The organism is Halioglobus sp. HI00S01, assembly GCF_001635445.1.
Classification (GTDB): Bacteria; Pseudomonadota; Gammaproteobacteria; order Pseudomonadales; family Halieaceae; genus Halioglobus; species Halioglobus japonicus.
The window spans coordinates 230,687-286,277 of the sequence record NZ_LWEE01000215.1; the positions used below are offsets into that span (position 1 = coordinate 230,687).

General features: G+C 57.7%; 56 protein-coding genes (1 of these 56 only partly in view). 37 read left to right on the forward strand and 19 right to left on the reverse strand.

Translation table 11 applies throughout. From position 1 onward, the window contains the following. A protein-coding gene (gene ptsP, locus A3709_RS16990) for a phosphoenolpyruvate--protein phosphotransferase (RefSeq protein ID WP_066057288.1) crosses the window boundary here: on the forward strand, positions 1-1,085 show its 3' portion. The gene continues 1,183 nt to the left of window position 1, outside the view; 1,085 of the gene's 2,268 nt are visible here — the last part of the coding sequence; the start codon falls outside the window, past its left edge; the stop codon is at positions 1,083-1,085. Between the two features lie 5 nt (positions 1,086-1,090). On the opposite strand, the gene A3709_RS16995 is transcribed toward ptsP, so the two are convergent. Next, complete coding sequence (locus A3709_RS16995) at positions 1,091-1,867, reverse strand: NRDE family protein (protein ID WP_066057293.1); 777 nt, start codon at positions 1,865-1,867, stop codon at positions 1,091-1,093. Positions 1,868-1,975: 108 nt separating this feature from the next. Between A3709_RS16995 and lgt the strand changes: the two genes are divergently transcribed. The 10 genes from lgt to A3709_RS17045 all read left to right on the forward strand — a co-directional run bounded on the left by lgt (position 1,976) and on the right by A3709_RS17045 (position 9,872). Beyond that, positions 1,976-2,788 (forward strand): prolipoprotein diacylglyceryl transferase, encoded by an 813-nt coding sequence (gene lgt / locus A3709_RS17000; RefSeq protein ID WP_066057297.1) that lies wholly within the window; start codon positions 1,976-1,978, stop codon positions 2,786-2,788. Continuing rightward, positions 2,785-3,618: a thymidylate synthase gene (thyA, locus tag A3709_RS17005; protein ID WP_066057300.1), complete on the forward strand. Its 834-nt coding sequence runs from the start codon at positions 2,785-2,787 to the stop codon at positions 3,616-3,618. The genes lgt and thyA overlap by 4 nt, the downstream gene beginning before the upstream one ends. A gap of 2 nt (positions 3,619-3,620) precedes the next feature. After that, positions 3,621-4,124 carry a dihydrofolate reductase gene (locus A3709_RS17010; RefSeq protein ID WP_197484259.1) on the forward strand — a complete coding sequence of 168 codons (504 nt, stop codon included), beginning with the start codon at positions 3,621-3,623 and terminating at the stop codon, positions 4,122-4,124. A gap of 250 nt (positions 4,125-4,374) precedes the next feature. Further along, positions 4,375-5,160, forward strand: a complete 786-nt coding sequence (locus A3709_RS17015; RefSeq protein WP_066057303.1) for a DUF3450 domain-containing protein — start codon at positions 4,375-4,377, stop codon at positions 5,158-5,160. Then, the gene (locus A3709_RS17020) at positions 5,160-6,542 is read left to right on the forward strand and encodes a MotA/TolQ/ExbB proton channel family protein (protein WP_066057306.1); all 1,383 of its coding nucleotides are present in this window, start codon (positions 5,160-5,162) and stop codon (positions 6,540-6,542) included. Before A3709_RS17015 ends, A3709_RS17020 begins: the two co-directional genes overlap by 1 nt. A 1-nt stretch (position 6,543) precedes the next feature. Continuing rightward, complete coding sequence (locus A3709_RS17025) at positions 6,544-7,062, forward strand: MotA/TolQ/ExbB proton channel family protein (protein WP_066057308.1); 519 nt, start codon at positions 6,544-6,546, stop codon at positions 7,060-7,062. 13 nt (positions 7,063-7,075) lie between these two features. Continuing rightward, complete coding sequence (locus A3709_RS17030; RefSeq protein WP_066057309.1) at positions 7,076-7,486, forward strand: biopolymer transporter ExbD; 411 nt, start codon at positions 7,076-7,078, stop codon at positions 7,484-7,486. Between the two features lie 11 nt (positions 7,487-7,497). Continuing rightward, positions 7,498-7,908, forward strand: a complete 411-nt coding sequence (locus A3709_RS17035) for a biopolymer transporter ExbD (protein WP_102106332.1) — start codon at positions 7,498-7,500, stop codon at positions 7,906-7,908. Between the two features lie 5 nt (positions 7,909-7,913). Beyond that, positions 7,914-8,516: an energy transducer TonB gene (locus A3709_RS17040; protein WP_066057316.1), complete on the forward strand. Its 603-nt coding sequence runs from the start codon at positions 7,914-7,916 to the stop codon at positions 8,514-8,516. 15 nt (positions 8,517-8,531) lie between these two features. Next, entirely contained in the window at positions 8,532-9,872 is a 1,341-nt protein-coding gene (locus tag A3709_RS17045) for a lipopolysaccharide assembly protein LapB (protein WP_066057319.1), read from the forward strand. An 81-nt stretch (positions 9,873-9,953) separates the two neighbouring features. Here the strand turns inward: A3709_RS17045 and A3709_RS17050 are convergent, their stop codons facing one another. Further along, the gene (locus A3709_RS17050; protein WP_066057322.1) at positions 9,954-10,160 is read right to left on the reverse strand and encodes a cold-shock protein; all 207 of its coding nucleotides are present in this window, start codon (positions 10,158-10,160) and stop codon (positions 9,954-9,956) included. 299 nt (positions 10,161-10,459) lie between these two features. On the opposite strand from A3709_RS17050, the gene A3709_RS17055 reads away from it, so the two are divergent. Both A3709_RS17055 and A3709_RS17060 read left to right on the forward strand, forming a co-directional pair. Further along, entirely contained in the window at positions 10,460-11,122 is a 663-nt protein-coding gene (locus tag A3709_RS17055; protein WP_066057324.1) for a response regulator transcription factor, read from the forward strand. Then, positions 11,119-12,495 carry a histidine kinase dimerization/phospho-acceptor domain-containing protein gene (locus A3709_RS17060; protein WP_066057327.1) on the forward strand — a complete coding sequence of 459 codons (1,377 nt, stop codon included), beginning with the start codon at positions 11,119-11,121 and terminating at the stop codon, positions 12,493-12,495. The genes A3709_RS17055 and A3709_RS17060 overlap by 4 nt, the downstream gene beginning before the upstream one ends. 9 nt (positions 12,496-12,504) lie before the next feature. Here the strand turns inward: A3709_RS17060 and glk are convergent, their stop codons facing one another. From glk to A3709_RS24610, 5 genes are all read right to left on the reverse strand, one after another. Beyond that, positions 12,505-13,458: a glucokinase gene (gene glk, locus A3709_RS17065; RefSeq protein ID WP_066057329.1), complete on the reverse strand. Its 954-nt coding sequence runs from the start codon at positions 13,456-13,458 to the stop codon at positions 12,505-12,507. Further along, the gene (pyk, locus tag A3709_RS17070) at positions 13,458-14,906 is read right to left on the reverse strand and encodes a pyruvate kinase (protein WP_066057333.1); all 1,449 of its coding nucleotides are present in this window, start codon (positions 14,904-14,906) and stop codon (positions 13,458-13,460) included. The genes glk and pyk overlap by 1 nt, the downstream gene beginning before the upstream one ends. A gap of 130 nt (positions 14,907-15,036) precedes the next feature. Then, positions 15,037-16,041, reverse strand: a complete 1,005-nt coding sequence (glpQ, locus tag A3709_RS17075; protein WP_066057336.1) for a glycerophosphodiester phosphodiesterase — start codon at positions 16,039-16,041, stop codon at positions 15,037-15,039. Positions 16,042-16,063: 22 nt separating this feature from the next. Continuing rightward, positions 16,064-16,873 carry an ABC transporter substrate-binding protein gene (locus A3709_RS17080; RefSeq protein WP_066057339.1) on the reverse strand — a complete coding sequence of 270 codons (810 nt, stop codon included), beginning with the start codon at positions 16,871-16,873 and terminating at the stop codon, positions 16,064-16,066. Positions 16,874-16,886: 13 nt separating this feature from the next. After that, complete coding sequence (locus A3709_RS24610) at positions 16,887-17,162, reverse strand: DUF3012 domain-containing protein (RefSeq protein WP_066057342.1); 276 nt, start codon at positions 17,160-17,162, stop codon at positions 16,887-16,889. Between the two features lie 122 nt (positions 17,163-17,284). Between A3709_RS24610 and A3709_RS17090 the strand changes: the two genes are divergently transcribed. Continuing rightward, on the forward strand, positions 17,285-17,632 hold the full coding sequence (locus A3709_RS17090; protein WP_066057345.1) for a hypothetical protein: 348 nt from the start codon (positions 17,285-17,287) through the stop codon (positions 17,630-17,632). A gap of 48 nt (positions 17,633-17,680) precedes the next feature. On the opposite strand, the gene A3709_RS17095 is transcribed toward A3709_RS17090, so the two are convergent. Beyond that, complete coding sequence (locus A3709_RS17095; RefSeq protein WP_156507820.1) at positions 17,681-17,872, reverse strand: hypothetical protein; 192 nt, start codon at positions 17,870-17,872, stop codon at positions 17,681-17,683. Between the two features lie 275 nt (positions 17,873-18,147). Between A3709_RS17095 and A3709_RS24015 the strand changes: the two genes are divergently transcribed. The 3 genes from A3709_RS24015 to A3709_RS17110 are packed head-to-tail and all read left to right on the forward strand — an operon-like array spanning position 18,148 to position 24,717. After that, a complete protein-coding gene (locus A3709_RS24015) occupies positions 18,148-18,537 on the forward strand; it encodes a hypothetical protein (protein ID WP_066057348.1) in 390 nt (129 codons plus the stop codon). 15 nt (positions 18,538-18,552) lie between these two features. Continuing rightward, positions 18,553-22,068 carry a hypothetical protein gene (locus tag A3709_RS17105; RefSeq protein WP_066057351.1) on the forward strand — a complete coding sequence of 1,172 codons (3,516 nt, stop codon included), beginning with the start codon at positions 18,553-18,555 and terminating at the stop codon, positions 22,066-22,068. Positions 22,069-22,086: 18 nt separating this feature from the next. Then, positions 22,087-24,717, forward strand: coding sequence for a TonB-dependent receptor domain-containing protein (locus A3709_RS17110; RefSeq protein ID WP_066057352.1), 2,631 nt, complete (start codon positions 22,087-22,089; stop codon positions 24,715-24,717). Between the two features lie 121 nt (positions 24,718-24,838). On the opposite strand, the gene A3709_RS17115 is transcribed toward A3709_RS17110, so the two are convergent. Then, positions 24,839-25,156, reverse strand: coding sequence for a hypothetical protein (locus tag A3709_RS17115; protein ID WP_066057355.1), 318 nt, complete (start codon positions 25,154-25,156; stop codon positions 24,839-24,841). 346 nt (positions 25,157-25,502) lie between these two features. Here A3709_RS17115 and A3709_RS17120 point away from each other — a divergent pair, with 346 nt between their 5' ends. Further along, the gene (locus A3709_RS17120; RefSeq protein ID WP_156507821.1) at positions 25,503-25,859 is read left to right on the forward strand and encodes a hypothetical protein; all 357 of its coding nucleotides are present in this window, start codon (positions 25,503-25,505) and stop codon (positions 25,857-25,859) included. Positions 25,860-25,908: 49 nt separating this feature from the next. Here the strand turns inward: A3709_RS17120 and A3709_RS17125 are convergent, their stop codons facing one another. Continuing rightward, entirely contained in the window at positions 25,909-26,229 is a 321-nt protein-coding gene (locus A3709_RS17125) for a hypothetical protein (protein ID WP_197484260.1), read from the reverse strand. Here A3709_RS17125 and A3709_RS17130 point away from each other — a divergent pair. The 13 genes from A3709_RS17130 (at position 26,173) to A3709_RS17195 (ending at position 39,512) form a co-directional block, all read left to right on the forward strand. After that, on the forward strand, positions 26,173-26,706 hold the full coding sequence (locus A3709_RS17130) for an alpha/beta fold hydrolase (protein WP_255359754.1): 534 nt from the start codon (positions 26,173-26,175) through the stop codon (positions 26,704-26,706). The two genes, A3709_RS17125 and A3709_RS17130, sit on opposite strands and share 57 nt — an antisense overlap. A gap of 398 nt (positions 26,707-27,104) precedes the next feature. Next, positions 27,105-28,121 carry an aldose epimerase family protein gene (locus tag A3709_RS17140; RefSeq protein ID WP_066057369.1) on the forward strand — a complete coding sequence of 339 codons (1,017 nt, stop codon included), beginning with the start codon at positions 27,105-27,107 and terminating at the stop codon, positions 28,119-28,121. A gap of 281 nt (positions 28,122-28,402) precedes the next feature. Continuing rightward, a complete protein-coding gene (locus tag A3709_RS17145) occupies positions 28,403-29,245 on the forward strand; it encodes a DUF1295 domain-containing protein (protein WP_066057372.1) in 843 nt (280 codons plus the stop codon). An 83-nt stretch (positions 29,246-29,328) separates the two neighbouring features. Continuing rightward, positions 29,329-29,721 carry a nuclear transport factor 2 family protein gene (locus tag A3709_RS17150; RefSeq protein ID WP_066057374.1) on the forward strand — a complete coding sequence of 131 codons (393 nt, stop codon included), beginning with the start codon at positions 29,329-29,331 and terminating at the stop codon, positions 29,719-29,721. Between the two features lie 48 nt (positions 29,722-29,769). Further along, positions 29,770-30,654 (forward strand): YbaY family lipoprotein, encoded by an 885-nt coding sequence (locus tag A3709_RS17155; protein ID WP_066057377.1) that lies wholly within the window; start codon positions 29,770-29,772, stop codon positions 30,652-30,654. Positions 30,655-30,663: 9 nt separating this feature from the next. After that, positions 30,664-31,857, forward strand: a complete 1,194-nt coding sequence (gene gltS / locus A3709_RS17160; RefSeq protein ID WP_066057381.1) for a sodium/glutamate symporter — start codon at positions 30,664-30,666, stop codon at positions 31,855-31,857. A 71-nt stretch (positions 31,858-31,928) separates the two neighbouring features. Continuing rightward, positions 31,929-32,228 carry a hypothetical protein gene (locus A3709_RS17165; RefSeq protein WP_066057384.1) on the forward strand — a complete coding sequence of 100 codons (300 nt, stop codon included), beginning with the start codon at positions 31,929-31,931 and terminating at the stop codon, positions 32,226-32,228. Positions 32,229-32,263: 35 nt separating this feature from the next. After that, entirely contained in the window at positions 32,264-34,423 is a 2,160-nt protein-coding gene (locus tag A3709_RS17170; RefSeq protein ID WP_066057386.1) for a TonB-dependent receptor, read from the forward strand. A gap of 70 nt (positions 34,424-34,493) precedes the next feature. After that, positions 34,494-36,248: a DEAD/DEAH box helicase gene (locus A3709_RS17175; RefSeq protein WP_066057388.1), complete on the forward strand. Its 1,755-nt coding sequence runs from the start codon at positions 34,494-34,496 to the stop codon at positions 36,246-36,248. Between the two features lie 55 nt (positions 36,249-36,303). Beyond that, entirely contained in the window at positions 36,304-36,867 is a 564-nt protein-coding gene (locus A3709_RS17180; protein ID WP_066057390.1) for a UbiX family flavin prenyltransferase, read from the forward strand. An 8-nt stretch (positions 36,868-36,875) separates the two neighbouring features. Next, complete coding sequence (locus A3709_RS17185) at positions 36,876-38,039, forward strand: MFS transporter (protein WP_066057393.1); 1,164 nt, start codon at positions 36,876-36,878, stop codon at positions 38,037-38,039. Between the two features lie 79 nt (positions 38,040-38,118). Further along, a complete protein-coding gene (locus A3709_RS17190) occupies positions 38,119-38,544 on the forward strand; it encodes an HIT family protein (RefSeq protein WP_066057395.1) in 426 nt (141 codons plus the stop codon). Continuing rightward, on the forward strand, positions 38,541-39,512 hold the full coding sequence (locus tag A3709_RS17195; protein ID WP_066057398.1) for a D-glycerate dehydrogenase: 972 nt from the start codon (positions 38,541-38,543) through the stop codon (positions 39,510-39,512). Before A3709_RS17190 ends, A3709_RS17195 begins: the two co-directional genes overlap by 4 nt. Here the strand turns inward: A3709_RS17195 and A3709_RS17200 are convergent. Beyond that, a complete protein-coding gene (locus A3709_RS17200) occupies positions 39,509-40,090 on the reverse strand; it encodes a DUF4136 domain-containing protein (RefSeq protein ID WP_066057399.1) in 582 nt (193 codons plus the stop codon). The two genes, A3709_RS17195 and A3709_RS17200, sit on opposite strands and share 4 nt — an antisense overlap. Before the next feature lie 84 nt (positions 40,091-40,174). Beyond that, positions 40,175-40,834, reverse strand: a complete 660-nt coding sequence (locus tag A3709_RS17205) for a DUF3313 family protein (protein ID WP_066057402.1) — start codon at positions 40,832-40,834, stop codon at positions 40,175-40,177. A 151-nt stretch (positions 40,835-40,985) separates the two neighbouring features. On the opposite strand from A3709_RS17205, the gene A3709_RS17210 reads away from it, so the two are divergent. Beyond that, on the forward strand, positions 40,986-41,981 hold the full coding sequence (locus A3709_RS17210) for a LysR family transcriptional regulator (RefSeq protein ID WP_066057405.1): 996 nt from the start codon (positions 40,986-40,988) through the stop codon (positions 41,979-41,981). On the opposite strand, the gene A3709_RS17215 is transcribed toward A3709_RS17210, so the two are convergent. From A3709_RS17215 to gor, 5 genes are all read right to left on the reverse strand, one after another. Beyond that, a complete protein-coding gene (locus A3709_RS17215; protein WP_066057409.1) occupies positions 41,978-42,169 on the reverse strand; it encodes a hypothetical protein in 192 nt (63 codons plus the stop codon). The genes A3709_RS17210 and A3709_RS17215 overlap by 4 nt on opposite strands. Before the next feature lie 11 nt (positions 42,170-42,180). Then, positions 42,181-43,044 (reverse strand): DUF4340 domain-containing protein, encoded by an 864-nt coding sequence (locus A3709_RS17220; protein ID WP_066057411.1) that lies wholly within the window; start codon positions 43,042-43,044, stop codon positions 42,181-42,183. Next, complete coding sequence (locus A3709_RS17225) at positions 43,041-45,875, reverse strand: Gldg family protein (RefSeq protein WP_066057414.1); 2,835 nt, start codon at positions 45,873-45,875, stop codon at positions 43,041-43,043. Before A3709_RS17225 ends, A3709_RS17220 begins: the two co-directional genes overlap by 4 nt. Next, a complete protein-coding gene (locus tag A3709_RS17230) occupies positions 45,850-46,782 on the reverse strand; it encodes an ABC transporter ATP-binding protein (RefSeq protein ID WP_066057417.1) in 933 nt (310 codons plus the stop codon). Before A3709_RS17230 ends, A3709_RS17225 begins: the two co-directional genes overlap by 26 nt. Before the next feature lie 22 nt (positions 46,783-46,804). Then, complete coding sequence (gene gor / locus A3709_RS17235) at positions 46,805-48,163, reverse strand: glutathione-disulfide reductase (RefSeq protein ID WP_066057419.1); 1,359 nt, start codon at positions 48,161-48,163, stop codon at positions 46,805-46,807. A 170-nt stretch (positions 48,164-48,333) separates the two neighbouring features. Here gor and A3709_RS17240 point away from each other — a divergent pair, with 170 nt between their 5' ends. Next, the gene (locus A3709_RS17240; RefSeq protein WP_066057422.1) at positions 48,334-49,380 is read left to right on the forward strand and encodes a YdiY family protein; all 1,047 of its coding nucleotides are present in this window, start codon (positions 48,334-48,336) and stop codon (positions 49,378-49,380) included. Position 49,381: 1 nt separating this feature from the next. Here the strand turns inward: A3709_RS17240 and A3709_RS17245 are convergent, their stop codons facing one another. Both A3709_RS17245 and A3709_RS17250 read right to left on the reverse strand, forming a co-directional pair. Continuing rightward, complete coding sequence (locus A3709_RS17245) at positions 49,382-50,428, reverse strand: 3-deoxy-7-phosphoheptulonate synthase (RefSeq protein ID WP_066057424.1); 1,047 nt, start codon at positions 50,426-50,428, stop codon at positions 49,382-49,384. A 128-nt stretch (positions 50,429-50,556) separates the two neighbouring features. Further along, on the reverse strand, positions 50,557-50,955 hold the full coding sequence (locus A3709_RS17250) for a zf-TFIIB domain-containing protein (RefSeq protein WP_229801752.1): 399 nt from the start codon (positions 50,953-50,955) through the stop codon (positions 50,557-50,559). A gap of 222 nt (positions 50,956-51,177) precedes the next feature. Between A3709_RS17250 and A3709_RS17255 the strand changes: the two genes are divergently transcribed. From A3709_RS17255 to A3709_RS17270, 4 genes are all read left to right on the forward strand, one after another. Next, on the forward strand, positions 51,178-51,807 hold the full coding sequence (locus A3709_RS17255) for a c-type cytochrome (RefSeq protein WP_066057426.1): 630 nt from the start codon (positions 51,178-51,180) through the stop codon (positions 51,805-51,807). 12 nt (positions 51,808-51,819) lie between these two features. Next, positions 51,820-53,010 (forward strand): cytochrome-c peroxidase, encoded by a 1,191-nt coding sequence (locus tag A3709_RS17260; protein WP_082850175.1) that lies wholly within the window; start codon positions 51,820-51,822, stop codon positions 53,008-53,010. Further along, complete coding sequence (locus A3709_RS17265; protein ID WP_066057429.1) at positions 53,003-54,526, forward strand: parallel beta-helix domain-containing protein; 1,524 nt, start codon at positions 53,003-53,005, stop codon at positions 54,524-54,526. Before A3709_RS17260 ends, A3709_RS17265 begins: the two co-directional genes overlap by 8 nt. A gap of 194 nt (positions 54,527-54,720) precedes the next feature. Continuing rightward, positions 54,721-55,329, forward strand: a complete 609-nt coding sequence (locus A3709_RS17270; protein ID WP_066057432.1) for a hypothetical protein — start codon at positions 54,721-54,723, stop codon at positions 55,327-55,329. The last annotated feature ends 262 nt before the right edge of the window (positions 55,330-55,591 follow it).

The following is a 55,591-nucleotide window of genomic DNA, read 5'->3' on the forward strand; positions in this document are numbered from 1 at the left end:
GCTATAACGGCACCGTGCACCTGAATCCGCGTCCGGATGTGCGGGCCCGTTTCCAGGAGATTCTCGATTCGGATCTCGCGCTTTCCAAAGATCTGGAATCCCTGCGCGAATTACCCTGTGAAACCCTCGATGGTCACCGCATGCCGCTGTGGGTGAATACGGGGCTACAGGCAGATGTGACCCGTTCTCTGGAGCAGGGCGCCGAGGGTGTTGGCCTGTATCGCACTGAGGTGCCTTTCCTGCTGCGTGAGCGTTTTCCTTCCGAGGAGGAGCAGCGCCAGATTTACCGCAACCAGCTGGAGGCCTTTGCTCCGCGCCCGGTGACGATGCGTACCCTGGATATCGGCGGCGATAAGGCCTTGCCGTATTTTCCGATTGAGGAGGACAACCCCTTCCTAGGGTGGCGTGGTATTCGGGTCACCCTGGACCATCCTGAAATTTTTCTCGCCCAGGTGCGGGCCATGCTCAAGGCCAATGCCGGGCTCGGCAACCTGCGGATCATGTTGCCCATGATTAGCTCCATCTCGGAGCTGGACGAGGCGCTGGCACTCATCCATCGCAGCCACCGCGAAATTCTGCAGGAGGGTGTCGATGCCGAGTTACCCCGTATCGGGGTGATGGTGGAGGTGCCCTCGGCGGTCTACCAGGCCAGGGCGCTGGCCCGGCGGGTGGACTTCCTGTCAGTAGGGTCGAATGACCTCACCCAGTATCTGCTGGCGGTGGACCGCAACAACGCGCGCGTTGCCGAGCTCTATCACTCCATGCACCCGGCGGTACTCAGCGCGCTGGACTTGGTGGCGCGGGCTGCCCGGGCCGAAGGCAAGAAGGTGGGCATTTGTGGCGAATTGGCGGGCGACCCCGAGGGCGCCGTACTGCTTACCGCCATGGGCTACGACATCCTGTCCATGAACGCCACCAGCCTACCTAAAGTGAAACAAGCGCTGCGCAATATCAATCTCACAGAAGCCCGTGATCTGCTCGACGAGGTGCTGGGTATGGATGACGCAAGCGCTATCCACCGTCGCCTGGAAGGATTCCTCGCCGACCACGGCATGGCTAAATTCATTCACAGCCCGGTGGCCTGAGCTTTTTAGCTGCTGAGCGTTAATCGCTCCACCACCTGGCCAATTGGAGCGCCGCTGGCGTCAAAGCTGGTTTCACGCCAGCTGGCATGGCCCTCGGTATCCAGCCACAGCGTGGTTGTCGCCCGGGTTCCGTAGGTCGGGCTGACAATAAATTGCGCCGACAGCATTCTGTCCATTTCGCCATTGAGGCCCACGGCGGCCAGTTCTGATTCCGTTGCCAGGTTGCCACTGGCAACCACTTCTGCGAGTAGATTGTGATCGACGCTGCCGCCGCTTAGTGAGCGCAGGGCGTGTTTGCCGTGCACCACTTTGGGCCAGGGGGTGTCCAGGTGGGCGTTGCTGAGACCGTATGTACCGGGTTGGAGCTGGATCGCGCCGTCCCCTTCGCCTGCGGCGCTATTGCTGTAATACCAGAGGCCGTGTGCATCCCCCAGCAGCAGGTTGAACCCCGCGTATTCCGAGGCCCTCGCGCCAATGCGCTGCAGGTAGGTGGCGGACGATTCATTTCCGGTCAGAAAGTCCAGGGTCAGCTCGCCACGGCTGCGCGGTGCTGGGATAGTCTGGTCCGGGTCCCGGTAATTGGTAATGGCCGCGAAGCGACCTGCACGGCTTATCCCCATCCAGGTGCCGCCCGCCTGGAGATCTTTGCCGGCGAGCACGTCAGGGTGGTCGGGCCAGAACCTGGCTGCCTGCGTAGGACGGGCGTGAAACTCGTCCCGATTGGCGGCCAGCAGTAAGGGGTAGCGGGGGTGTTGGCGGTACGAAAACAGAATCAGGCACATCGAAGGCATTCCGGTCGGGTGGTGCGCAATTGTGAAACGCTGCGCGCTGCATAATAATACTCGTTTCCTGCGCCGGCCGTCGGCTGAGCGCCCAGATTGAGTCTGAATATGCTGCCCTATCCTGAGATAGACCCTGTTGCAATTGCCCTGGGGCCACTGAAAATACATTGGTATGGCCTTGCCTACCTCACCGGTATTGCCGCCGGCTGGTGGTTGGCCATGCGCCGCAGCAGCCATCCCTGGAGCCCGGTGCAGCGCGATCAGGTGGACGACCTGACGTTTTATGTGGCGCTGGGCGTGGTGCTCGGCGGCCGGGTCGGATACACGTTTCTGTACGGCGGTGAACGCCTGGTGGAGGACCCCATGTGGGCGCTGCGCCTGTGGGAGGGCGGGATGTCATTCCACGGCGGTTTCCTGGGTGTGTTGTTTGCCATGTATTTGTTTGGCAGGCGGCACAATATTGCCTTCTGGAAGTTGATGGACTTCGTGGCGCCATTCGTCCCTATTGGTTTGGGACTCGGTCGCCTGGGTAATTTTATTGGCCAGGAGCTCTGGGGCAGAGCCACCGATGTGCCCTGGGCCATGGTATTCCCCGCTGATCCCCTGCAGCTGGCACGGCACCCGTCGCAGCTCTACCAGTTTGCCCTGGAGGGCGTGTTGTTGTTCACGGTGCTGATCTGGTTCTCATCCCGACCCAGGCCGACCTGTGCTGTGTCCGGGGTGTTCTCACTCCTTTACGGGTGCGTGCGTTTCTTCTCGGAGTTTTTCCGCGAGCCTGATGCGCACCTTGGGTTCCAGGCGTTCGGCTGGATGACCCGGGGTCAGATGCTGTGTATTCCCATGATTATTACTGGCATTGTGCTGTTGTGGGTGGCTTATGGCCGCCAGCAGTCAACTGCCGCGACGGAAAAAGGTAAATGAAACAATATCTCGATCTGCTGGAAGATATTCTCGAGAATGGCGTGCAAAAGGGTGACCGCACCGGCACCGGCACGCTGTCGGTTTTTGGTCGCCAGTACCGGCACAACCTGGCGGATGGTTTTCCGCTGCTCACCACCAAGAAGCTGCATCTCAAAAGCATCATCAATGAGCTGATCTGGTTTCTGAAGGGTGATACCAATACCGCCTGGCTGAACGAAAATGGCGTCTCGATCTGGGATGAATGGGCCACCGAGACCGGCGATCTGGGGCCGCTCTACGGCGCCCAGTGGACGGCCTGGCCCACCCGCGACGGTGGCAGCGTCAACCAGATTGATTATGTGGTGGAGACCCTGCGCAATAACCCCGACAGTCGCCGCATTCTATTCCATGGCTGGAATGTGGAGTATCTGCCGGACGAAAGCGTCAGCCCCCAGGAAAACGTGGCCGCCGGCCGCATGGCGCTGCCGCCTTGTCACCTGCTGTATCAGTTCTATGTGGCGGGCGGTAAGTTGTCAGCCCAGCTATATATCCGGTCCAGTGATACCTTCCTCGGTCTACCCTATAACACGGCGAGCCTGGCGGTACTTACCATGATGCTCGCCCAGCAGTGTGACCTGGAGCCGGGCGAAATTATTGTCACCACGGGGGATTCGCACCTGTATAGCAACCACATGACGCAGGTGCAGGAGCAGCTGTCGCGGGCTCCGCGTGCGTTGCCCAGGCTGAAAATCCTGCGCAAGCCCGACAGTATCTACGACTACCGGTTTGAGGACTTCGAACTCGAGGGCTACGACCCGCACCCGAATATCTCTGCGCCGGTGGCGGTCTAGGCGTGGTGGAGCTAGCAGTCATTGTGGCAGCGGCGCGCAATGGCGTTATCGGCCGCAATAATGCCCTGCCGTGGCACTTGCCGGAGGATCTGCGCTATTTCAAGCAGGTGACGATGGGCAAGCCCATTGTCATGGGGCGCAAGACCTACGAGTCCATCGGGCGGCCGTTGCCCGGGCGCACCAATATAGTGCTGACATCCCGCACTGATTTTGCCCCCGAGGGCGTGCGGGTAGTGCACAGTCTCGACGAGGCCCTGGCCCTGGCCGAGGATATTGCCCTGATTGAAGGCTGCGATGAGCTGATGGTGATAGGTGGGGCACAGATCTACGAAGCCGCCGTTCCCCGGGCGTCGCGGCTGTATTTTACCGAGGTGCACGCCGATGTAGAGGGCGATGCCTATCTGGAGGGGGTGGATCGCAGTGAGTGGCAGGAAGTGAGTCGACAGGATTTCAGCGCTGCAGGGCCTAATCCCTACGACTATAGCTTCGTGGTCTATGAGCGATAAGGGTGCATCAATGCCCGATTTTGGCCGCCTGTTACTCCCGAGCTGCTCCCTTGAGCAAAGTGTTACTTTCGTACACAATGCGAACCACTAACCCCTCTGTGGGGGTAAGAAAATTGATAATCCTCACCCGAATGGTTTAAATTCGCCCCCTCGGTTTACCGACTCTGATTTATCCACTATATATCTACTGCTAAATAAACGGTTTTTCAGAGCCGAATTCTTTTTGTTGGACATAGGAAACTTAACCCTCATGACTATGCATCGATTGAAAAATGGACTGATCGCTGCGCTCGTCGCCGCCGGTACCCTGGCGGGAGCGACTGCAGCTGTACAGGCCAGCACTTTGGATCAAATTCTGGACGTCAGCGAAGCGAAAAATAATGCTGCTCGCAAATCTCAGGCGAAAATCGATCGCCTGGCCGACGAAACCAGCGATCTGCTGACGGACTACAAGACCGTCATGAAGCAGGTAGACGGTCTCAAGGTTTACAACGCACGTCTGCAGCGCCAGATCGAAAACCAGAACAAGCGCGTGGGCGAGATCGAAGAGTCTATATCCCAGGTGACTGTCATTCAGCGTCAGATGACCCCACTGGTTATCCGCATGATCGACGGTCTCGAGCAGTTCGTTGAGCTCGACGTGCCTTTCGAAAAAGATCAGCGTATGGAACGTGTTGAGTTCCTGCGCAGCAATATCGATCGCGCCGATGTCTCCGTAGCAGAGAAATTCCGCGGCGTGCTCGAGGCTTACAACATTGAACTCCAATATGGTCGCGGCATTGACACTTACCGCGGAACCATCGAAGTGGCAGGTGCTCCGCGCGACGTGGACTTCCTCCGTATTGGTCGTATCGCCCTGGTTTACCAGACAACCGATGGCGCTGTATCTGGCGCATGGGACAAGGGTGCAGGCAGCTTTGTCGAGCTCCCCGCCGGTGAGTACGACGCCGCGATTCGCAAAGGCATTCGCATTGCGAAGAAGCAGGCGACCATTGAACTGTTGAACATGCCCGTTTCTGCGCCGGAGGCTAACTAATGAGCGTTAAATTTGTAAAAGCCGCAGCCCTGGCGCTGACAGGCGTATTGTCCTTCTCCGCCAGCTCTGTCATGGCGCAGGAAGCGAAGTCTCTGGACGAGCTGCTGAACTACGTGAAGCAGGGCCAGGTGACTGAAGCCAAGGAAAACCGTGCTCGCGAAGCCAAGTTCTCCAAAGACAAGGCCAACCAGGCTGCTGCACTGAAGCGAGCCGAAGCTGAGCGCGCCCGTCAGGAACAACTGAGTGCTGAGCTTGAAGCGAAATTCGAAGAAAACCAGCTGCTGATCGCAGCCAAGCAGGAACAGCTGCAAGAGCGCCTGGGTACCCTGACTGAACTGTTCGGTCATCTGACATCCGCTGCCGGCGACCTGTCTTCCAATCTGGAAGTGTCCCTGGCCTCAGCTCAGTACCCCGGTCGTGAAGTCTTCCTGAAAGACCTGATCGACAAGATGAGCAGCTCTGACCAGCTGCCCAGCATCGAAGAAATTGAGCGAGTCTGGTTCGAGCTGATGCGTGAAATTCGCGAAACCGGTGTTGTGACCAAGTTCGACGCTGAAGTTGCTTCACCTGCGGGTGAGCGCGCGCCGCGCGAAGTGCTGCGTGTGGGTGCTTTCAACCTGGTTGATACTGATGGCAACTACCTGTCCTACGACTCAGGTAGCCTGAGCGAGCTGCCTCGTCAGCCCAGCGGTCCCTACACGGGTTGGGCGTCTGACCTGGCCAACGCTACCGGCGGCCTGAACAGCTTTGGTATTGACCCCACTGGTCCTACCGGCGGTTCTTTCCTGGCGGCGATCATCGATACGCCCACGCTGGAAGAGCGCTGGCACCAGGGCGGCTATGTTGGCTACGCCATCACTGCCGTGGGTATCTTCGCCTTCCTGCTGGCCATCTGGCGCATGATTGTCCTGACTGCCGTTGGTGCCAAGGTTAACTCTCAGCTGAAGAGCGACAAGGCTAACGACAACAACCCGCTGGGCCGCGTCCTTAAGATCCACGAGGACAACCCCACCATGGACACCGAGACTCTCGAGCTCAAGCTGTCCGAGGGCGTGTTGAAGGAAACTCCCAAGCTGGAAAGCGGTCTTACCCTGTTGAAGATCATCGCTGCGGTCGCGCCACTGATGGGTCTGCTGGGTACCGTAACCGGTATGATCATCACCTTCCAGGCGATCACCATCTTTGGTGCGGGCGATCCGAAGGCAATGGCCGGCGGTATCTCCGGTGCATTGATCACGACCGTACTGGGTCTCTTGGTAGCCATCCCGACCGTGCTGCTGCACACCGTTGTGAATGGCCGCGCACAGCGCATCATCCACATCCTGGACGAGCAGACCACCGGCATGATCGCAGAGCACACAGAAGCCAATCTGAGGTCTTGATATGGGCGATTTGATCGAGGTACTCCTCGGCTTCATGGACAAGGGCGGCGACGTCCTGTGGCTGATCGCCGCGCTCTTGTTCGTGATGTGGACCCTGATATTTGAACGCTTCTGGTATTTCCAGATGGGTTGGAAGAAAGACGTAGCGCAAGTGATTGCCAAGTGGGAAGGCCGCCCTGAGCGGAAGTCCTGGGAGGCTTTCCAGATCCGTCAGATGATGATCTCCCAGAGCCGTATGCAGATTAACCGCAACCTGCCAGTGATTAAGACACTGGTAGCGTTGTGCCCGCTGCTCGGCCTGCTCGGTACTGTTACCGGCATGATTGAGGTGTTCAACATCATGGCTGTCACCGGCGGTGGCGATGCCAAATCCATGGCGGGTGGTGTGCAACAGGCCACCATTCCCACCATGGCCGGCATGGTAGCTGCGCTGTCAGGGGTCTTTGCCAACACTTATGTGACCAGGATTGCTCAGCGGGAAGGTGAATTCCTGCAGGACAACCTAACGACAGATCACTAACAGAGCTAGATTAATGCGAAACAGAAATCGAGAAGCTGAAGCAGATGAGGCGCAGATCGACCTGACGCCAATGCTCGACGTGGTATTTATCATGTTGATCTTCTTCATCGTGGTTGCTTCCTTCCTCAAGGAGGCCGGTATCGAAGTGAACCGGCCAGATAGCAACCAGAATCCCCCGGAAACCGACTCCGAGAGCATCGTGGTAACCATTACTGGTGACAACCAGATCTGGATGGAAAACCGTCGGATCGATATTCGCGCAGTGCGCGCTAACGTAGCGCGTGTCCTGGCGTCCGATCCTGAGGCCGGATTTACGGTTAAGACCGAACCTGGCGCCAGCGCCGGAACCCTGCTCGAGGTGGGCGACGCCGCTCGCGAGGCGGGTGTAAAACAGGTCAGCTGGCCAGCGGAGGAAAAACAGTGAGCAGACGTAGTATGTCAGCTGGGCGTGCAGGCGCAGAGGCCAGCGGTGAGGGCGATATCGACCTCACCCCAATGCTGGACGTTGTGTTCATCATGCTCATCTTTTTTATTGTCACGTCGTCTTTCGTGAAGGAGCCCGGTGTCGACCTGCTGAAAGCACAGGCCGTTACCACCAGCCCCTGCGACCGCGGCACAATCATCTTCGCTGTTAACTCAGTCGGCGATATCTATTACAACAAGAACCAGATTCCTGTTGATAGGGCCTATCGTTTGGCTGAAGCAGCAAAGAAAGAAGCGCCCAAGGCGAACTTCGTGATCCAGGCGGATGTCGATGCACCGACGTCGGTACTGAGTGAATTACTGGCTGTACTCAAGCCTCTGATGGATGCACCCCTGTGTGCCTCCACTGATGAGGCGGGGTAAGNCTGATGGGNAATAGTGTGAGAACAATTGTCTCAATTCTGTTGGCCCTGCCCGTTGTGGTGGGNCTGTTCCTGGTCATGCACAGCCTGATTGATCGCGATTTTGAGAACCCCGAGGTCAAGAACACCAAGATCGCAGATCTGGTTCAGCCCGACGAGGAAATTACCCTCGAGGCCGATACCCAGAAGCCCGATAAGGTAGAAGACCCCGAGGAGCCGCCACCGGATCTGGATACGCCAGACCTGGTGATGGATATGGATATGGACGTTGCTAACAATGCGCCCTCTGCGAGTATTGATGTCGAGATCTCAAGCACTGGCATGTCCTCTGGCGACGGTGAATATCTGCCCATTGTTAAGGTGGCGCCGATTTACCCCCGTCGTGCCCAGACCCGCGGAATTACGGGTTACTGCATTGTGGAGTACACGGTGACCACTTCTGGTGCGATCCGCGATCCCCAGGCCGTAGATTGTCAGCCATCCGGTGTGTTTGAGAAAGCTTCTGTCAAGGCGGCGCTCAAGTTCAAGTACAAGCCCCGTGTTGTCGATGGCGAAGCTATCGAAGTAGCCGGTGTACAGAACAAGTTCACCTACGAGCTGGAACAGTAACAAGGTTGGTTTGCTATGAAATTGTTTAGACACCAGACATGGACCCGCGCCGCACTCCTGGCAGTGCCGGTGCTGGCTACCCAGGTGGCTGTGACCCAGTTACAGCGCGACGCAGGCTACGCTCCCTTCACTGCCGCAGTGGCACAGGAAGAGAAGAAAGCCGACACCCGCGAAACACGCCGTACTCCGGCGCTGCGCAACAAGGTCTACGAGAAGCTGGCAGAGGCGCAGGCCGCTGCTGAGGCGAAAGACCTGGCGGGCGCGAAGAAAATCCTCGACGGTATGGTGGCCGCGGGCGGCAAGAAGGCGCTGAACAGCTACGAGCTGGCCAACGTCTATAATCTTTACGCCTTCATCTACTACACCCAGGAGAATTACCCGCAGGCCCTGAAAGCCTACGAGAATGTTGTGGCTCAGCCCGATATTCCCCTGGCGATGGAAATCAATACCCGCTACACCATTGCTCAGCTGTACTTCGTGCAGGAAGACTGGGACCGCGGTATTGATGCACTGCTCAAGTGGTTTGATATGACGGAAAGCCCCAACGCTGCAGCTTATGTGTTGCTGGCCCAGGGTTACTACCAGAAGAAGGACTACAACCGCGCCCTGACCAACGTGGAGAAAGCGATCTCCATGTACAACGAAAAGGGCAAGCTTCCCAAGGAGCAGTGGTATAACCTGGCGCGTTTCCTGTACTTCGAGAAAAACGACATCCCGAATACCGTGGACACGCTGGAAATTCTTCTGCAGCACTACCCCAAGAAGCAGTACTGGGTGCAGCTGTCGCATATGTACGGCGAGCAGAAGAAGGAAACCGACCAGCTGGGCGCCATGGAAACCGCTTACGTACAGGGTATGCTCGACAAGGGTTCAGAGCAGGTCACTATGGCCTATCTCTACCTGAACGCCGATGTGCCTTACAAGGCGGCCACTGTCATGGATAAGGGGCTCAATGATGGCTCTATCGATGACAAATCCAAGAACTGGGAAATTGCTGGTAGTGCCTGGCGTCAGTCTCAGGAGACGGACAAGGCGATTCCAGCGATGGAGAAAGCCGCGGCCAAGTCTGAAACCGGTGAGTTGTATGCGCGTCTGGGTAACATCTACCTCGATGGCGACCAGAACGAGAAGGCGATTACGGCCATTAACAGAGGCCTCAATCGCGGCGGGGTCAAGCGCCCTGACACGGCTCGTCTGGTGCTCGGCATGGCGTACTTCAATACCAAGCAGTACGACAATGCCCGCAAGGCATTCCAGGCAGCAGCCCGGGATGAGCGCTCAGAAAAGTACGCACGCCAGTGGATTCGCTACATGGATTCCGAGCTCGAGCGTCAGAAGGCCATGGCCGAGGGTTGATTCCCCGCTTTGGCCTGCGCTGAATCGCAGGCACAAAAAAGGAGCCGTGAGGCTCCTTTTTTTATTTCAATCCAAAAAGATTTAGATCGCGACAACGTTTTCCGCCTGAGGACCTTTCTGGCCATCAGTTACGTCAAACTGCACTTTCTGGCCGTCAGCCAGGGTGCGGAAGCCGTCGCCTTTAATGGCGCTGAAGTGGACGAATACATCTGGACCATCTTCGCGTTCGATAAAGCCGAAGCCCTTGCTTTCGTTGAACCACTTCACGGTTCCGGTAGTTGAAGACATAACAATAGTTTTCCTGTTACTTAAGGCGCCTGCCGGCTTGCCCTTCTAATCAATTTATATGGTTTACGTACCGATGAACTCGTGGGAACTTCGACCGCTATCCAAATCCTGCCGGCGATAAAATAAGCCGACCCTTCGAGTGTATCACTAGATCAGTAAATATCATCTTTCAGTGTCAAGAGAATTTCGGCAATAATGCCGATCCCCGAAACACCGGTGGTGCACCATGACGGGGCAGTTCCATCAATTTCGTTGCCGGTATACCCTGTGTAAACGCTTTTTTGTAATGTGAGATCGCCGTGCGCATTCTGCTTGTCGAAGACGACATACAACTGGGTGAATCCCTGGAGAGCGCCCTGCGCCTGGAAAAATATGCCGTAGATTGGCTGCGCAGCGGTGAACCGGTTCGCGCGGCTTTGGGTGCGACGCCCTACGATCTGATTATTCTCGACCTCGGTTTGCCGGGGGTTCCCGGTATGCAGGTGCTGCGCCAGCTGCGCGCCGATAAACACGACCTGCCTGTGCTGTTACTGACCGCCCGCAATACGCTTGATGACAAAGTCGACGGTCTCGACTCTGGTGCCGATGACTTTCTCACCAAGCCGTTTGAGATCGACGAGCTGTTTGCGCGTATGCGCTCGCTGTTGCGCCGCCGTGGTGGACAGGGCCGTGGTACGGCGACGATGCGGGCAGCGGGCATAGAAGTTGATCCTGCAGACAGAGCAGTCGCCTTCAAGGGAGAAACGCTGGACCTGACCGCGCGCGAATATGCGATTCTGGAAATCCTGGTGCGTAACGCCGGTCGTTTTGTTTCCCGGGCGCGTCTCGAGGAGGGCATTTACAGCTGGGGCGAGGAGGTTGGCTCAAATACGGTCGAGGTCTATATCTCGCGGCTGCGTAAACGCTTCGGCAGTGCCACTATCGAGACCATGCGCGGGGTAGGTTACCGCATCCCGACATGAAGCTCTCGCTGAAACAGCGGCTAGTGTGGACGCTGCTCGCATTCATGCTGTTTGCCTGGACCGCCTCTGCTGGTCTTACCTACTTTTACGCCAACCGGGTGCTGCACGCTCAGGTTGACCGGCAATTGGTCCAGTATGCCAGCCTGGTCAGTTATGTGACCGGGGTGTTTGCCCGCCAGCTGGAAGACGGCCAACCCTTGTATGAGTCGTGGTCCGGCCACGCATACGATCGCGCCCACCTCGAGCCAATTGTGATCGATCTACCCATCGCGCCGGAGCTCAGTCCTGCGGTGAATGTCTGGGAAAACGGCTACTTGATTGCAGTGACCGCCGACGCTCCGCATTTCGACCAGCCCGCTGCAACAGGCCTGGTATCGATGGACCGGGACGAAGGTGCCACCCATTGGCGTGTGTTGACCCTGTATAACGCGCAGGATGCACTTTGGATCCGTGTGGGCATTGAACTGGGCGCGGCCAGGACTGCCATGCTCGATACCGTGGGGCGTTCCCTGCAGCCGCTGGTTATTGTGTTGCCGCTGACGATATTGGTGCTGTTTCTGGGGGTTATGCGCGGCCTCAAGCCACTCGATGAATTGGCCAAGCAAATTGCCCGGCGCAAACCCGGCCTGCTAGACCCGGTCGATACCGAGACGGTGCCTGAGGAAGTTGAAGCGGTGGTTGATTCGCTGAATGACCTGTTGCACAGGCTCGCCGAGGCGCTGGAGGGTGAGCAGCGGTTCACCGCCAATGCGGCCCACGAACTGTTAACGCCGCTGGCTGCCATCAAGACCGAAGTGCAGCTATGCCAGCGGCAGCTGCAGACTGATGAAGGCGCGCGGATGCTGGGGCGGATCGCCGCCAGGGTGGATCGTGCCAGTCACTCGGTTGAGCAGCTGCTGACTCTCGCCAGACTGGATCCGGACCAGCCCATGCACCTGCAACGGGTGGAGCTGCGTCACCTGCTGGTGACCGTGCTGGCCGAGAATGGTCACCTCGCTGCGGACCGTTCACTGGAGGTTGATCTCAACGAGGGCCCGGAGGTGTTGGTTGATGGCAGTGAAGAGGCCCTGGCGATTATGCTGCGCAATCTGGTGATTAATACATTCCGCTACGCAACCGAGCACTCAGTGGTACGCATTACTCTGGAAGAACCGGGCGTAATCGCGATCGCCAACGATTGTGAGCCGCTGTCAGGTGAGGAGATGGCACGGATTACCGAGCGCTTTTACCGGGTGCCAGGCGCCGGCGGCGCTGGCAGCGGACTGGGTTTGTCCATCGTCAGCCGCATCGCCCAGTTGCATCAAGCACAGTTCAACGTCGGCGCAGGCGTCGACGGCCAGGGTTTCCGTGTGGAGATTCGCTTCCCCGTCTGAGGCGCGTCGCTATTCCTGTATGGGTGCGTGGGCCGCACCTACGAGGCCGGGGTGAGGGGCGGTAATGATTTGCACCGGTACCCTGGAGAGAAACTCTTGCATAGCGCCCTTGGCTCGGAAACGCTCCAGAAAGGCACTTTCACGGAGATAGGGTGTGATGCGCGGGACAATGCCGCCGGCGATAAACAGCCCGCCGTAGGCCCCGTTACTCAGCACGAAATCACCGCAACAGGATCCCAACAACGCGCAGAAAGTTTCCAGTGCGGTAACACAGTGGCTGTCACTCCCGGCCAGGGCGCGCTCAGAAACCTGAGCAGGCGTTAAATCTTCCACCGGCTGACCATTGATCTGTGCAATGGTCTGGTAGAGGCGCGCCAGGCCCGCGCCACAGACGAACAGCTCAGTGTAGATGTTGCCATACTGGGGCAGCAGGTGCTGGAATATGGCCAGCTCTAGTTCGTTGCCGGGGGACAGGCCCGCGTGTCCTGGCTCGGCGTCACTGGCCACGGCTATGCCGTTCACTTGCCGCAATGAGGCGCCGCCCAGGCCGGTGCCAGGGCCCACAACCGCCAGCGGCAGTTCATCATTGGTTTCTCCCGCCTGCACGCCTTCGAGTTCGCCACTGCCCAGGTACGGAAGGGCGTGGGCATTGGCCTGAAAGTCGTTGAGCCAGAGAAATTGGGAAAAGCCGAATCGCGTCGCCAGCTCGCTGCAGGAAAAGCCCCAGCCAATGTTAATCATCTGTACCCGGTCACCGGAAGGTGGGGCTGCTGCTGCAATACAGGCCTGCTGTGGTGGTGCTTCCTCGAGATCGCCAAGCCACTGCTCGATGACTTCTTCCAGGTTGCCGTACTCGTTGTTGCTGTAGCCGGTAACGGACCGAAAGTCGTTAATGTCAGCATCGTAGATACCGATGCGGGTATTGGTGCCGCCAACATCGGCGACGAGGCGAGTGTGGGGCATTATTGGACTTCGAGTATCTTCATGATGTTGGTGGAGCCGGTTTGACCCATGACGGTGCCCTTGGTGAGCAGGATCGAATCGCCCTTGCGCAAATAGCCGTCGTCTTGGAGGAATTCAATCGCGCGGGACTCGATTTCTTCGTCGTCGAAAGCGCCGGCATCGAAGAACTTGGGCACAACCCCTCGGCAGAGGGTGAGCTTTTGCAGAGTCTCCGGCCTGGCACTCATGCCAAAAATAGGGAGCCCGGAACTGAGGCGCGACATGAGCAGTGGGGTGCTGCCGCTCTCGGTCAGGCAGGCAATGCCGCGGACGTTGCCGTAGTGGTTGGCGGCGTAAATTGCGGCCATCGCAATGGTTTCCTGGGCCGTGGAGAACTGGCGTTCCAGTCGATAGCGAGAGGTGCGGGCAACGGCTTGCCGCTCGGCACCCAGTGCCGCGTCTGACATGGCTGTGACTACTTCCACGGGGTACTTGCCGACCGCGGTTTCAGCAGACAGCATGACTGCGTCCGTGCCGTCGAGCACGGCGTTGGCAACGTCAAATACCTCGGCGCGCGTGGGCATGGAGTTGTCGATCATGGACTCCATCATTTGGGTGGCGGTAATTACCACGCGATCCATTTTACGCGCGCGGGCAATGAGTTCCTTCTGAATACCGATCAGCTGCGCGTCACCCACCTCTACACCCAGGTCGCCGCGCGCAACCATGACGCCCAGCGAGGCGCGGATAATACCGTTTAGGATTTCTTCGTCGGCCACGACTTCAGCCCGTTCGATCTTGGCGATAATGCCTGCATCGACGTTGCTCTCGTTGAGTAAATCGCGAGTTTGCTGGATATCAGCTGCGCTGGACACAAAGGACACCGCCACGAAATCAGGTTTAACGTGGCTGAGTTCCTTGATGTCGGCCATGTCTTTTATGGTAAGCGCCGGGGCGGCCAGACCACCACCGAGTCGATTAATACCCTTGCGAGAACTTAGCTTGCCACCAATGACGACGGTGCACTCAACCGTTGAGGCAGTGACCTCATCGACCTTGAGTCGCATGCGGCCGTCGTCCAGCAGGAGGATGTCGTCGCGGCTGACGAAATTGCATAGCTCGCGATAGTCCAGGCCCACGGCGCGTTGATCGCCCTCACCTTCACCCAGGTTCAGATCCAGCCGAAACGGGTCACCTTCTGCGAGTTGGACGGCGCCTTCGCGAAACGTGCTGATGCGGATTTTTGGGCCCTGCAGATCGGCGAGTATGCCCACGTAGCGCCCGGCGATGGCTGACTGTTTACGTATCCGCTTGGCCACGAGCGCATGCTGCTCGCTGCTGCCATGGCTGAAGTTGAGGCGGAATACGTCCACGCCGGCACTGATGAGCCTGGCGAGCATGTCCTCGGATTCACTGCCCGGACCTACGGTGGCAACAATTTTGGTCCGTCGATTTATTTTTGGTGTCACGTCGATGTCCAATCTGCGGGTGCTTTTGGACGCCAGTGCAAAGAGGCTGGCGTTAATCGGGTTTGTGGGGAACCGGTAAAGGAATAATGCCCTGTTGTGAGCGGTGGCGCCAGCGGGGAGCGCGTGAATCTTACCTGTCCAGGAACGCGCGCGTGAGATCCGGGAAATCGGTAAACAAACCGTCGGCTTTGACAAGCTCAAACAGCGCAGTGTGTAACTGCTCCACGGTTATGCCATCGGGCAGGTCGTCGGCACGCAAGGTATAGGGATGGACCACCAGGCCCGCCTCGTGAGCCAACTCCGCAAGTCCGGTACTGAGTGCTGCTCCGCTGGCGCTATCGATTGCGAGCAACTGGGGAATCCAGGGGCCGATGCCATCGGCGTAGGTGGCGATATCGGCAATGCCCGCGGCGGTGCGCATGGCATCGTAGTCATTGTCACCGTCTTCGCCCCAGCTATTGTCGGCGATGAGTTGAATGAGCGGTAGCGGTGTGTTCAGTTCATGGCGCAGGCGCCTGAGGGTAGCCGCGTCGAAACACTGGAGAATGACCCGATCGGATTGGTCTGTGTAGCCGGTTTGCTCGAGCACGGCGAGAACCGCCTTGGCGGCGTCGTAGCCCTGCTGCGTGTGCCATTGGGGAGCTTTCAATTCGATGTAGAGACCTGTGTGGCGGCCGGTGCTGCGATTGAGGCCTGTGATGAGATCGATCTCTTCCTTTAAGGTAGGCACCGTGAAATGGCCGGTATCGAGTGGGAACCGCCCGGGATAGACGGCTTCGCGCTCGCCGCTGTCGCGCTTAACAGTGCGCTCATGGGCGCGCAACGAGCGAATCTCCGCCAGGCTGAAATCCAGCGCATAGTAGCGCCCATCCTCTCGGGCGCGATCGGGGAAGCGCTCTTCCACATCGGTGGTTGGGTCCAGGTGGATGTCGTGTAAGACAATAGGTATGCCATCGGCGGTTAATACCACGTCCTGTTCGAGAAAGTCCGCTCCCATGGCGTGGGCCATGGCCTTCGCTTCCAGGGTGTGTTCAGGCAGGTAACCACTGGCGCCGCGATGGGCGATCACCAGTGGATTGGCGGAGGCCACGCTTATACCCATCAGCGCCAGCAGGGCGCAAATAAACCGATACATGGGGAAAGTACCTGGGCTGCCATCAGGGCAGTGCGCTCACCCAGTCGCTCTGCTCAAACCATTTTTTGCGCAGGTTGGTGAGCACGCCGGTTTTCTCGTATGCCCGCAGGTAGTTGCTTACCAGATTCTGAAAAGAGGGGTCGTCGAGGCTCACAGCAATGCCTACGGGTTCGATGGTTAACGGTTCCTGCAGCGTAACTAGGCCAGCGTCCCGGTGGCGCAGCACGGCGAGCTTGCACACGGCCATATCGGCCATTAGTGCATCCACTTTACCTTCCAGCAGCATGGCTACGCCGGCATCACTGCTCTCTACCGCCACCAGGTTAGCATCGGGGGCGATTTCGCTGACGAACATGGCGCTGGTTGAGTTCTCCACGGCGGCCAGCTCAAGGTCAGCGCGATTAAAGTCCTCGCTGTTCTGGGCGGCGGCCAGCACTGAACTGCGAGTCAGGATTGACTTGCCAGACATCATGTAGGGGCCGATGAAGTGGGCCCGCTCGGAGCGCTCCGGGGTAATCGAGAGATTCGACATAATCATGTCGATCTCATCGTTCTCCAGGGCGTCCAGCAGTTCGCCGAAGGGCAGGACCTTGATATCCAGCTCGACGCGCATGGCCTTGGCCAGGCCTTTGGCGAGATCAATATCAAAGCCCATGACGCCGCCTTGCTTGCTAATGGCCGTCATGGGCGGTTGGTCACCAGAGGTGCCTACCGTCAGGGTCTTGAAATCGATAACACGCTGCAGCGAGTCCCCCGCGAGAGTGACTGGGGTAATAGCGAGGGCAACAAAAAAAGCAAAACCCGGCAAAAGCCGGGTGAAAGAGGTGGTCATGGCATCTGTTTCCTTACATCACACAGTGCTTGGCAAATGTAGACGCCTCGCTGGCGGTCCATTCTCCCTTGTCCTTCTCGGACAGTTTTTCGCACCATTTTTCTGAACCCACCTCGCTGCCATCGATAATGCAGTTCTTGGCAAAGGTGGCAGCGTCGCCGCCTGTCCACTCGGATTTGGGTTGTTCTTTTTTCTCGTTACACCAGCGTTCACTACCCGGTTCAGCGCTGCAGGCGCTCAGAATCAGTGCGCTCGCAATAAGACCAGTGGCAAGGAAAGTTCGTTTCATTGTTGTATCCTTCTGGGTGTGCATTCTCTTTCAGTATTGCACTGGTTTGGGAATGTCGCCAGTTTCGTGACATCTGGGTATCTGCAATTGCAATTTCCCGGGGGGCTGCTAAATAATGGGATATGTCAGAATCACTACCCCACAACGACACCCGTACCCCGTCGCCGCCCTACGGTTACTCCAGGGAGTGTCACCACTCCCGCGAGCAGCAGATGCATATTGTGGCCGAGTACCATGCCCATAAAATCCGCCCCAGTCGCATTGCCTACCGGGTGGGTATTGATATCGCCTTTATCGAGGCACTGATCGCCGGAGAGGAGGAAGCTGAGCGATTCCCCCGGCTGGTGGCTGATTATCGGCGCAAGCGCTATCAACAGCGCATGCGTGACAGCAAGCGCCGGCGCGGTGTCAGCCGCTACGAGCAGCAGCAAAAAATTGAGCGCGAATACCACCGCGAGGTGGATCTCTAGCAGCGCGCCTTGCCCGGCTTAGATTTCATCAGCCGGCCCCCGTTATAGTTAGGGGTTGATGCCGGGTAAATCATCACCATTATGCCAGACCGAACCCATCGGGGATTTTCCTCGGTTGGGCGTGTCGCTGAGCACGTCTATTTCACCGCCCGCCTTCAGGTACTCGGCGATTTGCGCATCGATTTCGTCGCGGATGCGCGTTTTCTCAACTTCATTGGTTTTGTCTGCAGCTCGATTCATGGCCTGGCCCTGATTGTAGTTCTGGCGCAAGCATCGGCCGCTTGAGTGACGTGCAGGCTACCAACAGGTGAAATTTTTATGACACGTATTCACCTGACACCAGATGCTTCGACCGCTAACAACACGCTAGCACTGCATAAGATTTAACAATTCCGACATATCCCGATCACATTTTTGTCACGTTGTCCTCCTAGACTGCGGCTCATAGCAACCGGTGAATGTGCCGGGAATATATATGTGTCGTGCGTTCTTGCACTTTAAAACAGGGGTTCAACATGATTCGTGAAACTCGGCTGAAGCAGATATGGCTCGCGCTGCTTCTTACTTCGCTCACCGCCTGTGGTGGTTCTTCGTCTGACAATGTCTCGCCTGGTCAGATTGTTGTTGTTCCTGACGGCGACGGCGGTGGTGATGGCGGCGGAGACGGCGGTGGTGACGGTGGCGGAGACGGCGGCGGAGACGGCGATGTCGTCATGAGCGTTATTCCCGCGAGCCTGGAGTCGGTCATTACGCCCTCCGGTGAGACCGCGAACGACGGTCGTGAAATTTACGATATCGACGTGACCGCGCTGCCGGGTGGTCGCTTGAATCCCGAAGGCCTGTTGCTGGGCAACGACGTCGTATTTCGAATTTCAGGCGGCGCCCTTAGCGTCGGCAACGGTTAAGGGAGAGATTGCAGAATGAACCGTACAAAACTTTACAGCGCCGTTGCGGCAGGCCTGCTGGTTTCCACCGGCTACAGCGCTCAATCACAGGCCCAGTCCTGTGTGCTTGAAGTGGCCAAAGGCGCCACTATCGTCGGGGCGACTAACGAGGATTTCCTGGTCATCGAGCAGGGTTGTCAGATCCGCGCCGAAGGTACAGCCGAGCAACCGATTAACTTTACCGCTGACAAGGCGGTGACTGGCGAGGTTGAGGACAACGAACGCGGCCTCTGGGGTGGCCTGGTCATCAACGGCTTCGCACCGATCAACGATTGCCCGGAAGGCGTCGCAGGTGGCACCGCTGAGTGTACCAAGGAAGGCGAGGCGAACTCCGGCCTGTTTGGTGGCGACGATCCCACTGACAACAGCGGTATCCTGAAGTATGTGGTTGTCTCTTACGCAGGCTCCAACGTCGATCCAGAGAACCAGTTGAACGGCATTGCGTTCCAGGGTGTCGGTGCCGGTACAGAAGTTGATTACGTGCAGGTTCACAACAACCTGGACGACGGTATCGAATTCTTCGGTGGTACTGTATCCGCCAGCCACGTGGTACTGACGGGTAATGCCGATGACTCCCTCGACTGGACTGACGGTTGGCAGGGCAGCATTCAGTACTTGTACATGGAGCAGAAAGACAGCGGCGATAACCTCATCGAAGCGGATAACCGCGAAGGTGACGAGAACGCTGAGCCGCGGTCACTGCCCGATATCACCAACATGTCCGCTTACGGTCTGGGTGGCGAGAACGGTCTGCGCTTCCGCCGCGGTACTGGCATTCACCTGACTAACAGCTTTGTTGTGGACTCCGGTACCTGTCTGCGTATTGGTGGTGAATCGCGCAACCTGCTCGGTACGGATCTGACGATCGGCGGTACCAGCTTTGGCTGTGCCGAGACACATCGGGATGACGATGATGGCGCGGTCGAGGCCTACCTCGATACCGCGGAAGAAGTCTCCCAAACTGGCGGCCAGGTGAACCCTGTCACACCGTCCGGTGACTTTGAATCAGCGCCCTTTATCGGCGCGTTTGGTGGCGATGACTGGACAGCTGGCTGGACAGTCGCCGGTTCCGTGAGCAACGGTGGCGGCGACCTGCCGAGCACAGGTTGCCCCGCCGGTACCACAGAGGGTGGCGATATCAACGGTACGCCTTCCTGCATTTTGCCCCAGAGCATTACATCTGACCTCACCTTGTCGTCCGGCAACTTCTATGTGCTCGATGGCAAGGTTGTTGTCGGCGGCGACAACGCAGACTCCGCGACCCTCACGGTGAACGCGGGTGTGACTATCGTAGGCGATGACGCCGAGGACTTCCTGGTTATCTCGCGGGGTTCCCAGATAGTCGCGAACGGCACCGCCAATGCGCCGATCACGCTCACCGGTCTCGCCGACGTCGACGGCACAGGTGTGAGTGACGCGACACGCGGTCTGTGGGGCGGTCTGGTGATCAACGGTAACGCGCCGATCAACGACTGTCCTGAAGGTGCTGTTGGTGGCACCGACGAGTGCACCAAAGAAGGCGAGGCCAACTCCGGTCTGTTTGGCGGTTCCGATGCCAGCGACTCAAGCGGTAGCCTCAAGTACGTGGTGGTCAAGTACGCCGGCTCTAACGTTGACCCTGAGAACCAGCTCAACGGCATCGCTTTCCAGGGCGTCGGCTCCGGCACCATGGTCGATTATGTGCAGGTTCACAACAACCTGGACGACGGCATCGAGTTCTTTGGCGGCACTGTTTCTGCCAAGCACGTGGTGCTCACAGGCAATGCCGATGATTCTCTCGACTGGACAGACGGTTGGCAGGGCAACATTCAGTACCTGGTGATCAACCAGGCGGCTGATTCAGCAGACAACGGTATCGAAGCAGACAACCGCGAGGGCGACGAAAACGCCATGCCGCGCTCTGCGCCGATGATTGCCAACATGTCCATCGTTGGCAACCCGGGTGAGCGCGGTGTTCGTTTCCGCCGCGGTACTGGTATCCGCATGTACAACACCTACATTACCGACAACGCCACCTGTATTGACGTTGACGGTGACACCTCCAACGGCCTGCTGGGCACCGAAATCCTGTTTGACGGCGTGTCCTTCAATTGCCCCGAGGTGGTTGACGGTGACAACCCCGAACTGCAGTCCTACCTCGACAGCCTGGGCAATGTGTCCCAAACCGGTGGCTCTGTCATGCCGGTAGATCTCGCGGGCATGGGTGACTTCGAAACCGTTGACTTCATCGGTGCGGCAGATCCTGCCAACGACTGGACTGCGGGTTGGGCCTTCGGTGACATCGACCTTGGCAGCCCGGACTTCCCGGCTGAGCCTGCGGGCTGTCCCGATGGCACTACCGAAGGTGATGACATCAACGGTACGCCCTCGTGCCTGCTGCCGCAGAGCATCATCGCCGACATGCAGCTGACCATGGGTAACTACTACGTACTCGACGGCAAGGTGACCGTGGGCGGTGATAACACCGACTCAGCAGCCCTGACGATCGATGCTGGTGTAACCATCGTCGGTGACGACGCCGAGGACTTCCTGGTCATATCTCGCGGTTCCCGGATTGTGGCAAACGGCACGGCAACCGCGCCTGTCACCCTGACCGGCCTGGCCGACGTGGATGGCAGCGGTGTTGCTCCGGCGACTCGCGGTCTCTGGGGTGGTCTGGTGATCAACGGTAACGCGCCAATCAACGACTGCCCTGAGGGTGCTCAAGGCGGCACTGTTGGGTGCACCAAGGAAGGCGAGGCCAATTCCGGCCTGTTCGGTGGCGCGGATGCCGCCGACTCAAGCGGTAGCCTCAACTATGTTGTGGTCAAGTACGCAGGTTCCAACGTCGACCCCGAAAACCAGCTGAACGGTATCGCCTTCCAGGGCGTGGGTTCCGGCACCATGGTTGACTTCATCCAGGTCCACAACAACCTCGATGACGGAATCGAGTTCTTTGGCGGCACCGTTGATGCCAAGCACGTTGTACTCAGCGGCAATGCAGACGACTCGCTGGACTGGACCGACGGTTGGCAGGGCCGACTGCAGTATGTCCACATCGTCCAGGCTGATGACTCTGCCGACAATGGTATCGAGGCTGACAACCGTGAAGGTGACGAGAACGCCGAACCGCGTTCCAACCCGACCATTGCCAACATGTCCATCATGGGTAACTCCGGCGAGCGCGGTATTCGCCTCCGCCGCGGCACCGGTGCTGACCTCTACAACGTGATGGTGAGCGGCAACGCAACCTGTATCGATGTGGATGGCGATACCTCGGTCGGGCTGATTGGCATGGATATCAATATCGAGAGCGCGTCTTTCGGTTGTCCTGAGGTTGTCGACGGCGACAACGCGGACCTGCAGATGTACCTGGACGGCGCGGTCAACGTGACCCAGGACGGCAGTATTCCGACGGCCGCCACCCTGCCATCCGATGGATTCTTTGAATCCTCTGACGTGGTCGGTTCCGACTTCGACAGCTGGAAAGGCTCCTGGGTATTTGGCCTGTAAGCGACGAGAGTGCATTACATGAAACGCAATCGACTAGCAGCAGCGGTCACCTCAGTGCTGGCGGGACTTTCCGCCGGCACTGTTGCACAGGACATTGATGTTCCTTCGCCGCAAATCGAAGAAGTCTTTGTGCTCGGTGAGTTCATTCCTGATGAAAAGCGAGACACCTCTGAAATCTCCAATGTGGTTGGCGAAGAGGATATGAACATCGTGCCCGAGACCACCGTGGGTGCCACCCTGGCCCGTGTATCCGGTCTCAGTCTCGTGGGAGGCAAGTACGTCTATGTCCGCGGGCTTGGGGAGCGCTATTCATCAACCCTGCTCAATCGCTCAAGGATTTCATCTCCGGTACCGTTTCAGAAAACGGTGCCCCTGGATATCGTCCCCAACAATATCGTGAAGAGCCTACTGGTACAGAAGACCTATTCTGCCCAGTATCCAGGTGATTTTTCCGGTGGTGTGGTTGATATCCGTACCAAGACAATCCCGGATGAGGATTACCTGACGGCCAAGCTGAGGATCGGTGGCAACTCCGAGACCACGGGTGGCGACGGCATCTTCTATCGCGGTGGTGAAAACGACAACTGGGGTTGGGACGATGGTACGCGCAAGATTCCCAAAAACATCCAGGGTCTGACCAGCGAAGAGTTTGAGGACGTCGACTACCCGGCCAAGTCGAATCTCGGGGCCAGTTTCTATAACAACTGGGACATCTATGAGAAGGACATGAAGCCTATCTATTCCGGTGACCTGGAACTGGGTAAGCGCTTCGACCTCGATAATGGCCAGGCCATTGGCATTCTCGCGAACGTCAAATACACCAACATCTGGAACAATACGATCAAGGATCTGGCGCGCTATGAGTTCACCGGTGTGGACGGTGGCAGCAACCAGACAGTGGATTACACGCGCTGGATCACCAAGCAGACGGTGAACCTGAGCGGCTTCCTCAATGTTGGCTGGGAGATCAACCAGGACAACTCGCTGTCCGTTACCGCGCTGAATCTGCGTCAGTCGGAGGACGAGGTGCAGCAGGACCGCGGTTTCTCTTCTGAGGACGATGTGACCGATGGCACCTTCGTGGAGAGCTATCGCCTGCAGTGGACCGAGAACGAAATCATCTCCTATTCGCTGAACGGTGAGCATTACTTCAGCGGCCTCAACGATATGCTGCTGGAGTGGCGGGTTGTCGACGGCAGCGGTTCCCGTGAAGCCCCTGATACCCGCACCTATACCTACGCCGAAGATAACTCCGGCAATATGGCCGTGGTGCATCCGGGTAGCCAGGCCGCGGGTGATTTGCGCGATGTATACCAGGCGCCTGATCGCAACTACAGCAAGCTCGATGACACCATTGAGGAATACGGCTTTGATATCGAACTGCCCCTGGACTTTCTCGATAGTGTGATCAAAGCGGGTTACTCCACTTACGAGCGTACTCGTGAGAGCGAAGACCGCCTGTTTCGATTCGAACTGCAACCCGGTACACCTCAGTATGTTGCATGGCAGACGCCGCGGCAGTTGTTCAGTAATGACAACTGGATAGATCAGTACCTCGCCGTACGTGATTTCTCGGCAGGCCAAGCGAATGCTTCGGGTATTTTCCCGTTCGCCGAATCTTCGGAGGAAGTAGAAGGGTTCTACGGTTCCTGGGATGCTCAAATTCTGTCGACGGTGCGCTTACAGTTGGGTGTGCGCGACGAGCAAACTGATATTGTCGCCGATGCGTGGGGCGGCAACACCGATCCAGGCACCGAAAACCTGGTCGAGCGCTCTTATAGCGACACGCTGCCTGCAGTGTCGATGACCTGGGAGTTTGTGGAGAATATGCAGCTGCGTTTTGCCTGGTCTGAGACGGTTAACCGTCCCAGTCTTTTGGAGATTACCGGTTCGACGCTGCGCAATCCCGAGGACCAGAACCTCTACCGCGGCAACGTGTTCCTGGAGCCGGCGGACGTAGAGAACTATGACGCCCGTTGGGAGTGGTATTTCGGCAGCGCGGATGAAATGTCGTTGGGTGTGTTCTATAAGGAATTCACCGACCCCATCGAGATTGCCAAGATTCAGGCCCAGGGGGATATTTTCACCTGGTTTAATGCCGAGGAAGCAGAGTTGGAGGGTGTGGAGTTTGATATCCGCAAGGATCTTTACTTTGCTACCTGGTTTGACCTCGACCCGGTGTGGGATGGGTTTCGCATTCAGGCCAACGTGTCGTGGATAGACTCTGAAGTGACACTGCTCGGTGACGGTGAAACCGCTGCGGATATTCCGCTGACAGGTGGCCGCCAGATAGCACCTCTGTTCTCCAATGAACGCCAGATGACGGGCCAGTCAGATGTATTGGGCAACCTGCTGTTTGTGTTCGAGGACTACGATCTGGGGATTACCACCAGCCTGGCTTACAACTACACTGGTGAGCGGATTGTGCTGGTGGGTGAAAACAATGCGCCGGACATTATTGAAGAAGCCCGCAGGCGTGTTGATCTGCTGTTCAAGTACGAATTGCCCTGGGGCAATGACACGCTGGAATTCGAAGCCAAGGCGGCGAACATCCTCGATTCTGAGGTTGAGCTGACCCAGGGTGGGCAACTTTATGAGCGTTGGGACCCCGGCGTGACTTACAGCTTTGGCCTGAAGGCCAGGTTCTAGTGATCAGGGGCGCTTAGCGCCCCTTTTTTTGTCGACTCAAAGCGTCTTCGAGGGTGTGAAGCTTTGCTAGCAAGCGTCGGGAGTCAGCCTGCGAAATGGCGACGCTCTTGAGAGACGGCGATTATGCCCCTACGGAAACCAGTTCAGTCTTGCTGGTGCCGTCCTTGTTCTCTTGGTATCGGTACTTCACGGTACTGCCGGAGGGGGCCTCTTTCAGACGCGTATCTTCCGGCAGTTTAAACTCCATTTTTTCCCCCCGGCGAACGCGGCAATTGGCATCCTCGTCGTATTTCTTCGCGGAGTGAAATTTCACACTCTGGCTGTCACCGGATTCGTACACAGTGCCTTCCAGCAGGCAGTCTTTATCGGACTCTGCCAGGGCCAGGCAAGGCGTGATCAGCAGGGCGGACGTCGTTACTGCAGCGATGAATGTTCTCATTGTGTAATACCTCTTGCGCTCGGGTGGCGTTCAACTGCGCCACACCGTGGGGTGCGGCCATATATTCATTGTTCTGTCATAAAACAATAACAATAGCCTGTTAAGTGATGGTGAAAATATACCCATAAATCTGACTGGCCATCTATCTTTGTCACAAAAAATTCATATTTGATTCATACACATGACACATAGACGTCATGATCAAGGTGGTGCGTTTGGGGCGCTCATAGCGTCTGTCAAAAAAGGGTCACATTCCTGTAAAAAACCCGCGTTATGGTGGCGCAAATAGCCCGACCACCCGGTGGTCGAAACGACTCACGTTGCTGACTCTTACAGATCTATGAATATGCGTTCGCTGGTTATCGCTTTGATACTGAGCTTTGTTGCTTCTGCGGCACACAGCCTTTCCCTGGCACCCGAAGAATTTTCGGCGTCCCGTCAGCTGGCTTGTGTGTTGGCTGAGCAGTCGCTGGGTTACTTGTCAGAAGACGAGTATGGCGCGCGTACCCATACCGTGCTCGATGGATTTGATGATCTAGAGAGAGACAACATTCTTTCCAAAGCGCTTGGCTACGTGGATGGCCTGATGTTTGCAATTGATGCCGGTGATCATGCCGAGGTCGATGCCCGGCTGGAAAGTTTTGTCGGCAGCGATTCCTGTGCCGATGGCGGTGGTTTTCGCCGCGTGACTGTCAGCCTGTAACGCCAAACACCTGGCGAAAGCCCGCCGCGGTGAATGGGATCATATGATCTTAGGTCGCCTGAAAGTCGCTTGAGCGGCACTTGCCCCCGGATAATTTGTCGATCCTGCCGGTCTGGGCGAGGGTCAGGGTCAGCGCCCCCGACAGATTGTGGTAGCACCAGTACAAGTCCTCATCGCGAGCGCCAGGTAAGGCCCCGCGCAACGCTTCGATGTATTCCAGCACCAGTTTATCGAACAGTTTTGTCATCATTTTCTCGCCCCAGTAGGGGGAGTTGTTGATGTACGCAATCAGCGCGACGCTTCGCCGTCGGTGGTGCTGTGCATGCATGGCCTGACCCGAAACTCGGCGGAGTTTGCCGGCCTGGCGCATCGCCTCAGCGAGCGCTACAGGGGCATCAGTGCGGATTGTCTCGGCCGGGGTAAGTCGGAGTACGATACCAATACGGCAAACTACAATCCCGGCACTTATGTGCAGGATATGGTCTCACTCCTTGCCGACCTCGATATCGATCAGGTTATGCTGTGCGGTACCTCCATGGGTGGATTGATGCAGTTTATTGTGGCGGCCACCCAACCCGCAGGTATTCGCGACATGATCATCAATGACATCGGCCCCGAGATTGACCAGCGTGGACTGGACCGGATCAAAGCCTATGTCGGCAAGACCAGCCCGGTAACCACCTGGGGCGAGGCAATCCAACAGGCCCGTGAACTCAAGGCCATCGCTTTCCCGAATTTCACGGATGATAAATGGCTGGGCTTTACCCAGGGTATTCATAGGGACAAGGGCGGGGTGCCGGTTCTGGCCTATGATGCCGCCATATCTCAGCCAGCCGATAGACGATAACGAGGAGTCCGCTGTTCCTCCCGATCTATGGCCCGTGTTCGACACTCTGGATGGTATGCCGTTGCTGGTTGTGCATGGGGAGTCATCTGACATTCTTGCCAAGACCTGTGTTTCGGCAATGCAAGCCAGGAAGCCTGATCTTGTTTATGCGAAAATTCCCAATCGGGGGCACGCCCCAACCTTGAAAGAGCCCGCGTCCAGGCTGGCGATTGATGAGTTTTTAGCCCGCCTGTCCTGAGCGATTCGACCAGATCATCAATGACAGCTCGCAGAGCTATGATCGAGAGCTATGCTGAACTAAGCGTTTAGTCACTTGCCATTGTCCTTGCGAATAAGCACAGTGCGACAACACATTGCAGCAGCGAGAACAGAAGAGGTGACAGACCTCTCTATGACGAATGGCATCGACAGAACCCACTGAGTCTCGCCGCCATACGGTGGAGTTGGTAAACAGCAGAGGATGTAGCGCCCGAATATCCAGTGTTGGGGCCGCATTACTATCTTTGCGGGTCCCAGATTTGGCAGGCGAGCTGCGCGACGTTGTACTGGGCTATGAATCCGTCCAGGACTACCTCGAGGATCCTTACTATCTTGGCAGTGTGGTCGGGCGCTACGCGGGGCGTATCGCCCAGGCCACATTCACGCTCGATGGTGTTCGCTATCAGCTGAATCGCAATAGCGCTCCGCATCATCTTCACGGTGGCAGCGTGGGCTTTAGTCGTCATACCTGGTCATTGGAGCAGCCCAGTCCGAGTGTCGCGCATCTGCGCCGCCTTAGCCCGGATGGTGAAGAAGGGTACCCTGGGGCGCTTGAAGTTTCCGTGCGTTACACGCTCACTGATGACAATGCGCTGCGAATTGAATACCAGGCAGTCACGGATAAGCCCACCGTCATCAACCTGACCAATCATGCGTACTTCAATCTGGAGGGACATGCGGCAGGAAGTATCCATGATCATCGCCTGCAGCTTTTTAGTGACAAAGTGGCTGACCTCGATGAGGATGCTATTCCTACGGGGGCGCTAGTGTCTCTGGCGGGTTCGCCTTTGGACTTTACCAGCCCCGCCGCAGTCGGTGACAGGATGGGTGTCGATGGCATTGATCATGCGTGGATTTTAGCGGGAGGCGACACGCAGTTGGAAACACCTGTGGCCTGCCTTGAGGCACCGATATCCGGTATCCGTTTAGAGGTGTTTACTGATCAGACCGCAGTGCAGGTTTATACAAGCAATTTTCTTCCGCAAGGGTTGCCAGGCAAGAATCATTGCCAATACGGGCCACACCAGGGAATTTGCCTTGAAACTCAGCGGCTGCCCAATTCCCCCAATGTGGTTCATTTCCCATCGACAGAATTGCGCCCGGGGCAGGTCTACCAGAGCGCAACTGTTTACCGCTTTTCCATATCAAAGTCCTGACGGCCTGTACCAGGCGGACAGTGCGCTAGCATCGATGTTCACAGGGAAATTTTTCTATCAACCGGCTAGAAACTTTTACAAAAGAACCGATATACTGGCCGGGCCGCTTAAGGCGTCAGAATAGAAAATCACTTGTCACTTATAAATCATTGCAGCCTGGAACAGTACTATGCATTGCACGACTTACCTGCAGGCGAACTGGCACTTCTAAGCACTGTATTTCCTCTGTGGCGGCACTGGTGCGCCGCCATATTTTTGCCTGAACACTTTTGGAGTAAGCCATGCGCGGTATCTTGATCGTTTATATTCTTGGTTTGGGGGTGGCCTGGGCGGGTAGCCAGGGGTCGGCCGAGTTTGCCGGGCTGCCGGTATTCGCACTGTGTGCGTTGCTGGCATTTGTCATCCAGTGGGTGGCCTTCGTGCCGGCCTACCTGAAGCAGACAGAAAAGTTTTACGACCTGATTGGCAGCACCACCTACATCACCTGCGTGCTGTTAGCACTGGTACTGGCCGGTGCCTATGACACGCGATCGCTGATTCTGGCGGGTTGTGTTCTTATCTGGGCTGGTCGATTGGGAAGCTTCCTGTTTGCCCGCATTCACCAGGATGGTGCCGACGATCGCTTTGACAAGATCAAGCCCAATCCGCTGCGTTTCTTTTTTACCTGGAGCTTGCAGGGCCTGTGGGTGCTGATTACTGCGGGTGCCGCACTGGCGGCAATCAGCGCGGGTAACGCATCCCCCGTGGGTGCAATTGAAATTCTCGGCGCTTTGCTGTGGTTAGCGGGTTTTGCCATAGAAGTGGTTGCCGACCGCCAGAAGCGCGCGTTCCGCAGTCGGGCTGGCGCTGGCCAGTTTATTACCGAGGGATTGTGGGCGCGTTCCCGGCACCCCAATTACTTCGGTGAGATTCTGCTGTGGTTTGGTGTGGCGCTGATTGCTGCGCCTGCGCTGCAGGGTTGGGCGTTGGTTACCCTGATATCACCGGTGTTTGTCTACCTGTTGCTCTCGAGAGTCAGCGGTGTGCCGCTACTGGAAAAGAAGGCAGACGCCAAGTGGGGTGGGCGGGAGGATTACGAAGCCTATAAGGCGCGCACGCCGGTGTTGATGTTGAAGCTCTGGTAGTCTGGCTTTAGCTTTGAAGATTAACTTCGATCACTTACCATCTGCGCCTACTCGGTTCAGTTAAACAGATTTACGAGGTACCCATGACCGAAACACTGCACATTTGGCACGACATGCTGGTCAACAAGGACTCTTCACGCCTGGAGGAGGTGATTGCCGATGACTGCGTGTTTGTTTCGCCGGTACTGCAAACCCCTCAGGAAGGGGGCGAGTTGACCCGGATGTACCTCACCGGCGCCTTCCACATTCTCAATGTGGGCGGCGACTTTCATTACGTCAAGGAAGTGGTTAGCGGCGACCACGCGGTGCTGGAATTTGTCACTAAGGTGGATGGCCTGGACGTGAATGGCGTGGATATCCTGACGTTTGATGCGCAGGGCAAGATCTCCGAGTTCAAGGTCATGCTGCGCCCGCTCAAAGCCGTAGTTGCGGTTCAGCAGAAAATGGCCGAGATGTTGGAGCAGTTATCTGCCTGATCGCCGTGCATGGGCTATAGTTTGGGTATCCCAGACAGGAGTCCTAGCATGTTGAACAAGCACGTCGCCGTTGCCGGCAAACCCCTTGCTGCCCTTGTGGCAGCCCTGGCCCTTGGTCTCACCGCCTGCGGTGGGGACGAGCAGGCCGCGGCGCCTGCTGCGCCTGCGGTTGTGGAGTCCGAACCGGTACAGGAGGTTGCGCAAGTGGCTACGATCGAAGGTGAGGTTTTTTACCGGGAGCGGATCATGTTGCCCCCCGGCAGCGAGGTCGAGGTACAGCTGGAAGATATTTCCCGTGCTGACGCCATGGCTACAGTGATGGCCAGCGTGCTTCTGAAGCCCCAGGGTGGGCCGCCGTACCCCTTCAGTATCGAATACAAGCCCAGTGAGATCGATGAACGGATGCGCTATGCACTGCGTGTTCGCATCACCGATCCCAATGGACAGTTGCGCTTTACCAATACAGAATATATCGATCCCTTTAGCGGCAACCCTGTAAAAGTGATGGTGCAGAGCGTCGCCAGGGCTGAGCCCCAGGCATCGTCAGCCACCGGCGGCGCAGCAGCCTCGGACCAGGACGTGGAAGATGGCACCATCGTGTGGTACCTGGAAACTCTGGGTGGGGAGTCAGCCCCCGCGGGAGCCGGTGGCAAACGGGTGGACCTGCACATGAACCAGGGCAAGAGCACCGCGGCCGGTTTTGCCGGCTGCAATCGCTATACCGGTGGATTCAGCTCCGATGGGCGCTCGACCCATGGCACTCCTCTGTCGTTTGGCAATATGGCCACCACCATGATGGCCTGCCCTGACGGCGGTCAGTTGGAGCAGAGTTATTTGCAGACGCTGGGCAAGGTCGATGCCTACCGCATGGACGGCGACAAGCTCGCATTGCTGTGCGGGGGTGACATCGTCGCAACATTCAGCCAGCAGTAGGCTTATCCCATGGAGCTCGATCCCCGGCAGACGTTAATCGTCGCCATTCTGGTCCTGTATCTGGGGCGCTACCTCAATGGGCGCGTGCACCTGCTGCGCAACTACAATATTCCCGAGCCAGTCACTGGCGGCTTACTGGCATCGTTGCTGTTTGGCCTTCTCTACGCCCTTGCTGATACCGAAGTCACGTTTGATATGGCTAATCGGGACATGCTGTTGATTGTGTTTTTCACGACCATTGGCCTGTCTTCCCGAATTGATGTGCTCAAACAGGGTGGTAAGTCGCTGCTCATCCTGCTGGTATTGGCCGGTGGCTACCTGATGATGCAGAACCTGGTGGGTGTTGGCATTGCCACAGCCACCGGCGGTCCGCCTGTGCTGGGTGTGCTCACCGGGTCGGTCAGCCTTAGCGGTGGTCATGGCACCGCGATTGCCTGGGCGCCTACCTTCGCCAGTGAGTACGGTATTCCCTATGCGATGGAGATTGGCCTGGCCTGTGCCACCTTTGGTTTGATCTTCGGGGGGATTATCGGCGGCCCCATCGCTCGTTTCCTGGTCTGGCATTACAAACTGGCGCCGGAAACAGATGTCGATCTCACTGTCGGTTTCCGCTACAAGGAACACGAAATTATCGACGTCGATGGCATTCTCAAAGTGCTGTTGGTGATTGCCATTGCCATTGGCGTGGGCATTCATCTGAATGATTGGCTGGGACAGCTCGGACTGAAACTGCCGGAGTTTGTCACTTGCCTGTTTGCCGGCATTATTCTCACTAACAGCCTGCCGCGTTTCTTGCCCAAGTATCAATGGCCCACGGGTACCCGCTCCCTGGCGCTGGTGTCCGATGTCAGCCTGGGCCTGTTCCTGGCCATGTCGCTGATGAGCCTGCAGCTTTGGGCGCTGGCGGATCTTGCTGGCTCAATGATGATGCTCCTGGTGGCGCAGGTGGTCTTGATTACCCTGTTCTCGGTATTCGTGGTATTTCGGTTGCTCGGTGCCAACTATGACGCTGCGGTGATGTGTTCCGGCTACTCCGGCCTGGCGCTGGGTGCCACACCGACCGCCATTGCCAATATGACCGCCGTAACCAAGTCTCTGGGCCCGGCTCCGCGGGCATTCATTGTGGTGCCACTGGTGGGCGCATTCTTCATTGATCTGTGCAATGCCATGGTGATCAACCTGCTGCTGAGCTGGTTTGGCTAGCCCTGCTGCCGGTAGTCATGGGCACCGCAGCGTATATATAATCCGCACCCCACGACCTATCAAGGCATTACATGACGCGCTCTGACCAGCTCGGCAAGAACATCACCGCCCGGGCGCTCGCCCTGGTGGCGCTGCTGTTCGTGGCTGCGCTGCAGGTTGAAGAGGCCGGTCATGATTTTTGGCACAGTGCGGATGACAGTGTTGTCCATTGCCTGATCCAACAGTCCGGCAATGATGTCGCCCCCCCGGCGTTTGCATCGCTGGTGCTGCCTGAACTGGGCGCACATGCGCGAGAGGCAGGGCCCGTGCTCGCGGCCCGGGCTGGTGCGGTTGTCCCCTTTTTGTCTAGAGGTCCTCCCTTTATCTCCTGAATTAGAACACTAGATTTTTACCCCAGGAGATAGACATGAAACGACTGATTCCCCTCGCTGTGGCTGTGGCCGCGGCGAACGCCGCGTTAGCGCAAGATGATCCCGCCATGGAGCATGTGCTGGTCTCGGTACCCCTGCACAAACAGGAGGCCGAAACTGCGCTGCCCGTTACCGTACTCAGTGGAGAAGAACTGCGTCGGGCTGCCGCCAGCACTATCGGTGAGACCCTTGAGAACAAGCCTGGCATTGCCAATGCTTCCTTCGGCCCGGGTGTTGGTCAGCCGGTTATCCGTGGCCACCAGGGCGCTCGCGTCACCGTGCTGCAAAACGGTACCAGCAGCGCTGACGCTTCCAACATCAGCGCGGATCACGCCGTATCGGTAGAGCCCATGCTGGCGGACAGTATCGAGGTACTGCGTGGACCTTCAACCCTGCTGTATGGCGGTGGTGCTATTGGTGGTGTGGTCAATGTCCTGGACAATCGTATTCCCACCACCCTGCAGGATGAGGCCAGCGGTGGTCTGGAATATCGACACGACACCGCATCGGACCTCGACAATGTGGTGGGCCGCTTCGACGGCAGTGCCGGCAACTTCGCTTTTCATGCCGACATGCTTTACCGGGACTGGAGCGATCTTGAGATTCCCGGCTACGCCATGCACGAGGAAGATCACGACGAGCATGACGAAGACCACGACGAGCATGACGAGCACGACGAAGAGCACGAGGAACATGAAGGCGAAGAACAGCGCAAAGGTGTGCTGGAAAACACCGCAGGGCGCACCAAGAGTTTGACCCTGGGCAGTGCCTTCCACTTCGACAGCGGCTTTATCGGCCTGGCGGTCAACCGCCTGGAGAATGAATACGGGATTCCCGCAGGTGGTCATGGCCATCACGATGAGGAAGAGCACGAAGAACACGAGGAACATGAAGGCGACGAGCACGACGAGCACGACGAGCACGAAGGCGAAGAGCATGACGAGCACGGCCACGGTGACGGCATTACCCTGGACGTTGAACAAACGCGTTATGACGTTGCTCTGCACCTGCACGAGCTGCCCGGCACGGACGTGGTCCGCGGCTTCCTGACCTATACCGATTACGAGCACTCGGAAATTGAAGGTAACGGCGAGGTGGGCACCACTTACTCCAATGAAACCTGGGAAGGCCGGCTCGAGGCAGTACACCAGCCCATGGGCAACTTCCACGGTGTGCTGGGTCTGCAGGCGCTCAGTGGTGAATTCAGTGCTCTGGGCGAGGAAGCCTTCATTCCGGTGACTGATAACAGCGAGATTGGCGTATTCCTGGTCGAGGACTACCACGCCGGCGACTGGCTGTTTGAGATCGGCGCGCGTTTCGATCGCGATGAGCGCGATCCTGATACCTTTGCGGCCAGCAAGGAGACCTTTAGTTCCTTTAGCGCCTCCGGTTCCGCACTGTGGACCATCGACGAGGCCTGGCAGTTAGGTGCGGCGTTGTCCATGGCAGAGCGAGCACCGACCACCGAAGAGCTGTACTCCAACGTGGAGGCCGAAGACGAGCACGATCTGGTGGTGCATGCAGCGACGGGCGCCATTGAGATTGGCGATGCCAACCTGGACACGGAAACCTCCAACAATATCGACCTCAGCGTTGATTGGATGGGTGAGGATCACTCCGTTACCGTCACCGCCTACTACAACGATTTCGAGGATTACATCGGCCTGCTCGCCACGGGCGAGGAAGTGGACGAGACCCCGGTCTATGTTTACAACCAGCAGGATGCCGAGTTCTATGGCCTGGAAGTAGAGACCCAGTGGACGCTGATGAGTGCCGCCGGTGGTGATCTGCGCCTTGACCTCTATGGCGATATCACCCGCGCTGAGCTGGATAACGGCGACGATGTGCCGCGCCTGCCTCCGGTTCGGGTCGGTAGCCGCCTGATGTGGTCTGCCGAGAACTGGGAGCTGTGGGCCAGCGTTATCGACGCGGCTGATCAGGATAATCCCGGCGCCAATGAAGAGGAAACCGAGGGCTATACCCGTTGGGACCTCGGCGGTGAGTATCGCTTCATCGTAGGCGGCAACGAGATGGTCACGTTTGTGAGCTTCAAGAACATCTCCGATGAAGAGATTCGCCTGAGCACCTCCTTCTTGCGCGAGGTGGCCCCGGAGGCCGGCCGCTCGATCGAGGCGGGCATCCGCTATAGCTTCTAGCGCTTAAGTCTGTATAATCGCCGCCCCTCCCTATTCGGGGGCGGCCGATTCTGCCGCCCAAGGAAACGACATGTCTACGCAAGCGGCGGTAACCAGCTTTTCAGAGCTGGCCCTTCCCGAATTCCTGCAAAAAGCTCTGGCCGACGTTGGCTACGAGACGCCTTCCGCTATTCAGGCGGCGACTATTCCCGCGCTGCTGGAAGGACGCGACGTGCTGGGTCAGGCCCAGACAGGCACGGGTAAAACGGCTGCGTTTGCGCTGCCTGCGCTTGCTACGCTGGGGCCGATGGGTAAGTCGCCCCAGGTGCTGGTGTTAACGCCCACCCGTGAACTGGCTATCCAGGTCGCCGAGGCTTTCCAGAAGTACGCTACGTATATGGACGATTTCCATGTGCTGCCCATTTATGGCGGTACTGACTATCGCGGCCAGTTGCGCCAGCTCAAGCGCGGTGTACAGGTGGTGGTGGGGACACCGGGCCGTGTCATGGATCACATGCGCCGCGGTTCCCTGGATTTGTCCGGCCTGAAAACTCTGGTGCTGGATGAAGCTGACGAGATGCTGCGCATGGGTTTCATTGACGACGTAGAATGGATTCTTGAGCAGACCCCCGAGGAGCGTCAGGTGGCGCTGTTCTCCGCGACTATGCCCGAGGCCATTCATCGCATTGCCACCGCACACCTGAACGACCCGGTTGAAGTCGCCATTGAAGTGCAGACGGTCACCAACCAGTCAATCCGCCAGCGCGTGTGGATGATGGCCGGCGTCCACAAGCTCGATGCGCTCACCCGGATTCTTGAGGTGGAGGATTTCGACGCGGTGATTATCTTCGTGCGGACGCGTCTAGCTACCACCGAGCTCGCCGAGAAGCTGGCTGCCCGCGGGTACGCCTCGGCGGCCCTCAATGGTGACATTCCGCAGAAGCAGCGTGAGACGACGATTGAGAAATTGAAGAGCGGCAAGTTCGACATTCTTGTGGCAACCGATGTCGCGGCTCGAGGGCTGGATGTGGAGCGCATCAGCCACGTGGTCAACTACGACATTCCCTACGATGTAGAAGCCTACGTGCACCGCATTGGTCGCACCGGGCGTGCCGGTCGGAAAGGTGACGCCATCCTGTTTGCGGCTAACCGCGAGCGACGCCTGTTACGTGCGATTGAGAAGTCCACTGGGCAGACCATTGAAAAGATGGAGCTGCCCTCTGCCGAAGAGGTCACCGACAAGCGTATCGGCAAGTTCAAACAGCGTATTTCAGAATCGCTCGATACCGCCGAACTCGATGTGTTCCGCAAGTTGGTACAGGACTACCAGACCGAGTACGGTGTGCCGGTACTGGAAGTCGCTGCGGCCCTGGCGGCCATGGTGCAGGGCAAAAAGCCCCTGGTGGCCAAGCCCCCTGCGGAAAAAAAGCAGGACAAAGACAAACAGAAAGCCAAGCGCGCGGCCAAGACTTCCCGGGACGACGGCTACGATCCTCGCGAGGCCAAGGAGAAGGGCCAAGTCGCGTCGCCTGAAAAAGGTATGGAGCGCTTCCGGATTGAAGTGGGCCACACGCACAAGGTCAAGCCGGGCAACATTGTCGGCGCTATTGCCAATGAGGCGGAGATTGATGCGGAGTATATTGGCCGCATTGAAATCTATGACGACCACAGTACCGTCGACCTGCCGGAAGGGATGCCCAAGGAATTGTTTAAACACCTCAAAACAGTCTGGGTGAGTGGTCAGCGCCTGCAGATTTCCCGTATCACAGAAGGTGAGGGCAAGCCGCGCAAGAAACAGGGCAATAAGCCCAAGCATCGGCGCAAGGGCAAGCCACCCGGTAAGTGAAATCAGGGGCCCATGCTGGTAGAGTCTCTCGTCGGGCCAGAGGACCTTCTTGAATATGAGCAAGCGGATTATTGTCGGCATCAGCGGCGCATCGGGTATTGTCTACGGTGTGCGCGCGTTGCAGCTGCTGCGTGAGATGGGTGTGGAGTCGCATCTGGTCATGAGCAAGTCCGCTGAACTCACCCTGCACTATGAAATGGATATGAGCCTCGCTGAGCTCAAGGGCCTCGCCACCGAAGTCCATGCCATTAAAAATGTTGGCGCCACCATTGCCAGTGGTTCGTTTGTGACCAGCGGCATGCTGGTGGCGCCCTGCTCGATTCGCACCATGTCTGAGATCGCCACCGGCGTGACCTCGACATTGCTCACCCGGGCCGCCGATGTTGTTCTCAAAGAGCGGCGCCGCCTGGTGCTGATGGTGCGTGAAACACCGCTCCACACCGGCCACCTGCGCACCATGACTCAGCTGTCTGAAATGGGCGCGGTCATTGCGCCACCGGTGCCCGCCTTTTACACCCGCCCGCAGTCTCTGGATGATATGGTGACTCAGGGGGTAGGGCGAGCTCTCGAGCTGTTTGACTTGACGGTTGAGCAGGTTCAGCGCTGGCAGGGCGAGTAACCCGCACGATGCCCATACTGTTTGGTGTTGTCCTGCTGGACCTGATTGGCTTTGGCATCGTCATCCCCATTCTTCCGTTCCTCTCGCCGCAACTGGGCGCCGACGAAATCGATATCGCCCTGATTATCGTGACCTATGCTGCCTGCGCGGGTATTTCCGGCCCCTTCTGGGGGCGTTTGTCTGATCGATACGGGCGCAAACCCATTATCATGCTCTGCCTGGCGGGCGGTGCGCTGGGGTATGTGGCACTGGGTCTCGCCGATGAGCTGTGGATGGTGTTCCTGGCGCGCGGGTTTGCCGGTCTGGTTGCGGGGAATTTCGGCGTGGCATCGGCTATGATGGCGGACATTACCGGCCCGGAAAATCGCGCCAAGGGTATGGGACTGATTGGGGCGGCCTTCGGCCTTGGCATGGTGCTGGGGCCGTTGCTCGGTGGCTTGCTGGCAGGCGACGATGGCAGTTTCACGCTGCCTTGCATTTTTGCCGGAGTGATGTCCTTGCTGGCGATTGTGGCGGCGGCCATATTCTTGCCCGAGTCGCTGACGCCGGAGCGTCGCGCGGCGAATCGCGCGCAGCAGAAGAGCCCAGAACGGGAATCGACGCTGGAGGTGCTTAAGGCCAGCAATGCGCGCACCTTTATTTTCCTTTATGCCGTACACAATGCCTGTGTCAGCTCGGCCACCTATGTGTTCCCACTCTGGGTTGCCCATGAACTGGCCTGGACCGCGCGCGAGGTCGGTATCGTGTTCGGTATTCAGGGCATGATTATGGTGGTGCTTCAGGGCGGGGCCATGGGCGCAATGGTCCGGGCTATCGGTGAATGGCGGCTGTTGGCGATTACCGTTGCCCTGTTTTTCATCGGTCTGGTGGTCGCGGTATTTGCTGACACCATGCCGATGATGGTGGCGTCGATGTTTATTTCCATGTCCGGGGCGACCATGTGCATGCCCCTGCTGAATACGATATTTACCCAGCGCACGCCTGCCCGGTACCGCGGGCGCCTTATGGGTACCAGCGCATCTTCTTCATCCTGGGGGCGGGTATTTGGTCCGCTTCTCAGCGGTCTGGCGCTGGCCGTTATCGGCTACAGCGGTACCTGGGGCCTTTGGGCAGTCGTGGTAGCGTTCTACTTTGCCTGGGTGTTGTCGGAATACCGCAAATCCCGCTTTTAGAGCCTCTCTGAGTTAAATTGACATTGCCAATTCCCGGTAACACTGACTAGAGTTGTAATGAGTGTTAAGGAAACGTGCGATGACAGCTTTTCAAATCCATCCGCAATTGCAGCAAGACTGTTATGAACTCGGGCGCCTCGATGCCTGCTCGGTCTTGTTAAACCGCAATGCCAGTGTGCCCTGGTTTATTCTTGTGCCCGACACCGAGCTGGCGGATGTACTCGATCTTCCCCAGGAACATCGCGAGGCGGTGCTCGCCGATTGCGCGTTGATCTCCCGCTTTCTGAAGCAGGTGTTGGGATACGACAAGGTCAACTTTGCAGGCCTGGGCAATGTTGTGCCGCAAATGCATTTACACGTCATTGCACGGTCTGCAGACGATACCTGCTGGCCCATGCCGGTGTGGGGTCACCTGGAAGCTACCGAGGCATATGAGCAGGCACAGGTGCGCGAGTGGCAGGGTACCCTCGCTACAATGGGGAATATGCAGGTGAGTGAGCTATGACAAAACGCGTTTTGGTCACCCACCAGTTGCCGGGTGAGCGCTTCCATGATTTATGTGCCCATTGTGACGTGAACGTGTGGATGGGACCGGGCCTGCTCAGCGCTGAGGCATTACGCGAGGAGTTGGCCGGTTGTCATGGCTTACTGTGCCTGCTTACGGACCGCATTACGGCGGAACTGTTGGCGCAAATGCCAGATCTCGAGTTTGTGTCGAGCATGTCGGTAGGTGTTGACCACGTCGATACGGCGGCGCTATCGGCTCGCAATATCCCTCTCGGACACACCCCCGGTGTGTTGGTTGATACCACCGCCGATACGGCGTTTGCCCTGATGATGGCGGCTTCCCGTCGCGTGGTGGAGGCTGACCATTTCGTGCGCCAGGGCAACTGGACGCCGGAAAATGCCTGGGCGCCGGATTTCTTTACTGGCAAGGATGTCAGTGGTGCCACTCTGGGCATTGTTGGTATGGGGGCGATTGGTCAGGCGATGGCCAGGCGGGCGCAGGGCTTTGGTATGCGTGTACTGGGCTGGAATCGCAGTCCGCGAGACGTCGCCGGGATCGACTCAGTCGACCTCGACAAACTGCTGGCCGAGAGTGATTTCGTCAGCATTCATGTTGCCCTGGCGGACGAAACCAGAATGCTGATCAATGCCGATAAGATCGCGCTGATGAAGCCCGGCTCGGTGCTGGTGAATTCGGCACGCGGCGGCATTGTCGACGAGGACGCACTGGCGCAGGCTTTATTGTCCGGCCATTTATATGCGGCGGGTATTGATGTCTTCGAGCGCGAGCCCGTGCCGACAGACAACCCATTACTGACGTTACCCAATGTGGTGGTAGCGCCGCATATTGGCAGTGCGACAGTGAACACCCGAGCGAGAATGGCGGACCTGGCGGTGGAGAACGCGCTTGCTGCTCTGGCCGGCGAGCGCATGCCTCACTGTTTCAATCCGCAGATCTACGGTTAGTTGGCTTTGGGGAGCGTGCGCAAACCCTGATCAACGGCCTTGTTCACGTTTTTTGCAACCTTGTCCGGGTCACGAGTATTCATATCGTCAACAATCTTGGTAATCACCACCCGCCACACTTCTTCGTGGCTCTGCGCATCGTTTAGCTGAATCGCAATGTTGTTGGTGGTGTGTACGCCGGCCAGGGCATTGGCGTTATCAACCATGGCCTGATTGATCAGTCGATTGGGGCGCGCTGAGGGGATGGGGTCGATGCCGCCGCTGGCATCCTGGCTGCTGACGCCTTCGCGCAGGCCCATGGCTTGCAGGTAGTCGACGGTAAACTGGGCGGAATCGGCGGAGAGTCGGTAGCCCTTGTCGGCCAGGTTGCGGTCAACCGCCGCCCGGACCAGTGGGTCCATGACGTAGAGCATGTCGTCGGAGCCGGCTTCATTGGCCAGCGGCTCGCTGCGCCACTTGTAGTAAACATAGTTGCCAGAGGCGAAGTCGCCACTGTCGACAGGGCGGGTTTCAATTTCGCTGCAGGCGCTTAAAAACAGGGCTATTGCGAGCGACGCCAGGGCGGAGATGCGGCGCATGGTGTTCCTCTTCATCAGATGGTGTAGAGTGGCCCATGGTAGCAGTAGGAAGGCGGGCCAGCCAGCAGACTGGCCCGACCGGGCTTAATTGCCGGTGATTCGAGTGACCAGGCGATTGGCCCAGCTGTTGTAGAGATTGCGCACGTCGGCAGACGCGGTGACAGTATTGGAGCGTGCCCACATCTGTGAACCTACCCGGCGCTTGTCGCGCACGACCGCCAGCAACTCACCGCTGGCATCGTCGTACAAGCGGAGCTCAATGGATGCACTGCCTGAGTCCTCGGTATACACGGTGGAGCGTCCCGGATTGGACTTCTCTGCCGCAAAGTCGGCGCTCGGGGCGATACGGGTCATATCGGCGTCAATGCGCAACACTTTGTCACCACTGCCGTCTGTGGCCAGGCCGGCATCTGCGGCGGCGTTGGTAATGGCGTTATTCCAGGTCTCAGCCAGTTGCTGTTCTACCTCGGGGGTAATCTCCATGTCGCGATTTATGCGGGTCTGGATGCTCTGGCCGGGCTGGACGAGTTCGGCGTCCTGGGATTTCATCGGTGTGGCTTTAATAGACGAATAGCCGCTCAGATTGGCCCCGGGTCTCGCCCAGGCTTCGGAAAAGCCGCTACTGCTCACCTTGTTCAGGCCCTGGAATTCGGAGCTGGGTGTTTCTTCCAGTACCGGGGTGCTGCTGCAGGCAGCCAGGACTACAAGTGCCAACAGGCCGCTGATGTACTTGATTTTGTTCATGTTCAAGCCCTTTTTGTCATATTTCCCACGCGATAGACAACGAGCCTACTAAAGAGTTCCGAAAAGTTCAGTTAGATGCTGAGGGGCAAGTTACTGTTTGCTAGCATCTTCTCCATAACTACAGGTTATTTCCTGACAAGGACCCACCATCATGATATCGCGCAAGCTGATTCGCACAGACCTGAACCTGCTGGTTGCCCTGCAGATTCTGCTCGAGGAGCGCAACGTAACCCGGGCCGCGGAGCGACTGTCGGTCAGCCAGCCGGCGCTCAGTAAGACTTTACAGAAGCTGCGCGACTCCTTTGAAGACGAGTTGTTCACCCGCACGGCGCACGGTCTGGTGCCCACGCCACGGGCCGAGGAACTGGGGGTGGAACTTCCCAAACTGCTGGAGACGGTTGAACGGGTGCTCGGCGATACGGATTTCGACCCCGCCACGTATGCGGGGGGCTTCCGTCTGCAGCTTCCGCCGATTCTCTGCGAGGCGCTGTTGCCCGGGTTGGTCGCAGACCTGCGCGAGCAGGCGCCTGGCGTACAGATAATTACCTCGGAGGTCTCTCCGGACTATCAGGATCAGCTGAAAAAAGGCGAAATCGATTTCGCGGCATTTGTCGCCTACGACACAGACCGCGATATCCACGCCGAGCCTATTGCCACGTTGGTACCACGCCTATACATGAGTACGTCCCACCCGCTGGTGGACAAAGATATCAGCCTGCAGGATTTTCTTGCCTACCCTCACCTGCGGCTATATTTGCCGGGGCTGACCCGGGAAAACGGTTCCATGGTGGATGACGTGCTGGGTCAGTACGGTGTACACCGGCAGATTGCACTGGAGACCACTCAGTTTGCGTCAGCCGTGGGCGTGCTGGCGCGCACCGATAGTTTGCTAGTGGCTAACGCCGGGTTTGAGGAGGGAGGGCTTTATCGTGGGCTGATTACCGGCAGGGAGTTGCCTGCCGAACTGCAGCGTATGATCCGCAACAGTCCTGGTGGCCGGCGGGGCAAAATGTCGCTAATGCGTCACACCCGCACCTCCCGCAGTGCGCCACATCAATGGATGCGCTCGCTGCTGATGAAGCACCTTAGCGGGGCAGAGCACGTAGAGCACATGCAGCAGCTGTCGGCGCTCGAGGACAAGACCTAGCCGTCGTTTTCCAGCGCCTTGAGTTTGTCCTCTGTACCGGCACGCAATGTGTCTTCGACAGATTCTGCTTTTTCCAGTGATTGCTGATAACCGGTCGGAATCATGGTGTCGCTGTCACCGCCTCCGGAGCCGGAGTACAGCACCCAACCGATGGCGCCAAGCGCCAGCAGCATTCCCAGTAGTCGCATGGTGTCTCCTCCTACATTGACAGGGCGATGCCCGTCAGCTGATCAAACGTATAGCGGCTGAGCCTGAACAGCAGTGGGTGGTCGCTGCTGCGAATAAAGTGCTCTTCACCCTCTCGATAGAACGCCAGGGTTGTCGTGCCAGCAAGGCCTTCGATTTCCAGAATCAATTCTGCTTCGTCGAGTGGGCGGGGTTCGGCGACACCTTCGATTTGCAGTTGTTCCAGGTTTTGCAGTAACGCTTCCAGTTCCGCGGCATCCGGCTGTTCACCTGTGCCCAGCCGCCACTCACCACTGCTGCGGTCTACCACGTAGGTATCGGCAGCGATCCGCAGCGGGGCGCGCACTTTAAGAATATCCTCAGCGAGCCAGCGTCCCTGTTCCGTTGGCAGGTCAACCAGGTTCAGGGAAATACTGTAAATGGCGTTGTCGACATCATTGCGGGCGTGCACTTTGCGAAACCCGGGCGAGGTGCCCAGGAATACTGTGTCGATCGGCTCGTCTTGGGCAAGCAGCGTAATCTTGCGCCGGAAGTGATAGTGGGCGACCTGAAAACGCTGTCTTGCGGGCAGGGTGTGGGCCACCGCCCAGCCCGTATTTTCCTCTGCCAGGGGGGCGAGCAGCAGGTCGACCCTGGACTGTTGCGCCGGCAAATGACCCAGTGCGGGGAGTACCCAGCGTTCGCCCCGATGCTCGAGATGAACCTTATTGCCGTGGCCATCTTCTATGTGAATTTCATCGATGTGGAAGTATGCGGCTTTGGTCAGAGGTTGTTGCGCACCTGCGCTGGCGTCCCCTGAAGGCGCGCGATACAGACTGAAGACCAGTACCAGCTGGACCAATAGCACCATCAACAGGGCTGTGCCGACCCGGTTCATAGCCCCAACTCCCGTGTATAGCGCCGTCGCTGTTGGTGCTGGCGGAGTTTGTGCCAGAGCGCAAGCAGCCCCAGCCAGGTGAGGGCTGCCGCGTAATTGAACACCTCAAGACTGAATTGCGCCTGGCGTTCCATGGATGGAAGCGTGCGATTAAAGTGGCCTCGGGAGCGAATATTGAGGAGTAGCTCTTCCTGCAGGGCCCAGTCAACGGTATTGCTGATGAGCTCCAGTGGGCCCAGGTACTGGGTGCCGCTTGCGTGTACCTGGGCCGCCAACACCTGGTCACTGAGAAAATCATTGGACGGGAAAATCACAACCCGGGCGGATTCCGGTGATCGGGCCACTAGGTTTTCCCCGTTGTGGCTGACCGGCGGCGTGGCGAAGAACGAGTCGAAGCGGCCCTGCACCGTAATTCCCAGATCGAAGCTGGCTCGCGCCTGTCCCGCTGGACGTTGCCAGGGTTGCAGTTCACCGCCGCTGTTACTGCGCGGCATGAGATTCGCGCCATCTCCCAGCCAGGCTCTGTCGGAGCTCCATAGCACCTTGCTGACCCGGCGGTTGTCGCGGCGCTCAACGTCCACCGGCGACATCCACGCCATGGTCACCTGGGGCAGACTGCCGGAGATCGCGTGGCGGGCAATGGCGTCGCGGCGCACATCGATAAAGAACGGGTAGTCGATAATTCGCACATCGTTGAATTGATAGTCGCCACTGCCGCGGCGAACGGGCGCGGGAAATTTGCTCTGCTGGCGGTCCATGATCAGCTGGCGCTGAATATGAATACCGTTGTGCGCCAACCATTCTTCAAGGCCGCTGGACCAATCTCGTAATTGCAGGCCGCCGTTGTTGCGCTCCACGGTCAGTCCGGAGGTGGCGATGATGATTGTACCGCCGCGCATCAGGAACTGATCCAGCGCGAAAATAGCCTGTTGGCCCAGCTGCTTTGGCGCTGTCACCACGACAATGTCCGCCTCCGGGGAAATTTCTCCGTCGGTAAGGTCCTCTAGGACGATGCGATGATCCCGGGCGAGGGCGCGTTCAAGGTTGGCAAAGCTGGGGCCGCCGAGTCCGTGTTCTCGCAATTGTGGGTCAATGGCAGGTGTCGCCAGCGCAATCGTGCGGTTGAAGCTGCGCGCGTAGCGTTTCAGGCCTGAGTCCAGCGCCTGGCGAAACTCACCGGGGTTAAACGTGCCCGTTGGCAGCTGCACGACCTGGTGCTCGTCGGCCAGAGTGAGATAAAAATAAAATTCGTGATCGGCTTCCTCGGCGGTGCGCATCGGGGTAAAGCCCCACTGATCGTAGATCTGCCTGGCAACGGTGGCACCCTGGGCCTCTGGGTCAATTAAGCGATAGCTGAACTTGCCATCCGAGGCGTCCTCGGCGCGCTGCAGCTGGGCCTCGATCGAGTTTTTGTAAGCCTGCAGTTGGGGGGGCAGCTGGGCGCTGTCCGAGACATAGCCAATCAGTTCCACTGGGTTATCTATGCCGGTAAACAGATCGCCGCCAGAGCGATAGTTGTACAACACGTCGCGAATGGCGCGCGTAATATCAAACTCGGGATTGCGCAGCAGAACTTCGGCGGCGCCGCTGGTACTGGTGCGAACTTCAATAAGATCGGAGAACGACAGGGTCACGTGCTCCGATCCGTATTGCACAAGCACGTTAAAGTAGGCATTTACCAGCGCCGACTGGTAGCGATCGGCCACCTGGAAGGGGGTGGGCAATATCCCATAGCGCTCGTTGGCTTCGCGCTCCTGTTCCGGGTGCAGGCTGGGGTCGGTGAACTCGACGCGCACGTTGCCGATGCCGGCCGCTTCGTATTCACGAATGAGATCGCGCAGCTGTGGCTCTAGTGGCGCCAACATAGGGTGCGTGCGTCCACTGAAGTAACCGCGTATCAACAGCGGTTCATCCAGTTGTCGCAGCAGTTCCCGCGATGGCTGGGAGATTGAATAGAGCTTGCCTTCGGTTACGTCGAGGCGTGGAATGGGTAGCTTTTCAATCCACATATTGGCCAGAATCAGGTTGGCTATGACCAGCACAATGCCTGCCCGCCAGTGCCGCTGGCGCGGTGTGCTGGCCAGGCGGGCCCAGCCTTCCCGTTCCAGGGTGTATACATTCAGGGCGAGAAAGGCAAAGGTCACACTGATGTAAAAAAACAAGTCGCGGATATCAATGACACCGCGGGTAATACTGCTGAAGCGTGAACCGGTGCCAAAGTGGCGCAGGGTCTCCGCGGTGCTGGTGGAGAAAAAGTCCGTGAACACCCCGCTGCCGGACAGGAACATCAGACCGCACAGGATGACGCTGGCGATCATGCTGACGATGGGGTTGTCGGTGCGCGAGGACACGAACAAGCCGACTGCAATGTAAAGCGCGCCGAGCATAAATGAGGCCAGGTAGCCGGCCAATACCGGGCCCCAGTCCAGATCTGCGATAAGCGCGACCGTGACGGGCAGGGTCACAGTGCTGATCAACGCAAGCAATAACAGGCACAGGCAGGNGCGGAATTTNCCAAACACAAACCGCCACAGGGCACTGGGCTGGATGAGTACATGTTCGAGTGTGCCGGTGCGCCGCTCTTCGCTCCACATGCGCATGGTTAGCGCTGAGCAGAGAAAAATCAGCAGTATCGGCATCCATTGGAACAGCGGTCGAACGTCGGCGATATTGCGGGCGAAGAACGAAGAACCCCAAAAAAACACGAACAGGCAGACCGCGGCAAAACTGCCGAGAAACAGCCAGGCCACCGGAGAGGCGAAAAACAGTCCGATTTCTTTTTGCGCCACCCGGCGCGCAACCGGCCTAGTCTTCACGATCAACCACTTCATTGAATATGTCATCGAGGTGGCGGGATTGCCGGTCGAGCATAAATAGCCGAGCGCCGGCCTGATTGACACAGGCGGCAATATTGCCCGCTGCGGTATCGGGATCGCTGCCCTCGCGCAGGGACAGGCAGTATTCGCCCGCTTCTGCAGTACCCTCGAGTTTTCTCACCGCGGCTATTTGCGGCATACGCGCCAGTTGCGTTTCCAGGTCGGTCACGGTGTTGTCCGTGCGCAGCAGCAGTTCCCCACAGCTGCGCAGCTCACTCATTTGCCGGTCGATGGCGAGCTGGCCATTGCGCAGGATCAGCACTCGATCGCAGACCGCTTCCACCTCCTGCAGGATGTGGGTAGAGATAATAATCGTGGCTCGGCGCGCGAGTTGGGTAATCAGCTGGCGCATTTGCTCAGTCTGGCGCGGATCTAGGCCATTGGTGGGTTCGTCGAGGATGAGTAGCCGTGGTCTGCCGAGTATGGCCTGGGCAACACCCACTCTCTGTTTCATGCCGCGGGACAGCTGGCCGATGACTTCCAGCGCCCTGTCCTGGATATAAGTGGCGTGCAAAGCCTCCTTGACGGCGCGCATACGCTCACTCGGTGCAATGCCTTTAATCGTGGCCACGTAGTCGAGATAGTCCGCCACCATCATGTCCGGGTATACCGGCAAGTTTTCGGGCAGGTAACCCAGTTGGCGCTGCAGTGCATAGGCGTTCTGGCCGAGATCCTGGCCATTGACGCGCACCACGCCTGTGGTGGGTTCCAGATAGCCGCTGAGCATCCGCATGATGGTGGTTTTGCCTGCACCATTGGGGCCTAGCAGGCCGACAACCTCGTTGCTGTCGATGTCGAAAGAGACATTGGACACCGCGGTCGTGCGACCGAACTGGCGGGTGAGGTGCGAGGCTTCAATCATCCCTGGTTGTCACTCGCGTGATTCAGTCTTCCGTCCAGGGGTCGCGCATGGTGACGAACTCCTCGGCGGCAGTAGGGTGAATACCAATCGTATTATCGAACACGGCCTTGGTGGCCCCGGCCTTCATCGCGATCGCAATGCCCTGCATGATTTCACCGGCATCGGGCCCAACCATATGCACGCCCACAACCTTGTCTGACGCCTTGTCGACGATTAACTTCATGAAGCTGCGCTCGTCGCGTCCGCTGATGGTGTGTTTCATGGGTTTGAAGCTGGATTTGTAGAGCTCGATGTCACCAAATTTGGCCTGTGCCTCTTCTTCCGTAAAGCCGACGGTGCCGATATTGGGCTGACAGAAGACGGCAGTGGGAATGAACTCGTATTCGGGCGAGGCTTCCATGGCGGCAAACTCCCGGCGGGCGAATGCCATGCCCTCAGCCAGCGCTACAGGAGTCAGTTCCATGCCACCGGTGACATCGCCCAGAGCAAAAATGCTGGGGCTGCTGGTGCGGAACTGGGCGTCGACGGCGATGGTGCCGTTGTCTATGAGTTGAACGTCGACATTTTCCAGGCCCAGCCCAGTCAGATTGGGTTTGCGGCCGGTGGCATACAGCACGGCGTCTGCCTCCATTGTGCTGCCATCGGAGAGTGTCAGCATGTAGCCGGTCATGCGTTGCTCGATGGCAGTCACATTGGTTTCGAAGCGCAGGTCGACGCCGGTTTTGCGGATTTCCTGTGCGGCGTGGGCCCGGATATCAGCATCGAAACCGCGCAGGAACAGCGGACCGCGGTAAAGTTGGGTCACGTTGGCACCCAGGCCGTTAAAAATGCCGGCAAACTCGGTGGCGATATAGCCGCCGCCCACCACCACCAGGCGCTGTGGGAAGGTCTCAAGGTCAAATACTTCGTTTGAGGTGATGGCGAACTCGCTGCCGGGGAAGTCGGGCACATGTGGCCAGCCGCCGGTGGCTATAAGAATTCGCTCGGTGGAGAATTGTTGCTCGCCTACCGCCACGGTGTGTTCATCCACGATGGTCGCGCGGCCATCGATGAGATCGGCCTCCACCCCGGATAACAGGTTGCGATAGATGGCATTGAGCCGGGAAATCTCGGTTTTCTTGTTGTCGCGCAGTGTCGCCCAGTCAAAACTGGGCACGCCCGCTTCCCAGCCAAAGCCCTGGGCATCGCTGAAGCCTTTACCATACTCCGAGGCATAGACATAAAGTTTCTTGGGCACACAGCCGACATTGACGCAGGTGCCGCCCATGTATCGATCCTCGGCGACCGCCACACGCGCCCCAAAGCCGGCAGCCATACGGGCTGCGCGTACGCCGCCTGAGCCGGCGCCAATGACAAACAGGTCGTAATCGAGGTTGGACACGTGGTTTCTCCTTTGGATAACTGCCGCTAGTCTAGCAGTAGCGCCTCAGCGCCTGAACTATGCGTGTCATAAATACCTTTTATCGTGGTTTTCGGCGCTTCGCTGCTAGATTAGTATTTATATCCCGCTAGGCGGTACATTAGTCCCGCGTTAACCCAACAGGAACAACAATGAAGACGCTATACCTGAAAATAATCCTGCCCCTGCTTATGTTGTGTGTCACCGCTGCACCCCTGCACGCCGAAGAGGCTGCAACTGCTGCGGATGAGATCATGCTGAAAAATGGCTCCCGTATTATTGGCACCGTGGTCGAGGTCCGGGATGGTTCGGCCAAGGTCGAAACTGATTTTGCCGGTACTCTGGCAATTGCTTTGGACCAGATTGTCTCCATGCGCACGACGGAGTCGGTCGTACTGCAAATGACAGACGACACCGTGCTCGAGGATCAAACCCTGACGATTGTCGATAACCAGCTTCAGGTGGTCGACGCCAGTGGCGCCTCCCAATCGCTAGCGCTGGAACAGTTGGCTATTGTGAACCCCCAACCCTGGGAAATGGGCCACGGTTACGACTGGACCGGTCTGGTGAATTTCGCCATGAGAATTGAGAAAGGTAACAGTGATACTGAAGAGCTGGACTATCGTCTCGAATCGGTATGGCGCAGCGATGATGATCGCTACACCTTGAAGTTCTATGGCGAGATCGACGAGGCAAATGACGTCAAAAGCGCTGACAACTGGACGATTATTGGCAAATACGACTACTTCTTCAGTGAGCGCACCTACTGGGGCGTGAACGCCTACGCAGAGGCGGACGAGTTCGCTGATCTAGATCTGCGGTACTACATTGGCCCCTACATTGGCCGCGAGTTCCTGACCGATCCGCTGCTCTCGCTCTCTGCGGAGGTAGGTGCGTCATATGTTAATGAGGATTTTTCGACCGCGCCTGACCAGGACTATCCCGGTGCCAACTGGGGTGTGCATATGGCTAGTAACTACCTAGGAGGTGACTCGCGTCTGTACTTCGATCAGCTCGGTGTCTGGAACCTCGATGAGACCTCCGACATTATCGTCAACACCACCCTTGGCCTGGCCTTCCCGCTGTTATGGGGCTTTGAGGCCGCCGCCGAAATTCTCTGGGAATACGACTCCGGCGCTGTAGAAGGTGTTGAGAAGATGGATGAAACCTATGCCTTCCGCTTAGGTTACACCTGGTAAATCACCCCGCCATTCGCTGTGCTGCTGCGAGCTGTTGTAGCAGCGGCACGGTATCCTTCAGGGCCAGACAGGCATCGGTAATACTCTGGCCATATAACAGCTGATCGCTCATGGGCTGGTTGCCCGCCACCAAATGGCTCTCCAGCATCACCCCACGCAGGGCTGTTTGCCCACCATGAATCTGCTCGCACAGGCTGCTGATGACCTGGGCCTGGCGTCGATGATCCTTTTCGCTGTTGCCGTGGCTGCAATCCACAATCAGTGAGGCCGGTAACTGCGCTTCAGCCAGGGCGCTGGCTGCGGCCTGGACGGCTTGTGGCCCGTAATTGGGGCCGGTTTGCCTGCCGCCGCGCAAAATCAGATAGCTGTGTGGGTTGCCCTTGGACTTGAGGATCGCCGGTGTCCCTTCCTTGGTCAGTGAAGGGAACCAGTGGCTGTGACTGGCACTGCGAATGGCATCAATGGCCACGTCGATATGGCCATTGGTGCCGTTTTTGAAGCCCACGGGCATGGACAGGCCCGATGCCAGTTCCCGGTGAACCTGGCTTTCAACCGTGCGCGCGCCAATGGCGCCAAAGCTCACCAGATCGGCGTAGTACTGGCCAAAGGTGGTGTCGAGAAACTCGCTGGCGGAGGGCAGTCCTATGTGGGCGACATCCAGCAGGACTTTACGAGCCAGGTGAAGACCCTTGTTGATCTGGAAGCTGCCATCAAGGTCAGGGTCGTTAATCAGGCCTTTCCAGCCAATTACTGTGCGCGGCTTCTCGAAGTAAACCCGCAGGACCGGGAACAGGGCGTCTGCCAGGGGTTCACAGGCCGCCTGAAAGCCCCTGGCAAACTCCAACAAGGCATCGGGGTCGTGCACTGAGCAGGGCCCGGCAATGACCAGGATGCGCGGATCCCGGCCTGCAAGTATGGCCTCCACGGCTCTGCGATGCGCCGCCACCGTTTCGGCTGTGGCCGTATCCAGGGGGAGTTCCTCGGCCAGCACCCAGGGGCTGATGAGCGGCCGGGTATGTTCAATACGAATGTTGTCTGTACTACTCATTGGTCATTCCGGGTGTGTACGTGCTTACTATATTTTTTACTTTCAGCGTTAGAAGGCGCCTTGGATTCCCTGTGGGCATAAAAAAAGGGCGACCGGGTCGCCCTTTTTTTCAGTGCTGGCGCCGAGGGCTAGCGGCTGCCTTTCACCAGGCCACGGAACCAGTCAGCCCAGGTCTCGTGCTTGTAATCGGTGAATTCACCGGCGTCCATGAACATGCCGTGCTCGGCACATTCCTCAAACCAGATGTGCGGCTGCTTGGGATCGGAGCGCTTTTCCATTTCCTTGCCACAACGCGGGCAGGCAATGTCTTCGACGGCATCCCACTTCTTACCTTCATCGGGATCGCCCATATCGAGGGCGTCGCCCATCCACTTGCCTTTGAGTGCTTCAGCTTCACCAGTATCGAACCAGATGCCCTGGCAGTGGGTGCAGCGATCAATGACAACGTCACCGCCGTAGGTGATTTCGTTCATGCCGTGGCCACATTTTGGGCATTTCATGCTGTGTTCGTCGGGGTTGTATTCCATTTGTTGTCCCTTAATACGATCGGTTAAGTGCTTCTAAACGATAACAGGGGCTGAGTCTAGCTCAGAGAAGTGCAGTTGTCCCGTCCGGATTGTGCCAGTTTCACTGCAGTTGAGCGGCGGGCGGGGATATTTTCAGCTACGTTTAATTTTCAGACTTATGATACTAGGCCTCAACTGATACAAACGGGGCCGTGCGACTGTGCCCCACCGGGAGAACGCTCCATGATCAGACATACATTATTGTTTCTTGCAGGCGCCGCCCTGGCGGTCGCTCCCGCCTTCGCCGATGGCGATGCTGCGGCAGGCCAGGCCAGTTATGCGACCTGTATTGCCTGTCACGGCGACAACGCCCAGGGCAATAAAGCGCTTAACGCACCGCGCCTGAACCATCTGGAACCGGTGTATATTGCCGCGCAGTTGAATAAGTTTCGTTCCGGTGCCCGCGGTGGCGAAGGCGCAACGGCAACCGCCAAGACCATGGCGCCGATGGCGGCCGTGCTTGCCGATGACGCCGCAGTCGTGAACGTGGCTGCCTATATCGCCGGCCTGGAAAGCCCCGCCTCTGCGGCCACCGTCGAAGGCGATACCAACATGGGTGCCGACTATTACAACCAGTTCTGCGGTGCCTGCCATGGTGCCGGCGCTGTGGGTAACCCCGCGCTCAATTCTCCGCGCCTGGCTGGCGGTGACGATTGGTATCTACAGGCGCAGCTGCTGGCGTTCCGCAGCGGAGAACGCGGTGCCCACCCTGACGACAAAACGGGCAAACAAATGCGTGCCATGGCGATGATTCTGCCGAATGAGCAGGCCGTGCGCGATGTTGTGGCCTATCTGCACAGCCTGGGGCAGTAAGAGGCCCATATCGTGGTAAGGATTCTCGCAATACTGGCCCTTCTCTGGAGCGCTGCAAGTGCGGCGGAGTCATCCGCTGATATCGCCCTGCGTGCCGATTGTCCTCCGGGATTCGAACTGGACGCCGGCCACTGTGAATTGCGCAGCCTCTACCAGATGTACAATTCGCTGCAGGGGGCCGGCATGGGTGGGCCTACTACCGGGCTTCCCGATTGGCGCGATGGCTTTACGCCCCAGCAAACCGACCTCGGCCGCTACCTGTTCTTTGATCCGGTACTGTCGCGCGACGGCAGCGTCAGTTGCGCAACCTGCCACCACCCTGACAAGGGCTTTGCGGACGGGCGCGCAGTGAGTGTAGGCATCGACGGACATACGGTCACGCGCTCAGCGCCTACGCTATGGAATGTCGGTTTCCTCAAGACGCTGTTCTGGGATGCCCGCTCCACGACGCTGGAAGAGCAGGCTACAGGACCGCTGTACTCATCCCATGAAATGGGTAACAACCCACAGCAGCTGCTGGAAACCCTCAATGCGATTGCCTTGTACCGCAAGCTGTTTGCCGAGGCCTTTCCGGGTGACGACGAGATTGCCCTGGATGAGATCTACAGTGCTTTGACCGCGTTCCAGGTAAGTCTGGTCTCCCTGAACAGCCGCTACGATCAATACGCCCACGGCTACCATGAAGCGTTGACGGAACCGGAGATCGAGGGCATGAACATCTTCCGTTCCTTTGTTGCACGCTGTGCCGAATGTCACACGCCGCCACTGTTCACCAATGGCCAGATTGCCGTCATTGGCACGCCAGAGCCCGAGGGCATGGCCTTTGATCCCGGAGCCCAGGTGCCGATGAATGAGCGTACCCAGCGCGGTGGATTCAAGATTCCCACGCTGCGCAATATTGAACTGACCGCGCCGTATATGCATTCAGGTCGATTTGAGACCCTGCGCGAGACCGTGGCGTTCTATACTGGCGGGCGAGGGCACGCGGTCCCGGAAGGCGAAGAGTTGGTTTTGCACTGGCATATCTGGGAGCCCAACCTGACCAACGATGAACTCGACCGCCTGGTTGATTTCATGAAGACACTGACAGACGAAAGTTTCAAACCAAAAACACCTGAACGCCTGCCCTCCGGCCTGGCGCTGGTGCACGATAATCCCCCGCCTGCCCGGGGACATGACGACGGAGAAAAAACCGATGAATAAACTCGTAGCCGCTGTAGGGGCAGTGGTGTTGTTGGCGGGGGGTTATTATCTCGGCAACTCCAACACCCCGGAACCCACGGTCATTAAAGTACCAGAGGCGCCCAAAGCCGCATTTTCATCCGGCGGTGCAGATGAAGTTGCTGCTGCCGGCGCGGCCAATGTCGCCATTCGCAGCCTGGCGACGCCTGCCAGTGGCGAGCTTATCGTTGTAAAAGACGGCGAATCTATTCAGGACGCCGTTAAAGCAGCGAGCCCCGGTGCCACCATTAAAGTGATGCCCGGCACCTACAAGGAAACGGTTTACGTCGATAAAGACAATATCACCCTGTCCGGCGTTATCGAAGACGGTCAGTATCCGGTAATGGACGGCGAGGGCGTGCTCAATGACGCGGTGCTGTACTCTGGTAATGGTTTTACCGTAGAAAACCTGTATATCACCCGCTACAAAGGCAATGGCGTGATGGGGCAGGCGGGTAACAACTTTATTATCCGCAACAACTTCATCATCGATACCGGCGTATACGGTATTTTCCCGCAGCTGGGTAAAAACGGCCTGGTGTCACACAACGTGATCTCTGGTATCGAAGATGCCGCCATTTACGTGGGCATGTCTGACAATATTGATGTGGTTTATAACCAGGTATTTGAGAGCGTGGCTGGCATTGAAATTGAGAACAGCCGTTCAGCGCTGGTTGAAGCCAACTATGTTTACAACAACACTGGCGGTATTCTCGCGTTCATCACGCCTGGATTGCCGATCAAGGATTGCTCGGACGTCATTATCCGCAACAACTTCGTGGTCGGTAACAACCACGAGAACTTCGCCATCCCCGGCTCTCTGGTATCCAATATCCCCGAGGGAACAGGCATGCTGATCATGGCCTGTGACGACGTAGTGGTTGAAAACAATATCATTACTGGCAACGACTCTGTTGGTATCCTGTTCACCGACTTCTCGCTGGCCACCAGTGCGGCATTGGACCCAGATTCTGAGCCCAACCCCAACCGTCCCAAGATCCTCAACAACCTGATGCTCGACAACGGCAAGAACCCCACCAAGCTGGTACAGGCATTCCTGGCGACCAAACTGGAAACAGAAGGTCAGGATATTGTTGATACCGTCGGTATGGACGATGGCTGTATTCTCGAACCGACCCGTTACCGCACCATTGGCCTGGAGAAATACACCGAGTGTGAATTCGACTCCACGTCCAACGTGCTGACCTACATGCTGCCTGAGCCGGTTGCACCTCGCGCCGACGATCCCAATATGGATGAAGGCAAGCTTGTCTACTACGGCATCTGTGCCGGCTGTCATGCCTACAGCTCGCGCATGATTGGTCCGCCCACACAGATTGTGCAGGCGCTGTACATGGATAACCCGGAAGGCATCGCCGCCTTCGCTGCCAACCCGGTGAAGAAGCGCGACGACTATCCTGAAATGCCGCCGCAGTCGCATCTCGATGAAGAGACGCTGCTCAAGGCCGCTGAATTTATGCTCAAGCTTAAGAACTGATTTGTAGTTATGCGATTTGCAAGCCGCCCTTTCAGGGCGGCTTTTTTTTGCCAAAAAAAATTATCTATCTGTCACCTGAGTTGCCCGAGCGAGTTTCTAAAATCGCTGGTCAAAAAATAATCGTTACATTGATCGAAATTCGGCCTACACTAATTGTGCAGTATCTACTAAAACCACACGGAGCATGTGAAGCAATGTTGGAAAAAGAACTGGCTCAGGCCACGAAGATGGCTGAACAAGCCAACAAAAAAGTAGAGCAGCTTCGCAAGAAGCTTGTGTCCGAATCTGAAAAGGCGAATGCGCGCGCCAAGCGAGAACTACAAGCGGCACGGAAGCGTTACACCACAGCAAACGCACGATTGAAAAAAGCCCGGGCGGCGGTCAAGAAGAAAGCCACTCCGGCAAACCAGCAAAAAGTTGATGCACTGATGAAGCAGGTTCAGGACCTCGCTGAATCCGTCGCCAAGATTACTGTGACAGCGTACGAGGCTGCGCAGAATTACACCTCGGTGAAAGCGGACGCCATTCTGGCCGAACGCAAGGCCAAGGCGGCAGACCAGGCAGCTGATGTTGTAGAAAAGGCAGCGTCCAAGGCCAAGAAGAAAAAGCCTGCCAAGAAAAAAGCGGCAGCGAAGAAGAAAGCCCCGGCCAAGAAAAAGGCCGCGGTGAAGAAAAAAGCGCCGGCTAAAAAGAAAGCTGCCGTGAAGAAAAAAGCGGCACCTAAGAAAAAGGCCGCAGCCAAGAAGAAGGCTCCAGCTAAAAAGAAAGCGCCGGCAAAGAAAAAAGCCGCCGCTAAAAGGTAATCACGCAACCGTGACCTGATACTGGCGCCACCGGTATCAGGGCCTAATCTCCCCCGATCGGGCGCTGCTCCGGCGCCCGGCTCTGTTTGTTCAGTCTGCTATTTTGTCCTTTGGTCGCATTTGGCTGACGCGACGCTGGTACTTTGCTTACATTATAATGCAATCGCCTTAATATTTGAGGTGACTGATGTGAAGCGACACATTGCCACTAGGCTAACTGCTGCAGCGCTTGCCGCCGCGGTGTTAGCGGCTTGTAGCCCCG

Excerpts from the sequence above, each read along its gene's own strand:
- A3709_RS17245 (WP_066057424.1), bottom strand. The coding sequence starts at position 50,428 with ATGAGTAGTACAGACAACATTCGTATTGAACATACCCGGCCGCTCATC.
- A3709_RS24610 (WP_066057342.1), bottom strand. The coding sequence starts at position 17,162 with ATGAAACGAACTTTCCTTGCCACTGGTCTTATTGCGAGCGCACTGATT.
- A3709_RS17045 (WP_066057319.1), top strand. The coding sequence starts at position 8,532 with ATGAAATTGTTTAGACACCAGACATGGACCCGCGCCGCACTCCTGGCA.
- A3709_RS17155 (WP_066057377.1), top strand. The coding sequence starts at position 29,770 with ATGTTGAACAAGCACGTCGCCGTTGCCGGCAAACCCCTTGCTGCCCTT.
- A3709_RS17255 (WP_066057426.1), top strand. The coding sequence starts at position 51,178 with ATGATCAGACATACATTATTGTTTCTTGCAGGCGCCGCCCTGGCGGTC.
- A3709_RS17170 (WP_066057386.1), top strand. The coding sequence starts at position 32,264 with ATGAAACGACTGATTCCCCTCGCTGTGGCTGTGGCCGCGGCGAACGCC.
- A3709_RS17125 (WP_197484260.1), bottom strand. The coding sequence starts at position 26,229 with ATGCGCCAGGCCGGCAAACTCCGCCGAGTTTCGGGTCAGGCCATGCAT.
- A3709_RS17110 (WP_066057352.1), top strand. The coding sequence starts at position 22,087 with ATGAAACGCAATCGACTAGCAGCAGCGGTCACCTCAGTGCTGGCGGGA.
- A3709_RS17265 (WP_066057429.1), top strand. The coding sequence starts at position 53,003 with ATGAATAAACTCGTAGCCGCTGTAGGGGCAGTGGTGTTGTTGGCGGGG.
- A3709_RS17205 (WP_066057402.1), bottom strand. The coding sequence starts at position 40,834 with ATGAACAAAATCAAGTACATCAGCGGCCTGTTGGCACTTGTAGTCCTG.
- thyA (WP_066057300.1), top strand. The coding sequence starts at position 2,785 with ATGAAACAATATCTCGATCTGCTGGAAGATATTCTCGAGAATGGCGTG.
- A3709_RS17180 (WP_066057390.1), top strand. The coding sequence starts at position 36,304 with ATGAGCAAGCGGATTATTGTCGGCATCAGCGGCGCATCGGGTATTGTC.
- A3709_RS17145 (WP_066057372.1), top strand. The coding sequence starts at position 28,403 with ATGCGCGGTATCTTGATCGTTTATATTCTTGGTTTGGGGGTGGCCTGG.
- A3709_RS17215 (WP_066057409.1), bottom strand. The coding sequence starts at position 42,169 with ATGCGACTACTGGGAATGCTGCTGGCGCTTGGCGCCATCGGTTGGGTG.
- A3709_RS17035 (WP_102106332.1), top strand. The coding sequence starts at position 7,498 with ATGTCAGCTGGGCGTGCAGGCGCAGAGGCCAGCGGTGAGGGCGATATC.
- glpQ (WP_066057336.1), bottom strand. The coding sequence starts at position 16,041 with ATGTATCGGTTTATTTGCGCCCTGCTGGCGCTGATGGGTATAAGCGTG.
- A3709_RS17195 (WP_066057398.1), top strand. The coding sequence starts at position 38,541 with ATGACAAAACGCGTTTTGGTCACCCACCAGTTGCCGGGTGAGCGCTTC.
- A3709_RS17090 (WP_066057345.1), top strand. The coding sequence starts at position 17,285 with ATGTCAGAATCACTACCCCACAACGACACCCGTACCCCGTCGCCGCCC.
- A3709_RS17015 (WP_066057303.1), top strand. The coding sequence starts at position 4,375 with ATGACTATGCATCGATTGAAAAATGGACTGATCGCTGCGCTCGTCGCC.
- A3709_RS17120 (WP_156507821.1), top strand. The coding sequence starts at position 25,503 with ATGCGTTCGCTGGTTATCGCTTTGATACTGAGCTTTGTTGCTTCTGCG.
- A3709_RS17165 (WP_066057384.1), top strand. The coding sequence starts at position 31,929 with ATGACGCGCTCTGACCAGCTCGGCAAGAACATCACCGCCCGGGCGCTC.
- A3709_RS24015 (WP_066057348.1), top strand. The coding sequence starts at position 18,148 with ATGATTCGTGAAACTCGGCTGAAGCAGATATGGCTCGCGCTGCTTCTT.
- glk (WP_066057329.1), bottom strand. The coding sequence starts at position 13,458 with ATGCCCCACACTCGCCTCGTCGCCGATGTTGGCGGCACCAATACCCGC.
- A3709_RS17095 (WP_156507820.1), bottom strand. The coding sequence starts at position 17,872 with ATGAATCGAGCTGCAGACAAAACCAATGAAGTTGAGAAAACGCGCATC.
- A3709_RS17115 (WP_066057355.1), bottom strand. The coding sequence starts at position 25,156 with ATGAGAACATTCATCGCTGCAGTAACGACGTCCGCCCTGCTGATCACG.
- A3709_RS17050 (WP_066057322.1), bottom strand. The coding sequence starts at position 10,160 with ATGTCTTCAACTACCGGAACCGTGAAGTGGTTCAACGAAAGCAAGGGC.
- A3709_RS17150 (WP_066057374.1), top strand. The coding sequence starts at position 29,329 with ATGACCGAAACACTGCACATTTGGCACGACATGCTGGTCAACAAGGAC.
- A3709_RS17190 (WP_066057395.1), top strand. The coding sequence starts at position 38,119 with ATGACAGCTTTTCAAATCCATCCGCAATTGCAGCAAGACTGTTATGAA.
- A3709_RS17020 (WP_066057306.1), top strand. The coding sequence starts at position 5,160 with ATGAGCGTTAAATTTGTAAAAGCCGCAGCCCTGGCGCTGACAGGCGTA.
- gltS (WP_066057381.1), top strand. The coding sequence starts at position 30,664 with ATGGAGCTCGATCCCCGGCAGACGTTAATCGTCGCCATTCTGGTCCTG.
- A3709_RS17270 (WP_066057432.1), top strand. The coding sequence starts at position 54,721 with ATGTTGGAAAAAGAACTGGCTCAGGCCACGAAGATGGCTGAACAAGCC.
- A3709_RS17220 (WP_066057411.1), bottom strand. The coding sequence starts at position 43,044 with ATGAACCGGGTCGGCACAGCCCTGTTGATGGTGCTATTGGTCCAGCTG.
- A3709_RS17140 (WP_066057369.1), top strand. The coding sequence starts at position 27,105 with ATGGCATCGACAGAACCCACTGAGTCTCGCCGCCATACGGTGGAGTTG.
- A3709_RS17185 (WP_066057393.1), top strand. The coding sequence starts at position 36,876 with ATGCCCATACTGTTTGGTGTTGTCCTGCTGGACCTGATTGGCTTTGGC.
- A3709_RS17105 (WP_066057351.1), top strand. The coding sequence starts at position 18,553 with ATGAACCGTACAAAACTTTACAGCGCCGTTGCGGCAGGCCTGCTGGTT.
- lgt (WP_066057297.1), top strand. The coding sequence starts at position 1,976 with ATGCTGCCCTATCCTGAGATAGACCCTGTTGCAATTGCCCTGGGGCCA.
- A3709_RS17230 (WP_066057417.1), bottom strand. The coding sequence starts at position 46,782 with ATGATTGAAGCCTCGCACCTCACCCGCCAGTTCGGTCGCACGACCGCG.
- A3709_RS17080 (WP_066057339.1), bottom strand. The coding sequence starts at position 16,873 with ATGACCACCTCTTTCACCCGGCTTTTGCCGGGTTTTGCTTTTTTTGTT.
- A3709_RS17210 (WP_066057405.1), top strand. The coding sequence starts at position 40,986 with ATGATATCGCGCAAGCTGATTCGCACAGACCTGAACCTGCTGGTTGCC.
- A3709_RS17250 (WP_229801752.1), bottom strand. The coding sequence starts at position 50,955 with ATGGAATACAACCCCGACGAACACAGCATGAAATGCCCAAAATGTGGC.
- A3709_RS17025 (WP_066057308.1), top strand. The coding sequence starts at position 6,544 with ATGGGCGATTTGATCGAGGTACTCCTCGGCTTCATGGACAAGGGCGGC.
- A3709_RS17200 (WP_066057399.1), bottom strand. The coding sequence starts at position 40,090 with ATGCGCCGCATCTCCGCCCTGGCGTCGCTCGCAATAGCCCTGTTTTTA.
- A3709_RS17175 (WP_066057388.1), top strand. The coding sequence starts at position 34,494 with ATGTCTACGCAAGCGGCGGTAACCAGCTTTTCAGAGCTGGCCCTTCCC.
- A3709_RS17030 (WP_066057309.1), top strand. The coding sequence starts at position 7,076 with ATGCGAAACAGAAATCGAGAAGCTGAAGCAGATGAGGCGCAGATCGAC.
- A3709_RS17060 (WP_066057327.1), top strand. The coding sequence starts at position 11,119 with ATGAAGCTCTCGCTGAAACAGCGGCTAGTGTGGACGCTGCTCGCATTC.
- A3709_RS17240 (WP_066057422.1), top strand. The coding sequence starts at position 48,334 with ATGAAGACGCTATACCTGAAAATAATCCTGCCCCTGCTTATGTTGTGT.
- A3709_RS16995 (WP_066057293.1), bottom strand. The coding sequence starts at position 1,867 with ATGTGCCTGATTCTGTTTTCGTACCGCCAACACCCCCGCTACCCCTTA.